This is a genomic window from Aureivirga sp. CE67 (genome assembly GCF_015767245.1).
Lineage (GTDB): Bacteria > Bacteroidota > Bacteroidia > Flavobacteriales > Flavobacteriaceae > Aureivirga.
Map to the genome: position 1 here is coordinate 230687 of NZ_JADOTV010000001.1, position 57671 is coordinate 288357.

At 29.4% G+C, this 57671-nt stretch carries 44 protein-coding genes (2 of these 44 running past the window's edge); 11 read left to right on the forward strand and 33 right to left on the reverse strand.

The annotated features are described in order from the left end of the window. On the reverse strand, positions 1 to 206 hold the start of the coding sequence (locus tag I0K12_RS01075; protein WP_196885048.1) for an N-acetylmuramoyl-L-alanine amidase. 946 nt of this gene lie to the left of the window's left edge; the window shows 206 of its 1152 coding nt (coding positions 1-206); it begins with the start codon at positions 204 to 206; its stop codon lies off the left edge, out of view. 84 nt (positions 207 to 290) lie between these two features. Between I0K12_RS01075 and I0K12_RS01080 the strand changes: the two genes are divergently transcribed. The 3 genes from I0K12_RS01080 to I0K12_RS01090 all read left to right on the forward strand — a co-directional run bounded on the left by I0K12_RS01080 (position 291) and on the right by I0K12_RS01090 (position 5323). Further along, complete coding sequence (locus I0K12_RS01080) at positions 291 to 2972, forward strand: putative LPS assembly protein LptD (protein ID WP_196885049.1); 2682 nt, start codon at positions 291 to 293, stop codon at positions 2970 to 2972. 12 nt (positions 2973 to 2984) lie between these two features. Then, the gene (locus tag I0K12_RS01085; RefSeq protein WP_196885050.1) at positions 2985 to 3371 is read left to right on the forward strand and encodes a RidA family protein; all 387 of its coding nucleotides are present in this window, start codon (positions 2985 to 2987) and stop codon (positions 3369 to 3371) included. 158 nt (positions 3372 to 3529) lie between these two features. Continuing rightward, positions 3530 to 5323, forward strand: a complete 1794-nt coding sequence (locus I0K12_RS01090; RefSeq protein WP_196885051.1) for a hypothetical protein — start codon at positions 3530 to 3532, stop codon at positions 5321 to 5323. On the opposite strand, the gene I0K12_RS01095 is transcribed toward I0K12_RS01090, so the two are convergent. The 8 genes from I0K12_RS01095 to I0K12_RS01130 all read right to left on the reverse strand — a co-directional run bounded on the left by I0K12_RS01095 (position 5320) and on the right by I0K12_RS01130 (position 13201). Then, complete coding sequence (locus I0K12_RS01095; protein ID WP_196885052.1) at positions 5320 to 5868, reverse strand: prolyl hydroxylase family protein; 549 nt, start codon at positions 5866 to 5868, stop codon at positions 5320 to 5322. The genes I0K12_RS01090 and I0K12_RS01095 overlap by 4 nt on opposite strands. Positions 5869 to 5956: 88 nt before the next feature. Further along, complete coding sequence (locus tag I0K12_RS01100) at positions 5957 to 7471, reverse strand: serine hydrolase (RefSeq protein ID WP_196885053.1); 1515 nt, start codon at positions 7469 to 7471, stop codon at positions 5957 to 5959. 98 nt (positions 7472 to 7569) lie between these two features. After that, positions 7570 to 8124, reverse strand: a complete 555-nt coding sequence (locus I0K12_RS01105; protein WP_231372674.1) for a helix-turn-helix domain-containing protein — start codon at positions 8122 to 8124, stop codon at positions 7570 to 7572. 81 nt (positions 8125 to 8205) lie between these two features. Next, the gene (locus tag I0K12_RS01110) at positions 8206 to 9315 is read right to left on the reverse strand and encodes a tetratricopeptide repeat protein (RefSeq protein WP_196885055.1); all 1110 of its coding nucleotides are present in this window, start codon (positions 9313 to 9315) and stop codon (positions 8206 to 8208) included. 51 nt (positions 9316 to 9366) lie between these two features. Then, on the reverse strand, positions 9367 to 10470 hold the full coding sequence (locus tag I0K12_RS01115; RefSeq protein WP_196885056.1) for a hypothetical protein: 1104 nt from the start codon (positions 10468 to 10470) through the stop codon (positions 9367 to 9369). Positions 10471 to 10621: 151 nt separating this feature from the next. Further along, a complete protein-coding gene (locus tag I0K12_RS01120) occupies positions 10622 to 11836 on the reverse strand; it encodes a tRNA modification GTPase (RefSeq protein WP_196885057.1) in 1215 nt (404 codons plus the stop codon). Positions 11837 to 12068: 232 nt separating this feature from the next. Continuing rightward, a complete protein-coding gene (locus I0K12_RS01125; RefSeq protein WP_196885058.1) occupies positions 12069 to 12374 on the reverse strand; it encodes a hypothetical protein in 306 nt (101 codons plus the stop codon). Positions 12375 to 12487: 113 nt separating this feature from the next. Continuing rightward, a complete protein-coding gene (locus I0K12_RS01130; protein ID WP_196885059.1) occupies positions 12488 to 13201 on the reverse strand; it encodes a CatA-like O-acetyltransferase in 714 nt (237 codons plus the stop codon). Between the two features lie 94 nt (positions 13202 to 13295). Here I0K12_RS01130 and I0K12_RS01135 point away from each other — a divergent pair, with 94 nt between their 5' ends. Continuing rightward, positions 13296 to 13874: a Crp/Fnr family transcriptional regulator gene (locus I0K12_RS01135; protein WP_196885060.1), complete on the forward strand. Its 579-nt coding sequence runs from the start codon at positions 13296 to 13298 to the stop codon at positions 13872 to 13874. 61 nt (positions 13875 to 13935) lie between these two features. Here I0K12_RS01135 and I0K12_RS01140 read toward each other — a convergent pair whose 3' ends face one another. Beyond that, positions 13936 to 15135: a hypothetical protein gene (locus I0K12_RS01140; RefSeq protein WP_196885061.1), complete on the reverse strand. Its 1200-nt coding sequence runs from the start codon at positions 15133 to 15135 to the stop codon at positions 13936 to 13938. A 29-nt stretch (positions 15136 to 15164) separates the two neighbouring features. Continuing rightward, positions 15165 to 15722, reverse strand: coding sequence for a hypothetical protein (locus tag I0K12_RS01145; protein ID WP_196885062.1), 558 nt, complete (start codon positions 15720 to 15722; stop codon positions 15165 to 15167). Between the two features lie 558 nt (positions 15723 to 16280). Between I0K12_RS01145 and I0K12_RS01150 the strand changes: the two genes are divergently transcribed. Together I0K12_RS01150 and I0K12_RS01155 are read left to right on the forward strand one after the other, a co-directional pair. Next, positions 16281 to 18776: a PIG-L family deacetylase gene (locus I0K12_RS01150; protein ID WP_196885063.1), complete on the forward strand. Its 2496-nt coding sequence runs from the start codon at positions 16281 to 16283 to the stop codon at positions 18774 to 18776. 129 nt (positions 18777 to 18905) lie between these two features. Then, positions 18906 to 20645, forward strand: coding sequence for a sodium:solute symporter (locus I0K12_RS01155; protein ID WP_196885064.1), 1740 nt, complete (start codon positions 18906 to 18908; stop codon positions 20643 to 20645). 47 nt (positions 20646 to 20692) lie between these two features. Here I0K12_RS01155 and I0K12_RS01160 read toward each other — a convergent pair whose 3' ends face one another. The 6 genes from I0K12_RS01160 to I0K12_RS01185 all read right to left on the reverse strand — a co-directional run bounded on the left by I0K12_RS01160 (position 20693) and on the right by I0K12_RS01185 (position 28878). Then, positions 20693 to 21109 (reverse strand): hypothetical protein, encoded by a 417-nt coding sequence (locus I0K12_RS01160; RefSeq protein WP_196885065.1) that lies wholly within the window; start codon positions 21107 to 21109, stop codon positions 20693 to 20695. Between the two features lie 9 nt (positions 21110 to 21118). Continuing rightward, positions 21119 to 21775 (reverse strand): hypothetical protein, encoded by a 657-nt coding sequence (locus I0K12_RS01165; RefSeq protein WP_196885066.1) that lies wholly within the window; start codon positions 21773 to 21775, stop codon positions 21119 to 21121. Between the two features lie 88 nt (positions 21776 to 21863). After that, on the reverse strand, positions 21864 to 26195 hold the full coding sequence (locus I0K12_RS01170) for a T9SS type B sorting domain-containing protein (RefSeq protein ID WP_196885067.1): 4332 nt from the start codon (positions 26193 to 26195) through the stop codon (positions 21864 to 21866). A 54-nt stretch (positions 26196 to 26249) separates the two neighbouring features. Continuing rightward, positions 26250 to 27020 (reverse strand): LytR/AlgR family response regulator transcription factor, encoded by a 771-nt coding sequence (locus tag I0K12_RS01175; protein WP_231372676.1) that lies wholly within the window; start codon positions 27018 to 27020, stop codon positions 26250 to 26252. Beyond that, the gene (locus tag I0K12_RS01180; RefSeq protein WP_196885069.1) at positions 27013 to 28068 is read right to left on the reverse strand and encodes a sensor histidine kinase; all 1056 of its coding nucleotides are present in this window, start codon (positions 28066 to 28068) and stop codon (positions 27013 to 27015) included. Before I0K12_RS01180 ends, I0K12_RS01175 begins: the two co-directional genes overlap by 8 nt. 66 nt (positions 28069 to 28134) lie before the next feature. After that, entirely contained in the window at positions 28135 to 28878 is a 744-nt protein-coding gene (locus I0K12_RS01185) for a hypothetical protein (RefSeq protein WP_196885070.1), read from the reverse strand. 74 nt (positions 28879 to 28952) lie between these two features. Between I0K12_RS01185 and I0K12_RS01190 the strand changes: the two genes are divergently transcribed. Further along, on the forward strand, positions 28953 to 29177 hold the full coding sequence (locus tag I0K12_RS01190; protein WP_196885071.1) for a hypothetical protein: 225 nt from the start codon (positions 28953 to 28955) through the stop codon (positions 29175 to 29177). Between the two features lie 146 nt (positions 29178 to 29323). Here I0K12_RS01190 and I0K12_RS01195 read toward each other — a convergent pair whose 3' ends face one another. The 4 genes from I0K12_RS01195 to I0K12_RS01210 form a co-directional block, all read right to left on the reverse strand. Then, positions 29324 to 30553 carry an MFS transporter gene (locus tag I0K12_RS01195; protein WP_196885072.1) on the reverse strand — a complete coding sequence of 410 codons (1230 nt, stop codon included), beginning with the start codon at positions 30551 to 30553 and terminating at the stop codon, positions 29324 to 29326. Between the two features lie 432 nt (positions 30554 to 30985). After that, entirely contained in the window at positions 30986 to 31885 is a 900-nt protein-coding gene (locus tag I0K12_RS01200) for a hypothetical protein (protein WP_196885073.1), read from the reverse strand. A gap of 140 nt (positions 31886 to 32025) precedes the next feature. Continuing rightward, complete coding sequence (locus I0K12_RS01205; RefSeq protein ID WP_196885074.1) at positions 32026 to 32535, reverse strand: hypothetical protein; 510 nt, start codon at positions 32533 to 32535, stop codon at positions 32026 to 32028. A 109-nt stretch (positions 32536 to 32644) separates the two neighbouring features. Further along, positions 32645 to 33427 carry a hypothetical protein gene (locus I0K12_RS01210; RefSeq protein WP_196885075.1) on the reverse strand — a complete coding sequence of 261 codons (783 nt, stop codon included), beginning with the start codon at positions 33425 to 33427 and terminating at the stop codon, positions 32645 to 32647. A gap of 425 nt (positions 33428 to 33852) precedes the next feature. Between I0K12_RS01210 and htpG the strand changes: the two genes are divergently transcribed. After that, positions 33853 to 35751, forward strand: coding sequence for a molecular chaperone HtpG (gene htpG / locus I0K12_RS01215; RefSeq protein WP_196885076.1), 1899 nt, complete (start codon positions 33853 to 33855; stop codon positions 35749 to 35751). A gap of 80 nt (positions 35752 to 35831) precedes the next feature. Here the strand turns inward: htpG and I0K12_RS01220 are convergent, their stop codons facing one another. The 3 genes from I0K12_RS01220 to I0K12_RS01230 form a co-directional block, all read right to left on the reverse strand. Next, positions 35832 to 36095, reverse strand: a complete 264-nt coding sequence (locus I0K12_RS01220; RefSeq protein ID WP_196885077.1) for a hypothetical protein — start codon at positions 36093 to 36095, stop codon at positions 35832 to 35834. Positions 36096 to 36335: 240 nt separating this feature from the next. Beyond that, complete coding sequence (locus tag I0K12_RS01225) at positions 36336 to 36902, reverse strand: hypothetical protein (protein ID WP_196885078.1); 567 nt, start codon at positions 36900 to 36902, stop codon at positions 36336 to 36338. Between the two features lie 179 nt (positions 36903 to 37081). After that, a complete protein-coding gene (locus I0K12_RS01230; protein ID WP_196885079.1) occupies positions 37082 to 37651 on the reverse strand; it encodes a hypothetical protein in 570 nt (189 codons plus the stop codon). A gap of 181 nt (positions 37652 to 37832) precedes the next feature. Here I0K12_RS01230 and I0K12_RS01235 point away from each other — a divergent pair, with 181 nt between their 5' ends. Beyond that, a complete protein-coding gene (locus tag I0K12_RS01235; RefSeq protein ID WP_196885080.1) occupies positions 37833 to 38339 on the forward strand; it encodes a DinB family protein in 507 nt (168 codons plus the stop codon). On the opposite strand, the gene I0K12_RS01240 is transcribed toward I0K12_RS01235, so the two are convergent. The 7 genes from I0K12_RS01240 to I0K12_RS01270 form a co-directional block, all read right to left on the reverse strand. Continuing rightward, entirely contained in the window at positions 38329 to 39384 is a 1056-nt protein-coding gene (locus tag I0K12_RS01240) for a D-alanine--D-alanine ligase (RefSeq protein WP_196885081.1), read from the reverse strand. The two genes, I0K12_RS01235 and I0K12_RS01240, sit on opposite strands and share 11 nt — an antisense overlap. After that, a complete protein-coding gene (locus I0K12_RS01245; protein WP_196885082.1) occupies positions 39368 to 39604 on the reverse strand; it encodes a DUF6095 family protein in 237 nt (78 codons plus the stop codon). Before I0K12_RS01245 ends, I0K12_RS01240 begins: the two co-directional genes overlap by 17 nt. Further along, entirely contained in the window at positions 39601 to 40413 is an 813-nt protein-coding gene (gene murQ / locus I0K12_RS01250) for an N-acetylmuramic acid 6-phosphate etherase (RefSeq protein ID WP_196885083.1), read from the reverse strand. Before murQ ends, I0K12_RS01245 begins: the two co-directional genes overlap by 4 nt. A 13-nt stretch (positions 40414 to 40426) precedes the next feature. Beyond that, positions 40427 to 41371: a glycosyltransferase gene (locus tag I0K12_RS01255; RefSeq protein WP_196885084.1), complete on the reverse strand. Its 945-nt coding sequence runs from the start codon at positions 41369 to 41371 to the stop codon at positions 40427 to 40429. Positions 41372 to 41804: 433 nt separating this feature from the next. Beyond that, positions 41805 to 47717 carry a fibronectin type III domain-containing protein gene (locus I0K12_RS01260; RefSeq protein WP_196885085.1) on the reverse strand — a complete coding sequence of 1971 codons (5913 nt, stop codon included), beginning with the start codon at positions 47715 to 47717 and terminating at the stop codon, positions 41805 to 41807. 378 nt (positions 47718 to 48095) lie between these two features. After that, a complete protein-coding gene (gene yidC, locus I0K12_RS01265) occupies positions 48096 to 49994 on the reverse strand; it encodes a membrane protein insertase YidC (protein ID WP_196885086.1) in 1899 nt (632 codons plus the stop codon). 211 nt (positions 49995 to 50205) lie between these two features. After that, positions 50206 to 51651, reverse strand: a complete 1446-nt coding sequence (locus I0K12_RS01270) for an aminoacyl-histidine dipeptidase (protein ID WP_196885087.1) — start codon at positions 51649 to 51651, stop codon at positions 50206 to 50208. Between the two features lie 378 nt (positions 51652 to 52029). Between I0K12_RS01270 and I0K12_RS01275 the strand changes: the two genes are divergently transcribed. Beyond that, positions 52030 to 54999, forward strand: a complete 2970-nt coding sequence (locus I0K12_RS01275) for a T9SS type A sorting domain-containing protein (RefSeq protein ID WP_196885088.1) — start codon at positions 52030 to 52032, stop codon at positions 54997 to 54999. A gap of 104 nt (positions 55000 to 55103) precedes the next feature. Here the strand turns inward: I0K12_RS01275 and cmk are convergent, their stop codons facing one another. Both cmk and porQ read right to left on the reverse strand, forming a co-directional pair. Beyond that, positions 55104 to 55802 carry a (d)CMP kinase gene (gene cmk / locus I0K12_RS01280; RefSeq protein WP_196885089.1) on the reverse strand — a complete coding sequence of 233 codons (699 nt, stop codon included), beginning with the start codon at positions 55800 to 55802 and terminating at the stop codon, positions 55104 to 55106. 12 nt (positions 55803 to 55814) lie between these two features. After that, entirely contained in the window at positions 55815 to 56825 is a 1011-nt protein-coding gene (porQ, locus tag I0K12_RS01285; RefSeq protein ID WP_196885090.1) for a type IX secretion system protein PorQ, read from the reverse strand. A gap of 569 nt (positions 56826 to 57394) precedes the next feature. On the opposite strand from porQ, the gene I0K12_RS01290 reads away from it, so the two are divergent. Then, positions 57395 to 57671: the 5' portion of a sulfurtransferase gene (locus I0K12_RS01290; RefSeq protein ID WP_196885091.1), read on the forward strand. 569 nt of this gene lie beyond the right edge of the window; 277 of the gene's 846 nt are visible here — the first part of the coding sequence; its start codon is at positions 57395 to 57397; the stop codon falls past the right edge of the window.

Sequence of the window (57671 nt, forward strand, 5' to 3'; positions counted from 1 at the left end):
ATTTTTAACGCTACATCTTTTTCCTTATACTTTTTAAAAGCTACTTTTCCAGGATCTTTTCCTCCATGACCAGCATCTAAAACAATTTTATATTGTTTTTGCTGAGCGTTCATTTTGGTGTTTAATAGTAGTATATTACAGATAATCAAAACATAAAGCACTGGTTTTAATAGTCTATAATTTTTAATAATTAGTTGTGATTTCATCAATATATTTTAATTATTTTTGGGCTGTTAAAATTTACAGATAGTTTTCATAAATTTATCATTACAAAAATAGTACATAAACCATTGCAAACAAACTTATATAAATCACTTTTGATATTGATATTCATCGGGTTTAGTCCTTTAATGTCAAATGCAACTACATTAGATTCTAATAATTCTTTTGTAAATAATAAGCTTTTTTCAAAAAATACTGTTTTTGCTTTATTTCAACAAGAAGAAGGCCAAGAGCAAAAAAAAGAAGAAAATAATGAAAATTCAGAGCAAGAAACTGTAGAAATCCCTAAAGATTCTACTACTATTTTAACTGATATTGTTGATAGATACGCTGAAGAAAGTATTATTACAAATCGAAGAACAAATATAACAACTTTATATAATAAGGCTAAAATTCAATACCAAGATATCACCATTGAAGCTGGAAAAATTATTATTAATAATAATACAAATGAAATAACAGCAACTGGTATTTTTATTGATAGTTTAGGTTATACACAAGCTCCAATTTTCAAGCAAGGATCAGAGGAATCAGTTCAAGATTCCATTATTTTTAATTTTGACACAAAAGCTGCTCTGATTTTTAACACATCTTCTGATCGTGATGGAATTTTAACTTATAGTGAAAGAACTAAAAAAGTAAATGATTCCACTTATTATGCTAAAAACTTAAGAGCAACCACTTCTAAAAAGAAAAATCCTGATTATTATATTAAAGTGTATAATGCAAAAGTAATTCCTGGAAAAAAAATCATTGCAGGTTTAACTAACCTTGTAATTGCAGATGTTCCTACACCTGTTTTTATACCTTTTGCATATATTCCTTTAACACAAGAAAGAAGTTCCGGAATTATCATTCCTACTTGGGGAGATTCTAACCAACAGGGATATTTTTTCCAAAACGGGGGTTACTATTTTGCAATTAATGATTATTTAGATCTGACATTATTAGGAGATATTTACACCAATGGAAGTTGGGGATTCAGGGCGCAATCCAATTATGTGGTTCGATATAAATTTAGAGGAAACTTCAGTTTTGATTATGAAAACTTAAAAACAAGCTTAAAAGGGTTATCTGATTACACGGAAGCTACTAACTACAACATTCGTTGGAGTCATTCACAAGATCAGAAGTCTAGTCCAAATAGTAGATTTTCTGCATCGGTAAACTTAGGAAGTAGTCAATATTATCGTCAATCCTTAAACGAGTTGAACAATAATAATTTCTTGATGAATACTTTAAGTTCTTCTATTTCTTATTATAGAAAATTCGTAGGTACTCCGTTTAATATGACAGCTTCGCTTACACAAAATCAAAATACAAATACAGAAGCTATTTCTCTTACTCTTCCAGCATTACAGATAAATATGGATCAGATTTTCCCTTTTGAACCAAAATCTGGATCTAAGACAAATGCTTTACACAAACTAGGTGTTACTTATTCTTTTAGAGGTGAAAATAGAATTAATACTACAGATGAATTCTTTTTCAAAAAAGAAATGTGGGATGATGCTAAATTTGGTATTCAACAAGATGTGAATATTAAAACAAACATGAAAGTTTTAAATTATTTCACATTTTCTCCAAGAGCATCTTATAAAGAAGTTTGGTATTTTGATGAAATACAAAAAACATATGATCCTACTTTAAATGAAGTTACTACAGATACAATCAAAGGTTTTACGTCTTTTAGAGAATATTCTGCTGGAGCATCATTATCTACAAAAGTATATGGAACTTTTAGATTTAAAAAAGGAAAAATAAAAGCAATTAGACATACAATTACTCCAACAATTTCGTATACCTATCGTCCTGATTTTTCTTTTTATAATGAAACTGTACAGACAAATAACAATCCTGTGATTTATGATGAATATTCTCCATTTCAAAATGGTATTTTCGGATCACCATCAACAAGTCTATCTAACTCGATTGGTATATCAGTAAATAATAATGTGGAAGCAAAAGTCGCCTCCAAGAATCCTGATGAAGAAGACAAAAAAATTACTTTATTAAACAATTTAAGCATGAGTACTAGTTATAATATTGCAGCAGATTCTCTAAGATGGAGCCCTTTGAGTATGAATGCAGGTACGAACTTTTTTGACAATAAAGTAACTTTAAACATGAATGCAACTTTTGATCCATATGCAATTAATGTTGATGGACGTAGAATTGACAAATTCAATATTGATAATGGAGGAAGCTTATTCAGATTGACAGGTGCAGGTTTAAACACTAGCTTTTCTTTATCTAGCGACATGTTTAATCCAGAAAATAAATCTCCTAAAAATTCTCAAGAAAACTTTAACGATCCAGATGGTCTTTTCGGAGGAAATTTAAATACTTCTAATCAAATTTTTGATGAAGAAGAGGAGGAAGAAGAAGATAATGAGAAAAAGGTAGACCTCTACAATTCTAAAATTCCTTGGAGGTTAAGTATTAATTATTCTTTTAATTATTCAAAACCAGGTCGAGAAGCAAATACAAATAACACTTTACAGTTTAATGGAGATATTGAATTAACACCAAAATGGGGAGTTGGTTTTTCTTCTGGTTATGATTTTGAAAACAAAGGATTTTCATACACACAACTTCGATTCTCTAGAGATTTAGATAGTTGGAAGTTCAACTTTAACTGGGTCCCTTTCGGAACTAATAGAACTTACTACTTCTTCATTGGAGTGAAATCTTCTGTTCTTAGTGATCTTAAATATGATAAGAACCAACCACCAGAAAGAATATTCTAAAAATATATCAATATGTTAAAAAAAATTATCCAAACAGAAAAAGCTCCTGCTCCTATTGGACCATATAGCCAAGCAGTTTTAGCAGGAAATACTTTATATACTTCTGGTCAAATTGCAATCAATCCTAAAACTGGAGAATTGGTAATGGATTCTATCCAAGTGGAGACAAAACAAGTAATGGAAAACATGAAAGCTGTTTTGGAAGAAGCTGGTGTTTCATTTAATCATGTAGTAAAAACAACAATTTTCATCTCTGACATGAATAATTTTCAACAAATAAACGAAGTATATGCTACGTATTTTGATGAAAATAATGCTCCTGCTAGAGAAACTGTAGAAGTAGCTTGTTTACCAAAAAGTGTAAACGTTGAAATTTCAATGATTGCAATCAAAAGCTAATCAGAAAACAAAATATAATTTATCTAAAGCATTTAAGAGTTTTCCTTTTAAATGCTTTTTTATTTTCAAAATCTTCAGATTTTAGCAAACAACATCTTACACAATTAACAGATATTCAGTATATTTAATAGAGAAAGAATGAATTCAAAATTAGATATATGGATCAAATTGACTGGATACTACTTATTATTATCAGTTTATTTATTGTTGGGCAAGGAATCTATCTTACTTGGAAAGAAAGGCAAAAAGATGGTGATGATCCTTATACATTTAGACAGATAAACTTATCCGTGGTAACTTCTCAATTTTCTATCACTTCACTTATATTCATCCCTAGTCACGCATATCATGTTGGAATGGGATTTATACAGTATTATTTTGGCGTTCCAATAGCAATCATTCTGATTACGATTATTTTTATGCCTTTCTACAATCGCTATGCAAGAGAGCATAAAATAAAAACTGCATATGGTTTTTTAGAAAAACGATTTGATAAAAAAACACGGATTATGCTTTCTATGTTTGTTCTGTTACAAAATGGATTAGCAACAGGAATGATCATCATTGCTCCTTCTATTATTATTTCTTCAATTTTACATTTAAATATTTATTGGACAAACTTAATCATTGCTTCCATTGTAATTCTCTTTATCTTATATATTGAAATCAGCGTTCTTTCTACTATAAGGAAATATCAAATGTATTTAATCGTTACTTTGATGATTATTACTTTTATTGTTTTAATTTACAAACTTCCTGAAGGTGTTACTTTTGGTAATGCCATAAACCTTGCTGGTTATTCCGATAAATTAAACCTCATAAATTACGAACTGGAACTCGAACAGAAATATAATATTTGGACCGCTATTTTTGGTAGTTCTATTCTATTTCTTTCTATTTATTCTGTAAATCAAAGAAGTGTTAGAAGTTATCTTTCAGACAAACCAATTCATTTCATTCGTTGGAAATTAGTATTAAAAGCTTTAACGAAAATCCCTGTAATGTTCTTAATACTTTTTTTAGCTGTAATGATTTATGTGTTTCATATTTTTTATAAAACACCACTTCATTTTAATCAAAGTAATGTTAATCAAATTGAAAATTCAGCTTATGCTGAACCCTACAATGATGTTGAAGACAGATTGGAAACAGCTTTTGATCAGAAAAAAGCTATTGCATATTTAATTTTAGATAAAGAAGCAAAAGGAGAAGAAATCTCAGAAAATTTAAAAGCAGATCTAGTAGAGTTAGAAGAAACCGAAGATAAAATCCGAGCAGAAGGAAGAGATTTAATAGCAAAATTTGAAAAATCAAAAGGAATTCATATCAACGAATATGATAAAGATTATGTGTTTATTTCTTTTATCAGAGATTATCTTCCAAAAGGACTTGTAGGTATTGTTCTTGGTTTACTCTTTTTCACCTCTATTTTTATTGTCATTTATAGCCTTGGAAATCTTTCCAAAAACACCCTCTATGATGTATTCTATAAATTTTACACCAAAAAAGTTAGTGGTGAATTACATGAGAAACTAAAAGATTATTTTAAATATTTGTGGTTGATTTTCGGAATTCTGTTTGCAACTTTCATCAATCCAAAAACAAATCTAATCGAAGCTCTAATCATTGTAGCTTCTCTATTTTACGGAGCTGCATTTGGGCTTTTTGCAATCGGTTTCTTAGTGAAATTTATAAAAAAGAAAGCAGCTTTTTGGGCTTTCATTGTTTCTGAAATATGCATCATAGGTTTATTTATTTATGAAAGAATTATTGATGCTATGTTTTCTTATTTATGGTTAAATCTTCTTGGTTTGGTTTTCATGTTTTTCTTTAGCTTTTTATTTCAAATCTTCTTCAATATTTTCAATTTAAACGATCCTGAAATTCATGAAGAAAACGAAGAAACAGAGAAAACTGACGAAAATATTGAAGAAAATCCAGTTGAAAATTAATTTTCATTTTTATACATGACATCTGTTCGAAGGACATATTTTTCACCAGATTCAACAGAAATACCTTCATGCTTTTGTTCGTGAATAAAACACAAAGCCATACCTGTTTTTGGATTAATTATTAAATCATCAAACTTTGTTTCTCCACCTTCAAAATCATCATTTAAATAAATCAAAAAAGTAATTCTACTTTCTTCAAATTCATTTCTTTTAAACCTTCCATCAATATGTCTTTTAAATTTTTGACTTGACTCATATCTATAAAAACGAAACAATTCATTTAAACCAGAAGCTTTAGTGTTTTCCATTTCTTTTGGGCAAAAATTCTCTAATCTTGACCACAGTTTTTCTGCTAATTTTTTATCCTCATGAATCAATCGATAATTATTTCGAATATTTTTCATCATTTTAGCTCCACTTAACAAACTGACTGTAGCTTCTTCATAGCCTTTTTGTTCGCTAAATAGAATTAAATTTTCACATTCTTCTTTATTCAAAAAATCATCTATTTTCCAAATAGTACTTGTAAGATACTCAACTTTCATAAACTATATTTTATTGAAATATTTAACCAAATATAATTCAATTAAACTTCTACACTTCACTCTAAATGAAAAAGAAAAATTCAAAAAATTACTCTTCTAGATTTCTTCGAACAATTTCTTTACCCAATTTTCCAAAATATTCTGTTATAATTTTTTGCCAAAGTACCATCCCATTTTCTGAATTTGAAAAAATAACAATTCCACTTTTAGAGTTATTAAAAATCAAAGCAATCATTTTAATTCCAGGATCTCCTCCTGTGTGCATAAAAGCAATTTCATCATTTGGAAGATCTGTAAACATTTGCATTCCTAAATTCCAATAACCTCCCTTTTTTACTTGAGATTGCGGTTTTAAAAACTCCAAATATAAATCATCTGACAAACCAGCTTTATTCAAAACATGAATCATAAATTTAGAATAATCTTCTACTGTTGTTAATAAATTTGCTGCTGCGCTAGCTTCTTTATGTTTATAAAAATCTATTGGATTTCCGTTTTCATCATGTTCAACAGCGTATAAATTTTCATCTACAAATTCATTCCAATAAAAATGTGTATTCGTCATTTTCAATGGAGCAAATAAAATTTCATTTGTAATTTCTTCAAAAGGTCGGTTAAACTTTTTCTCTACAACTTTTCTTAAATATTCAAATCCTTCTCCAGAATATTGAACTTTTGTTCCTGGTTCAAATTGAAAAACTAACTTATTATTTTCTGTTAAATATCTCCAATTTGGAAAACCTGATTGATGCGATAAAATATGTCTTGTAGTAAGTTTGTCTAAATATTTACTTTCTTTAATATCAGAATCGATGTGGTAATTTGAAACTGGCTCATCCAAATTCCATTTTCCTTCTTCAACTAATTTTAAAACTGTAATTGCCGCAATTGGTTTCGTCAAAGAAGCTACTTTATAAATACTATTCGTAGAAATCGGATTTCCTTTTTTTTTCTTACCATAAGCGCGAATTTGTTGTAATTCTCCATTTTGAATAAATCCGATAGAAACAGAAGGAATTTTATGTTTGTAAAGTAATTTTTCGATTTCTTCTGTATTACTGAAAAGCTCATGAACATAATCTGCATTAAATTTTGATCCATAATCTTTCGCTGGAGGACGATGATCATAACTTAAAATTCGTTTTAATTTCCAATTGTCATTTTCCAAAATCCAAGTATGAATAAAGCTTCCTCTTTCCGTTGCATATAATTCTTTATTTGGCTCTTTAATATAAAAAACATGTTCTCCTTTTTGAATTGCTCCATAGATTTCTCCATTATTTTTAAGTGGAAAAACTTCTAAAGTTTCAGGAACCAGCTTTCGGATTGGTTTAAAATTTGGATTGGAACAAATACTTTCCGAAAAATTATAATAAAAAGTTTCTAAATCTTGAGTTCCGTTTTGATCATGATAAAATTCTAAATCTTTATGTAAAACTTTTTTCAAAGCATCGAAATTACATTTATTAAATCCTTCTTTAAAAACGATGCTATCCCCTTTTTTCAACTCTAAAAACAGCCCAGAATTTTCAGCAATTTGTGAAAAGCTATTTTGAAAAAAAATAAAAGAGATTGCTAGAATAAATAGTTGTTTTAATTTCATCTTAATTTGATTTTTGATTCTGATTACAAAATTATTTAAGATGCTTTTAAAACAAGGTAAAAGTCACGTGACAATGAGATGACAATTACCTGACAAGTCTAGAAAAAGCTGAAGTTTAACTTAAAATATAGTTTTTTATTTTTGTCTAATCCTATGGTGTTTCTGAGTATAATAAATAGATTAAAAAGCACAGCAAAAATTACAATAATCAAAGTAAATTGACGATTTAAATCAAACCATTTTCGTATAAACGGACTTAACAAAACAGCTACAACTGCGATAATTGTATAAAATATCTGTAGTGAAATTATTTGTTTTGTAAGTTTATTTTCCTGCTTTTTTACTTTCATCAAAATAAATGGAAAAAGAATATTTACAGGAGGAAAAGCAACACCTAGTACAGAAGATAAATTAATCCATTTTGCTATTTTTATAGAATGATTATCGTCTTCCAATTCTTTTGTAATAATTACATTTCCTTTTAGCTCTTCTTCCGAAATTTCTAAAGCTTTAGACAAAACTTTTAAAGTATAACCTTTTGGCTCTGCTCCTTTTTCAATTCGTTGAATAGTTCTAACAGAAACACCTGCTTTTTCTGCCAACTCATTTTGAGTTAGATTTAATTTCTCTCGATATTTTAAAAGATTATTCAATTTTATATTTTTTATTAAAGAAGTCATTTAAAATCAAAAATAGAGATAAACAATAAATAATTCCAATAAACTAGGATATTATCATTTTGTCAAATTCTCCATATATTTTATCGCTGCTGACTTTAAATCATCAAAATCAAATCCATCATTAAACCCAATACCTGAATTACCATGGATACTTCCTTTTTGAGAACATAATAAATATTTAATATTTTCTAATTCCATAGCAACAGGCGAAAATTCTGTTTGAACAGTAAATTCTATATCTCCACTTTTATTTACAACATAAAAAATATGTTTATAATAAATACCTCCAGAACTTCTGTTTTCATATCTTTCAAAAACTTGTACTAAATATTCCTTCCAATCAAATTGATAAAAACAAAACTTATCACTCATAAATTCTGGTAATAAATTTTTCTTTTTCGCATCATATAATATCTCTCTAAACGGCTCAGCTTTTTCATATTGCTTTTTAGCATAGTAAACCTGAATCATTTTGGCAACCGCATGATAATCATTTGGAACTAATTCTAAAACTTCTGCAAATGCCTTTTCAGCTTTATCATAATTTTTTGAAAGCAATTCTAGAAGACCAATATTGAACACTGTATTTGCATATTCTTCTGCTTTCGTTTGATCTTTTTCTTTTGCTAAATAGTAATACTTCAGCGCTTCTTCATTCTTGTTTTTCTCAGAATATATTTGTCCTAACATCGAAAAAGGACGCTTATCTACTTTTTCATGTTTCGTTGCCTTTTTATAATATTCTATTGCTTCGTCATATTTTTTCAAATTATAATAGGAATCACCAATAGAAGATTGATAAACAGAAATTGTATTATTTAACTCTTCTGCTTTCTTTAAAAATTCAAGCGATTTTTCATATTGATCTAAATACTGAAACGATTTACCTTTAAAATAAAAAGCATCGGCAGCCATTGGATTCTTCTCAATGGATAAATCCATATATTTAATACAGTTTGTATCATCAGATTTCATATAATAAGCCTTCCCAATATAATAATAAGCCTCTCCAGAATAATCTTCATCTTTCGAAGCATAATTTTTAATTAACTCATCATATTTTTCTTCTAAATAAAGTTCTTCCAACTTTTTATCCATAGAATTTTGTGCAAAAATGGAAACACTGAACATTAATACACATATAGTTATAATTATCTTTTTCATCATTTTTATATTTATATTTCTAAAAATTATTATTAAAGTTTATAAAAGCAATTAATTCTGAATTTCGAATTTTTCTAAAAACTCATTAAACTTGACTAAATTTCGATTATAAGTATTTTCTGTTGCAATAAATCCGATCATAAAGTAAGCAGAATCTGAATAATAAGTTACATATTGACAATGATAAATCATACTTCCAAATAGCAATTGCATTTCATATGCTACACCATTACATTTTTCTGGTTTCTCTATTTTTTTCTTCAACATCATAGTAGCTCCAGAACTCATTTTATCACCAATTTTATAACCTTCAATTTGCGCTTTATTAAATTCTTCAAGAGATTTAAATTCTGATTGATCGAACCATTTCAAAGAGATTATATTCTTTATATTATCAATATCTGGCATTGAAGCCATCCATAAAGATTTATTTTGTGTCTTTGTTATATTTGCCCATTTTGGAATTTCTAATTCAAACTTGTTAATCGTATCCGTAAATGACAAGTTTTTATCATCATTTAGAGCATCTATTTTATACCATAAAGCATTTTCATCAATTGGTCCTCCAAAAATATTAACAGTATTTGCGATTGATTTTAATTTTTCAATTTTAGCTTTTTTATCCTCTGATTTAAAAACAGAAAAGTTAACTCCTATTAAATAATCATTTGAAATAAAATTTAAAAATAAATTAGCTGTCACAGGATCAATAATCTCTACTCCTTCTGGTGATGCAATCTCTGGCATTTCATAGTACCAAAGCAAAAATCTTTTCCCAGAATTGTTTAAAAAAACTTCTTTTTCATTTACAATATCTTTTTCAAAAACTTCTTTTTCTAAATAATCTAGCTCATAATTCATATAATATTCTAAAAGTTCTATTTCTTTCTTAACTCCAGACTGATTTGTGTATTGATCTGAAGTATATCTTTTTTTTAAAAACTGAATATTATCTTCTCCAATTACAACAGAATTAGGAATATTAGAAGGTTTAAGAGAATCTCCTGGAAAATTTATCGTAAAATGTGTACCTGGAGAATTATCAATATAAATAATGTCATTTTTCCCTTTCATATAAGAAATTAAACCTTCGTCTTGAGCAAAAATCGTAGTTATAGAACAAACAACTAAGAATAAAAATAATTTGATTTTCATATTTATTTTTTTGGATTCATATTTTTTTAAGATTCTAAAAATAATATTTAAAATGAAATTAATACACGAAACTTAAAAAATATCAAAAAAAAGACCTCCTATTTCTAGGAAGTCTTGTTATATTTTGGAAAGAATTATATTCTTCTTTTTTTTAAAACAAAGTGTATCCAAGGATAAATGAGAAAGTTCTCAATTCAGAATTCCAAGTATCATCTCCAAGAGCATTTCTGTTTACATGATATCTAAACTCTGCACTATATTTATCTTTAAATTTATATCCTCCTCCAATTGCTAAATTACCAATTGCTTCTATTTCAAAAGTTCTTAAAGTAAAATTTAATGGAAACTCAATATTCGATTTTGAGTAAATATCAAATCCATAAGAACCATTCACGAAAAATTTAGAATTTTCGTTTAAAAACATATAATGTCTTATTCCTAAAGTAGCTTCTACAGAAGTATATTCAACCTTCGCAGTAATATTTTTCTCATAAGAATTTTCTACGTAAAAATTAGTTTCTGCATTAAAAGTTTGGTATGTTGGTTCTATAATAAAAGCCCATTTATTTCTATTAAAAGGAAAAATAAACTCTGCTTCTAATCCTATTGAAAAACCTGATTGATAATCAAAATTAATATCAATTGTTTCATTTCCAGTAGCATTTTTAATCATTAAAGATGAATAATTATAACGTGGTCTTACGTTCAAATTAAAAAAATCTCTTTTCCCTTCTTTACTAAAATCCACAAAATCTATATTCTTACATTCATTATACGTCACAAAAAAGTTAGACAAATCATCTTTTATATACCTCACTTTTGTAATTGTACTTCTACCAATACTTGGACATTTCAAATGATCCCAAAGCTGGTGATGAAATTCTTTATTTTCTTTGATTTTTCCATCTTCTCTATACATTTTAAAAACCAACTGTTTGATGTCAGAATCATTTTTACCAAAGAAATATCTTTTAAATCCACCTTTAGAATATTGATATAAAGTATACTCACCTCTCACCAAAACTCTTAAAAAAAGTTCTTCTTCTTCATATCTTGGTTCTTCAAAATACGTTAAATTATTTATGACACTAGTAGATTTATCCATATCCACAGTACGTCTTACAAATTGATACATACCATCAATTCCAAATTCTTTTACTGATTTTATAGTTTCTTTTTTAATTTCTCCACCTTCTGTCAATTTATATTCGAACTTTTCTGGATTACTTCTCCATTGATGATTCTTGATAAAACAATCGACTTTTTGATTTTCGTTGTTGATAAAATATCCTTTATCATAAGTAATTTGAGAAAAACAGCTAAGACTTATAACTGTCATTAAAAGAAATAAAATTTGCTTTTTCATTGTTATTTTTAATTGTTAATACATTTAAGTAGTCTGTGTACAAAACGTCATAAAACATCTGTACATTGACATAAAAATTAATTTTACACATTAAAATCGTTCTTCTTTTTCAAGATTTACAATTTTAAGGCAAATCTAATTTTTTAACATATACAAAACAACAAAAATATTTTTTTAGTATTTTTTAATTATAAACATAAATTTACATCTTCAATTTCAGCTCTTCACTTTCTTATTCCAAAATTGCCGTCCATTTGATATACCATCCATTTTTTTCAGCAAAAGATGCTGTTAGTGGTTTGTCAAATTTATAAACCCATTTCAAATAAATCCTAAAACCTTTTGGAGTTGCATTATAAATCGCATTAATTCCTCCTGCATCCCAATGATGTTTCTCCCCTTCTAGAGTTGTAAGATAATGTGGTGTATTTTCAAAATTTGCTTCTGAAGTATCAATATCTACAAATATTCCTCCACCTCCAAGTGTATTATTTTTCCAATCAGAAGCTTTAGAAACTCCTTGTTTTATTTTTGTCATAATTTTCTTTTTAGATGTTGTTTACAAATTAAACTTATTTTTAAAACAAAGTATTATTTTTTATTAACACTACAACCTGTAAATCAAAATATTAGAAATAATTACACCCTCAACTAAAGTTTCTTACCTTCAATCAAATTTTGAAAATCTTCCATATAAGCAGAAAGTAATAATGGATCCAAATTTGAATGATCAAAAGCAATCAATAATGGAATCATTTCTTTAGAATCTTGCTTATATCGTTTTCCAAAATAAAAAAATGGTTTTCCATTCTTAATAGAGGAACTATGAATTTGAAAACCTGTAAACTGTAAATGTGGTAAATTTCCAATAAACCAAGCATTTTCCCAATAAACATCCGAAACTGTCGAAAATTTTGCTTGAGAGAATAATTTATCTTGTGTACTACGATAAGTCAAAAAGAAATCTTCAACTTTAGTATGTACAAAAGGTTCCAAACTTAAATCTGAAAAACGAGCATCTCCTCCAACTGCTATTGGCGCATACAAAGGTAATTCCTCAAAAATGTACCATTTTCCTTGTATTTTTCTATATCTAAAAAAAGGATGTTTTTTTCCAGCTTGCACAATATTCCACATCAAATAAGCTGTAAAAGATGCTTCAGAAATTGATTTATAATTTTCTTTATAATTCTTCAAAGCTTCTGTTATATCAATCTGCAAGGTCATTTGAAGATAAGGTTCTTGCACCGATTCTTTATCATGAAAAAAATGTAAAGCCCATTTCTCATAACTCGAAATTTCATTTTCTTCTAAAATTCGACCATTGTATTTTTCAATAAATTCTAATTCCCTATTTGATTTCATTTTATATCTTCTTAATCTTTAATGCGGGCAAATATATTTCACATTTTTATGGTTTTTATTTACATTTGTTAATCCCAATTTCAAAATGTTTTGTATGAAAAATGTTTTTTCAGCTATTGATAAATACTATAAATTATCCGATTCTAGCAAAAAACTTATAATTGACAAACTAGAACCTTTTACATTGAAAAAAGGCGAAATTTTGATTCATGATCTTGAAAAAAATCCATATTTATATTTTATTGAAAAAGGCGCTGTAAAAACGCATTATTTCAATGAAGAAGGAAGCAAAAAAGTTGTTTGGTTTGGATTTGAAGGTAGCATCTGTTTTTCTTTAAGTTCTTATATGAATATTGATACCGATTTCATTAATGACAGTATCGAACTAATAGAAGATTGTGAGTTTTATAGAGTCAAAATTTCTTACATAAAATCTTTATTTAAAAACCATTGTGATTGGGCAAATTGGGGACGTTCTTTTATTGAAAATACATTTGTAATCACCATCAAAGAAATGAATGAAAATAAAGCCCGAAGTACAAAAGAAAACTATCTAAATCTAATTAAGAACACACCTTACATCAATGAAAGAGTGGCTCTAAAAGATATTGCTTCTTATCTAGGAGTTTCTCCTGTTACTTTGAGTCGATTAAGAAGTGAAATTGAAAAGTAATTTCACTTCAATAACCTTTTCACTTTAAAATCTTGAAATTAAAAAAAATAGTCTAATATTTTTATTCCTTAAAATTCATCTTCACTTGTGTTCGAATTGGAGAAAACAAAACAAAATCAAAACCATTTAGCAATATTTCTAAATCTTCTTCGAGCTTTATTTTTTTCTTAGCAACAAGCTCCAAAATTGGTTTCGTTTCAATTAAAATCCATTTATCTTTCTTTGCTAATTCTAAAAGTGGTTTTACATATTTTGCTTCTTTTTCATCTAGATAATCATAAATTTCTCCATTTTCAGTTTCTTCAAATCTCGCAAAACAATTAATAGAAGTTGATTTTGTTCCATTCATAGAAGCTATTTCGTTAAAAGTATTTCCTAAATCATAATTTCCTAACCAATTTTTTCCTTTCATCAAATGCATAGAACCCATTTTTATAACAACTTTTGGATTTTCCTCTTTTTTTGCTGCTTTTTTATAATTTTCACCAAATTTTAGCTTCATATATTGCATTCTAGTTCTATTATTCTCAACATATTTTCGTTGATCATTAAACCTATAAATATTCCAGGAAATCTTTAAATCTTCTATAATTTCTTTTTGTTTTTCAGAATTACATTTAGCAAAAAAAGCTTCTAATTCTTTAGAATTCAATAAGCTTTCATGCATTCCATTTCCCTCATCTTTAAGAATTTCATCCACAAATTGTTTTGCTTTTTTATACTTTTTTCGAACAGCCTTTTTATCATCTGATAATTCATACAATTCGTCAATCAAGAAAAGATGTGCAGTAATAAATTCTTGATCAATTCCCCATATTTCAAAACTTTCATTCAAAGCAGTTTTCAAGAACATTTCATCTTTTTTTCCATCAAAAAAAGGAAAAGGAATATCCTTATATTTGGCATAAAATTCAGAATTAAAATTATAAAGTGAATTTTCTTTTTCTATCAAAGAACACATCTTCTGTGTACTATTTGGTCCAACTTCTAAAGCAAAATAATTAAATCCATTTTTTTTCAATTTAGGAAGTAAAGCATTTGTAAACTCTGATATTTCTGGAGAAAAATGTTGTTCTCCCAACAAGAAAAATTGACTTTCAGAAATTCTATTTTCTAAAATAGAAACATCTTTTCCAACAAAATCATTATTTACAATTTCAAATTCATAAGCAAATTTCGCAACATCCGAAGATTTTAATTCATTTTGAGCAAAAACACCACAAGTAAGTATGAACAATAAAAAGTTTATACAGTTTTTCATAGTTTATATTTTTTAAATTTTCAAAACATTTAATCACGAATAATGCCAAGATGACAAAGCGAAGACGTTTTATATGAATTTCTTTTCATCAATTTTCCTTTTTCATCATAATACTTTTCACAACCAAACCAACCATTAGAAGCTTTATACTCTAAAGTCCCATCTTTTCTATATTGTTTTAGTTTTACAGGTTTTCCTCTTCTATATTTTAGTTCTCCGGATATTTCACCATTATCATGAAAAATAACTTCTTTCCCTGTAAATAATTTTCCTTCAGAATCAACAGATCGTTTCTTCTTTTGATTATAGATATTAGTAGCATGCAAAACTTCAGGAACAACAATCGTATCTAAATCTTTTGAATAAGCAGTTACCTTTATAAAAGTCCAATCATTTCTTTTACCTTTATAAGAAACATAACGCTGCGTAGTATCTATACTTGTTTTTAGGGGAAAATTTTTAATTTCATATTCGAGTTTAAGTTTTTTCCCAGACTTCTCTGCAATAAACACAATATCTTTTTTTATTTGTGAAAAAGTTGAAACTGAAATAATCAGAAAAAGAAAAATAAAATAATTTTTTATCATAGTATTTTTTTGAATATTACTTAATTACGAATTAATCTAATATCAAATATCATACAAAAATCAATAGATCTTATCTTAATTCTTTTTCACTTAAAGGTATACATTTTTCAAGTTCCCTCCCTGAGAGGAATTATAGCTAAATTTCAAATGAAACCAAATTCTATCAAAAGATTTCAAACGTGATAATATTCTTTAAAAACCCTATTTTCCCTCAATATAACTCTCAACTATTTTTTTAGGAGCTTCCCTTTCAGGTCGGGCTTTCCGCTATATCTTTTTTGCTAAAGCAATTTTATGAAGAAAAGCAAAAAAGGATGCCGCTACTATCCCTAAGCCAAAATTTCCCTTCAGCCGAAAATTATGATACAACCTCATCCAACTAAAACACAATCACAACGCATATAAACAAGAATAATTCAAAAAACCACACAATTCCCCCACTCCAGTTAATGATTCCATAACACAGTTTGTTAAAAAATGTTAATATAAACAATCAACTTTAACATATGTCAAATTAAACTATACATTTGCTTGCAAAGCAATTAATTGAAATACTAAATGAGGAACAAACTATTATTTATATGCGTAGCTTTCTTTAGCTTGCATCTCGTAGCACAGGCTCCCAAAAAGGAAACTTCGGGAACCATCCATGCTGCCATAAAAAAACTTAACTTTTTAGGCTCTGCTCTTTATATTGCCGCTCACCCCGATGATGAAAACACACGTTTGATTACCTATTTATCCAACGACATAAAAGCAAACACAGCCTACCTTTCTCTTACAAGAGGAGACGGAGGGCAAAACTTAATAGGGACAGAAATTCGAGAAGAACTTGGAGTAATTCGTACACAAGAATTACTTGCTGCTCGTAGAACTGACGGAGGAAAACAATTTTTCTCTCGTGCCAACGATTTCGGATATTCAAAACACCCAAAAGAAACTTTCAAAATCTGGGACAAAGACGATGTACTTTCTGATGTAGTTTGGGTTATTCGTAAATTTCAACCGGATGTAATCATTAACCGATTTGATTATAGAACTCCTGGTACTACACACGGACATCATACTGGTTCGGCTATTCTTTCTTTCGAAGCTTTTGATTTAGCTGGAGATAAAGATGAATATCCAGAGCAACTTTCTTTTGTGGATACTTGGCAACCAAATCGTTTATTTTTCAATACTTCTTGGTGGTTCTACGGAAGTCAAGAAAAATTTGAAAAAGCAGATAAAACTAATCTTTACGGTTTAGATATCGGAACTTATTATCCTTTGGTAGGGAAATCTAATAACGAAATTGCTTCTGAATCTAGAAGTATGCACAAATCACAAGGATTTGGAAGTATCGGAACTCGTGGTTCTTCTACAGAATATTTAGAATGGTTAAAAGGTGGAAAACCTGTTTCGAAAGACGATATTTTCTCTGGAATCAACACTACTTGGTCTAGATTAGAAAATGGAGCTCCTATTGGAAAATTAATCTCTGAAATCGATGAAGAATTCGACCCTACTGCACCTCAGCAAAGTTTAGCAAAACTTCTGAAAGCAAGAAAAATGATTCAAAACTTAGAAGATTCGCACTGGAAAAATGTAAAACTTTCAGAAATTGAAAATGTAATTTACCATTGTGCTGGTCTTTATTTAGAAGTAATTGCAGACGAGCATTATGCTGCACCTTCTTCTGAAATCAAATTAGATATTGAAGCTATTAACAGGCTTGGAGATCATGTTGTTTTAAACCAAATTCACTTAGAAGGTATAGATCAAAATTTAGTTTTAAACAAAAAACTAGATATGAACCAACGTTTTAGCCAAATAGAAAAAATTGTGCTTCCTAAAAACATAAGCACTACAAATGCTTATTGGTTAAACAATCCTGGAACGATGGGAATGTATCATGTAGATGAGCAACATTTAATCAGTTTGCCAGAAACTCCAAGAGTTTTAAGAGCTCGTTTTGAATTAGAAATCGAAAATCAAAAGTTTACTTTCTTTAAAGATATTGTATATAAAGAAAGAGATCCTGTAAAAGGAGAAGTTTATAAGCCTTTTGATATTACAACTCCTGTATTCGTAGATGTTTTAGAAAATGTTTACATTTTTGCAAACGACGAGCCAAAGAAAGTTGCTGTAAAAGTAAGAGCAGGAAAAGAAAACTTGGAAGGAAAAGTAGAAATTGATTTACCAAAAGGTTGGAAAGTTTCTCCAAAAGATTTTGATTTCAATTTTAAAAATAAAGACGAAGAAAGAGTTTTTACTTTTGAAGTAACTCCTCCAAAAAAACAAAGCGAAGTTACCTTCTCTCCTATTGTTACACTTGGTAAAAAAGAATATTCGGATGTTTTAGCAGAAATCACTTATGACCATATTCCTAACCAAATGGTTGTAATGAAAGAAAAAGCAAAAGTTGTTCGTTTAGACATCAAGAAAAAAGGAGATAATATCGGATATATCATGGGAGCTGGAGATTTAGTTCCAGAAAGTTTAGAACAAATTGGATACAAAATTCACCCAATTGATATTCGTAATGCTACAGAAAAAGAATTAGCAAAATTGGATGCTATTATTATCGGTATCAGAGCTTTTAACACGAAAGAAGATTTAAATATTTATCAATACAAACTTTTTGATTATATTGAGAACGGCGGAACAGTTATCGCCCAGTACAATACAAACAGAGGTTTGAAAGTGGATAATATTGCACCTTATGCCCTTAATATTTCTAGGGATCGTGTAACAGAAGAGAATGCAAAAGTTAAATTTATCAACCCAAAACATGATATCTTAAACTATCCAAACAAGATTACTAAAAAAGACTTTGAAGGATGGGTACAAGAAAGAGGTTTATATTTTGCAAATAAATGGGACAAAGAGTTTGAACCAATTTTAAGTTCTCGTGATGAAGGAGAATCTGCAAAAAAAGGAGGTTTACTGGTTGCTAAATACGGCAAAGGATATTTCATCTACACTGGTTATTCTTGGTTTAGAGAGTTGCCAGCTGGAGTTCCTGGAGCCTACAGAATTTTCGCTAATTTAATTTCGATTGGAAAAAAATAATCAACTATGGGAGAATCTGAGGACAAACCACCATTTTTTAAATCTTGGAAACACGTCTATCTTTTCGTGCTTTTGTTCCAAGTATTTTTAATCATATTATTCACTATCATTACTGAAGCTTACAAATAAATGCATTTATTAGATTGGATTGTACTGGGCGCTATACTGCTGCTCATTGTCGGGTATGGAATCTATAAAACCCGAAATATAAACACGACTGAATCCTACTTAAAAGGGACACAAACCATGCCTTGGTGGGCAATCGGACTTTCTGTAATGGCAACACAAGCCAGCGCAATTACGTTTCTTTCAACACCAGGACAAGCATACGATGACGGAATGCGTTTTGCGCAATTCTATTTCGGATTGCCAATTGCAATGATTCTTCTTTGTGTCTTTGTGATTCCTTTTTATTATAAACTAAACGTTTACACAGCCTATGAATTCTTAGAAAAACGTTTTGATTTAAAAACTAGAACTTTAACAGCAGTTTTCTTTTTGGTTCAAAGAGGGCTTTCTGCTGGATTAACCATTTTTGCTCCTGCAATTATTCTTTCTTCCATTATTGGTTGGGATTTAAATATCACGAATCTTCTGATTGGACTTTTAGTTATTGTCTACACTGTTTCTGGAGGAACAGCTGCGGTAAGTCAGACGCAGAAACAACAAATGTTTGTAATTCTTACAGGTATGTTTATTGCCTTTTTGATTCTTGTTCAAAAACTTCCTGAAAATGTAAATGTTGGAGATGCAGTGGATATTGCTGGTTATATGGGAAAAATGAACATTGTAGATTTCGAATTTGATTTGGATAATAAATACAATATCTGGAGTGCACTTCTTGGAGGTACTTTCCTTTTCTTGGCTTATTTCGGAACAGATCAATCGCAAGTACAACGTTATCTTTCTGGAAAAAACTTGGCAGAAACAAAACTTGGTCTTCTTTTCAACGGAATCTTTAAAGTACCAATGCAGGTTGGAATTCTTTTCATTGGAATCATGGTTTTTACTTTTTTCCAATTTCATAAAGCACCACTTCATTTTAACCGTTCCAATGTAGAGTCTATTAAAAATTCTGAATATGGACCACAATATGCTGAATTACAAAAAGAATATAGCAAGGTTGGAGATGAGAAAAGAGCTGCTATTTATGAAGTTCTTGCAAATGAAAAAGCAAATCAACCTAACGAAAAGGCAATTGAAAACATGAACGTTCTAGAAAATAAAGAACGTGATTTAAGAGAAAACGCAAAAACTATTATCTCAGAATATTCTGAAAAGAATGATTTAAATCTAGAAACAAATGATTCTGATTATGTTTTCATTACTTTCATCATGAACTATCTTCCTACAGGATTGATTGGGTTATTATTGGCAGTAATTTTCTCTGCTGCGATGTCTTCTACTGCTTCGGAATTGAATGCACTTTCTACAACAACAGTAATTGATATTTATAAAAGATCTTTCGTAAAAAATCAAAGTGATAAACACTATCTAAGAATGTCAAAATTCTTTACACTTCTTTGGGGAGCAATGGCGCTATTCTTTGCCACATTTATTTCGCTTTTCGCCAACCTGATTGAAGCTGTAAACGTAATCGGTTCTCTTTTCTACGGAACTGTTCTTGGAGTTTTTGTTGTTGCTTTCTTTGTGAAATTTGTAAGAGGAAATGCCGTTTTCTTAGCAGCAATTGCTGGAGAAATCATTGTTGTTACTCTTTTCATTTTAGACAAAAAAGAAATTATTGATCTAACTTATTTATGGTTAAACCTTATCGGTTGTGCGGCTGTAGTTTTCTTCGGAATTCTTTTCCAAATTATCCGACCAAGCAAAGGAGAACCAGAAAAAGAATTAAGTTTAGAATCTTAATAATAAAATATCTTAGAAATTAAAAACCTCCTTATTGGGAGGTTTTTTTATAAATCGAACTCTATAACAGAATCACTTTTCAAATTTTTCTTGGACTCTCTAAATAACTGCACCTCAGCAAAACTTTGCTTCCTACCTCCTGCACGAATAATTCTATCAATATATTTGATAAAATCTACCGATTCTTCACCAAAATTTTTACCAATAATAATAACTTCATCTACAGGAAAAGTTTCATAATCATACGCTTGTTTTGCAGAAAAACCAATTGTTTTAAAACTATATTCTTTTGCAAGTTCATAAGCTATTTTAGGAACTCCTGTATTTGTAAAACCACTTACAATTTCAACTTCAAAGTATTCTTTTTGTATTTGTTTAAAAATTTCATCAAGAAAAGATTTCGCTTTTTCAACATCAAAATCATTTGTACTATATCCTACAATTCCAATTTTTATTTTTCTCATATCTCAAACCTACAACATCATCAAAATCTGGCTCATCACAATTATAAACATCATCACAATTCCTAAATAGAAAATCTTTACACCATGCTTACGATCATGATCTGAGTAAGAAAATACACGTTTTCCGTTTGGTAAAGTTTTCTTAGAATTCATCAAAGAATAACCGATAATTAAACCAAAAATCCCACCAAGTAATGAAAAGATATAACCAGCAGCAATCCAAGTTTTCTGACTTTTCTCTGGTTTTGCAAGGTCTAGCATTCTTTTATTTCGCAATCCATTCAGTAATTTTAAGTCTACTTTTCTTCCTCGTTCTTTCAGAATTTTTTGCGCCAATAAATAATCCAACTCACTCCACTCATCATATTTCAGCAAAACATCATAAAGTTCTTCATCCGTAAACTGAAATAAATAATAATCCTTATCAATCGAATCCATATAACTTTCCGTATATTCTTTCAGAGCTTCTTTTGCTCTTTTAAAATCGGATTCTTTAATTTTTATAATTGCAGAATATTGTAGTGTACTTCCTGTAAAAGTTACATCTACAGGAGGCGTATCATCCGTAAGAATAGATTTTATATGTTGTTCTTCTAAAATTTTTTGTACCTCTTTTGCCTCCGCTACTGTCTGAAATTTTTTAAAAGCTCTAAATTCTTCTTGCATAGTTTGTGTTCAATTCTTATTTGTACTCAAAGATAGAATTTTAGGGATATTTTCAAAATGAAAAAGCTTCCAAAATGGAAGCTTTTCTCTATCTTTTTAAAGTGAAATGACCTCGATATTCTTTACCATTTCTTCTTTTAATCAAAAACCAATAATCAGTAGAAGGTAATTGTTCTCCATTTTTAGTTCCATCCCAACCTCGATCTTTTCCTAAAAATTTTGAAATCAATTTACCATATCTATCAAAAATAAATATCTCATTATATTTTTCACTATCAGCATTGTTAATCTGCCAATAATCATGAATTCCATCACCATTTGGAGTAAAATATTGTGGATAATAAAGTAAATATGTTTCTTTAGATAAAACACCACAACCATTTTTATCTCTAACATAAACTGTATAAGAATTCACTTGTAAATCTTCAAAAATAGGTTCATCTTGGTAATTTTCACCATCTAAAGAATATTCATAATCTCCTTTTCCTTCCACTTGAACTTCTATTTTATTTTTATCAAATGTCCAATCAGAATTTACAAATTCTATTTTGTTGGCAAATGTTGATTGAATTACATTAAAACTTTTAGTTGTTTCGCAAATTGTACCTAATGCAGTTATTGTTTGCGCTGTAACATCATATATTCCTGGTGTATTAACTGTAATAACATTAGATGTTTCGCCAGTAGACCAAATATAATTATCATATATATCTTCAACATATAACTCTAAAACATCATGGTTACAAATAATTTGATTTTCATCTAATAATAATTCTGGTTTTTCTATTACATTTAAAACTAAATTAGCTATTTCAAAACATTCTGAATATAAAGAATTTTCGACTCTTATAAATAACTGTTGATTTGAGATAGTGTTTTCATAATAATCATTAGTAATAGTATTTATTTTATTTTCAGCATCCACAAGAGATTCATGAATTGTTACTTCGAAAGTATCTGAAAACTGATTTTCTAAAATTTCATTTTTCAAATCTGATAAATTAAAAGAAGCTAATTGGTCATTTGAAGAATCATCACAAACTTCTAAATAGTAATTATCCTCCAGTAAGACAGAATCAAATATTTCTATGTTAAAATCTAAAACAGTATAACAGTTTGAATTACTGTTGTTTTGAGCACGCAAATAGATCGTTTGAGGATTCGAGATATTTTGATAATTAAATGGTAAAGGGTTTACATTTAATAATGCATCGTTCTCTGATATAAAATATAAAATTTCAAAAGAATCATTTTCAAACTGATTTGAAATTGTAGTAAAATCAAATATTTCTACATTATCATTTGTAAAGTCATCACAAATTTTATAATCATCTATTTCTACTGATTCAAAAACCTCATCTACAATCAAATTAAAAGTAATCTCTTCAAAACATTCAGGTTTTAAAACGTTATAAATCTTAGCTGTAATTTCTTCATTTTCTGAATCATAGCTTAAAGGAAATGGACTAGACAGTATCATACCTGAAGAATTTGTATAAATAATCTCAATGTTATCTTGTGCTCCAATAATATTGTTTTCAATGAAAGATGTATCAAAAGTTGCAATCCCATCATGATTATCATCACAAGATCTAATATCCTCTATCTCATTTATAATGATTTTTGGCACGACTATTAATTCTAATTGAGATTCAGAAAAACAACTATCATCGTCTATTTTTTTAGATTTAACATTTATTATTTTCGAACTAGAAACATATATGTTACTTAATTCTTCTGTAATGTCATTTCCATTTTCATCATAAAAATGTATTTCAACATCATTTAAATCATTTGAAAAATAACTAGCCATTTCAGATGTATCAAATTCAGCAATTCCATCTTCATCTGTATCACAAACAATTAATTCAAATGGTTCACTTATATTTGGAGTTTCTACAATATTTAACTCCAAGTGTTTTCCAAAAGCCATACAATCGCTATTTTCATTTTTAACTTTAATGTATATTTCTTGAAAAGTTAAATTTGTTCCATAATTTGAAATATCGAATATTTCATTTTCTTCTTGAAGAGCATCTTCACTATCTTCGTAATAAGAAACATTAATTATTTGACCTGAAAATATATCTTGGATTTCATTTTCTAAAAAAGAAAAATCAAAATAAGTCAAACCTGATTCGGCTTTACAATTACTCAAAGTAAATTGAAAATCGGCTGGAATTTGACTAGAATTTACAATTAAACTAACTGGTAACAATGAATAACATTCTTCTGTTGCAAATATTTTTACCCAAACCTCAGAATTATTGGGAATTAAATTTTCATAAGATTCTAAATTTCCTATTTGATTCTCAGAATTAATAGCATCTACTTCTGAATTATAATAAACTATAGATAAATCTTCGTCTGTTTCTTGCTGAATTGACTCAGACAAATCATTTAAATTAAAAATTGAAATTCCATCTATATCATCATCACATTGTATCAATTCTAATGGCTGAGTAATTTCATCTGTATAAAAACTTACTATACTTAAATTAAAAGTTGTTGTCATATAACACAAAGAATCATAATTTGAAACAATTTTTACTTCTATAGTTTCATTTTCATCTTCATTCTGATAAGTTTCAGGATTGTCTATTGCAGTTGTTAAATCATCTATATTTCCAGACTCATTAAAATAATATAAAGTAAAATCTTCAGCATTAAGGTTTTCTAGAATTTCATCACTTTTAATTGTCAAGTCTAATATAATAATTCCATCATCATCTGTTCCAAAAGATGTATTATCACAAGCTTCAAAATCTGTCACAGAATTTTCTATTAGTTCAATTGGTATAATAGAAAATTCCTTTATTTCATCATAACAATCTATTGCATCTATACTTCTAACTATAGCATAAATTTCTTGAGGTTCTGAATTATTATCTAAAACAAACTCATCTGGATTTTGAATAGATAAATTTACTTCCAAATTTTGAATGCTTTCAAAATAAACAACTTCATAATCTAAATCAGACAAACCATTTAAAAGCAATTGTGTATTAGAAGTTAAATCAATATTATCTGAATCATCACATATATATAAATCTATAGGTGTTCCAGAAATTGGAATGTCAAATATTTCTACTTCAATTGAATTATTTATAGTATATTCATTTAAATCTACTGTAACATTTACAGTATATACACCAGAGCTACCATAAGTATGTATAGGATTTGTTTCATTAGAAGTATTTGAATCCCCAAAATCCCAAGTTACACTATCTTCATTTTCAATCCCTAAAAGAGTGAATTGTGTTGACTCTCCCAAACAAACATTTTCAACACTTATTGTTCCATAAAAAGAAGATTGAATAAATGGCGGTAAACCATATTTTGATAATCTATCTCCAAGATACATATCTTCCTCAGTATAATTACAAGCTGTACCTACTACATTAACATTTCTAATAACATCCAAATAATGACTATTACGAATAGCCACATAAATTTTACCATTTGGACCTAATTGCAATGCTCCATAAACCTTTTCATCATCTATTAAGATTGTCTTTGATGAAATAATATCATTTAAGTTATCAAAATCTAAATTATACTGAACAACTTGCCTATTACCATTATTATAGCCTGTCCTACTTATATAAAGTAATTTACTATTTGTTGAGAACTCTACTCCATAATTATCTTGATCTGTAGATAATATTTGAGGATTTGATAAGATTCCTGTGTCAATATCAAAATCATAAATTTCTAATCCAATTGCATATCTTGCTACTGCAACTTTTTTTCCATTTGGAGAAATCTTAATTCCTCCTGCAGCTTCTACAAAAGGTAAAGATACTCCTCCAACATACTCTCCAACAGCACTTATTACAGGAGTTGTATTAACTCCAGAATTATCAATTTTAAATGATATGAATTGATTACTATTCCATTTATGGCTAATAATCCAATATTCGTTTGTCTCAGGATGTTTTATAGCACTAATTTTTTCTGTTGTTGGATTTTCAAGATAAATATTATCGTCAATTACCTTACCTAAACCTCCATTATAAGTAATATCAACAATAGAATATCTTAACCCATATTCACCTGCAAAAGCATCAACTGTAAAAATGTAGTAGATATTTTCATCTTCAGGTTTAGGAATTATTATTGCAGAATGTGTACTTGAAAAATCACCATATAAACCTTGACCATTTTCCATAACTTCATGATTTTTATTATAAACTACAGAACCATCTGTATAAAATAAAAGATCTCCATTTGAGTCAGAAATTGAAGCACATCCTTCATCTGTGATTAATTCTCCATCTAGTAATGCAGACACATTTCCATTATCGAAATGAATTCCAGCATTACTACCAAAATACCATGTTGTTGTTATTTGCTGAGAAAAACAATTGTAGAAAAACACTATTAAAAATAGTGTCAAAGCAAACTTTTTTGTTATCATTTTTATTTGCAATATTAACAAATAATATCTGGAAATTCAAAACATTTTTTCAACTCAAACCCCCATCCAACTATTAAAAGTCGCAGTAGTCGTTTGACTTGTTTTCAAAACTGCTTTTAAGTTTTTAAGAGTAATCGAAACTGTATTTTTATTATATCGATTTATTCTTTCCACAAAATTTTTATTCACCAACTCTCCCCTATTTATTTTAAAAAACAGTTCAGGATCTAAAATTTCTTGAATCGAAGTAAGCGAATTTTGGTTTAATAAATGTTTTTTTTCTTGCTGATCAAAAGCGAAAACAACACCATGATCTGCCTGAAAATATGCGATCTCTTGTGTTTTTAAAAAGTAAATTCCATTAGAAGTTTTTACAGAGATAAAATCCTTATAAATTGGTTTGTTTTTTTGTTGAAAATAAGAATCTAATTCTTTAAAAATCGATTGTTGGTTTTGTTGTAAATTATCTTTTAAAGTCTGAAATTTATTCCAAGCTTTTTCAAAACGCACAAAAGTATAAGGTTTCAAAAGATATTCGATTCCGTTTGTTTCAAAAGCATTCATCCAAAAATCATTGTATGCAGTAGAAAATATAATCGGAGTTTTTACCGTCAATGAACTATAAACATCAAAAACATTTCCGTCTCTTAGTTCAATATCTGAAAAAATCACATCTACCTCCGGATTCGTTTTCAAAAAATCCAAAGTATCATCCACCGTTTCTAATTCAGTAATTATTTCATACGGAACACCTAGTTTTTCAATATATAATTTCAGTTTTTTTCTCGCAGGAGCTTCATCCTCAATAATCGCAATCTTATACATATTCATTCATTTTTACCATTGGTAATTTCACATAAAAAACTTCTTCAGTTTCTTGTATTTCTATAGCTTTATTGAACAAAAGTAAAAACTGTTCGTTCAAATTTTTTAAAGCTACACCATTCGTTTTCTTTTTTCTTTTTAGAGCTATTTTATTATTTTCTACTTTAATTCCTTTCTTCCAATAAACACGGATTTTCACAGGATTTTTAGAAGTTCCTAAATTATGTAAAATCGCATTTTCAATCAGAATTTGCAAACAAAAAGGCGGCACATGCAAAGTAAGTTCTTTTATAGAATCATCAATCTCTAACTGATAATAATCCTGATATTTTTCTTCCATCAGCTTAAAATAATTCTCTGCAAAAATCAATTCTTCTTGCAGCGAAATCAATTGCTTATCCGAATTTACAAGTGAAAAGCGATACACTTCCGAAAATCGACCTAAGAAAACTGAAGCCTTGTCCGGGTCTTCAATAATTAAAACATCTAACACATTTAAATTATTAAAAAGAAAATGCGGATTTAACTGATTTTGTAATTGCTGAATTTTACTTTTCGCATCACTCATTTTATAAGCATTCATCAACTTTCTATAGTTTTTACTATCCATAAAATACAGATAAGCCAAAGAAAATCCTCCGAAAATAAAGAAATCCACTACTCGATATAAATTCAAAAAAATCACCTGATTCCAAGATTCAAAATTTCGATCAAAAGTGTTGAAAATAAAAGAAATTAAAAGCGCAAACAGATTATAATAAATCATATAACCAATAAATCCAATTCCAAAATACTTTAGATATTTTTTTAGAGAAGGAAATTCGTCTTTCGATTTCTTTTCAATTTTTTTCTTAATAATCGCAATCAATGAAAAAATAATAACTCCTTGCAAAAAAATCCAAAAAGGCGCATCAATATGAAAAGGAATATTCTCCCAAGATCCACGAGAAATTTTCAGAATATTGTTCAGATTTATAATCCATGCGAAAACAAATAAAAAAAGTAAAAAATATCGGTATTTTTTAAAATAACTAAAAACGTTTTTCATCTTTTTGAGTAAAAAAATTAGCAATTGCAACCACAAAATCTGAGTTACAATTGCTAAAATAAGTTATTAATTAGGCCAAGAACCAACTGTGTTTCCTTTTTCGTCGAAAGCTAATAATTTCACTTCATTATTATGATCTACACAAAATTTCGCTCTCGGATTTCCTTTTTCATCAAACAAGAATAATCCATTTTGGTTTCCAGGAAACTGTCCTAAAGCAACTCGTCTCACACTTGAAAAATGTCCTTGTTCCTTCAGTTCTTTATATCTTTTTCTTTTTAATTCAGGATCTTTAATCGCACTTAATTCTGCACTTAATCTTCGCAATTCCTCTTGTGATTCGCTGTCACTTCGGTCATTAAACACCAAAGAATTATATTTTCTTCGATCTCCGTCAACTTCACTATCTGTAGAAAGTAATTGCATCACCTGATCTCCATTATACTGATCATAAGTCAGCGAAAGTCCCGCAGAATGTCCTCTTTCGTTTTTCGCTCCGTCATAAATAAATCCTCCACATTCTATTCCGTCTTCATTGAAAAACAACATTCCTGCTCGCTTTTTTCGATCATGGTTGTTATTTCCATTAATCGTATCTCCGCTAACTGGGAAATTTTCTACATTGGTAATCACCATTTTTACGGTTCCGTCATTTTCTACAATATTGATTCTTTCCACATCGATAGTTCCAAATTTTTGGTTGAAAGGATTCCCGTTTTTAAATGCGAAAGACATAAAAGCAAAAATTCCGATTCCAACTGATACTGCAAATGTTCTTAAAAAAATTAATTCTCTCTTTTGATTTTTCATGATATATATGGTTTTGTTTTTTATTTCTGAAATCAAAAGTAGAACAGAACCTACAATTCAAAAACGCATTTCTGATGAACCAAGGAAAAAATAATATGAATCAAGGAAATTTTCTGTTGAAGTATTTTTTAGAAAAAGTAAAAATTTTGAAGATAAATATTTGGGCGCTCCATACCTTTCTTTTTTTATCAAAAAAGAAAAAATGTCGGGCTTTCGGCAGTCGCTTTTTGGCTGCAAAAATGCAGGCAGCCAAAAGAGCTCCAACAAATGCCTCTATCCCTAGCGCAGTTTCAAGGTAAATTGAAATTTCACGTTTAATGTAGAATAATAAATTCCCCTCTCGAGAGGGGCTAGGGGGTGTGTATTTAAACTACCTTAACATAAGTTTTGATAAATTCAATTTCAACAGTTAATAGAATTTTATTCCACACAATCACTGCTATTTTCACGTTTCCGTATAATCCAAATCTTTTCCAAAACTCTCTTTCAGTTTCCAATTTGAAATTACAGAGATTATTAAACAAATAACAGAAAGAATAATCACGGTATGAATCACACCAAAAGTTGGTTTTAAACTTTGATAAGCTATAAAGAAGAAAATCAGAATTCCACGAACGATATTTGGAGCAGAAACGGTTGCTGTAGCTCTAAGATTTGTTCCAAAATTTTCGGAAGTTGTAATTAAAAACAAAGCCCAGAATCCTGCAATAATTCCACTAATCAGAGATAAAGCATAATACAATGTTGTAGTACTGAAAACATCACTTAAAGTCAAAATCATTAAAATAAATAATCCTGTAGTCAAAAGACGAATTACTTTTTTCCTTGATTTTAAATAAAAACTCAAAGGCCCACTGAACAAATCTCCAATTGCATTTCCTACAAAATACCATAACACACAAACTCCTACTTCTACTGGCTGCTCGAAACCTAAAGCTTTTGTCATTTCATTTGCTAAGAAAATAAACATCCCATAGAAAAACTGAATTGGCACGGCAACTCCTAAACAAAATAAGTATTTATGAAAAATCTCTTTTCGAAAAAAAAGCAATTTTAAACTTCCAAGATGTGTTTCTTCCAGCGTATTTTTTGTTTTTTCAAAAAGATGTGAATCCAAAAATCTTGCACGAGCAAAAAGAAGTAAAAATCCTAAAACACCTCCAATGAAAAGAGCTGTTCTCCAAGTAGTATAATCATAAACTAAAAATGCTAAAGAACCTCCTAGAAGACCAATTCCTGTAATGAGCGAAGTAGCATAACTTCGGTGTTTTTTTTTCACAGTTTCTGCCATCAGCGTAATTCCTGCTCCCAACTCTCCTGCAAGACCAAAACCTGCTAAAAACCGAAGAATCATATACATTTCTATATGATGAACAAAAGCATTTAAAAGCGTGGCTGTTGAATAAATAAAAATAGAAGTGAAAAGAATATTTTTTCTTCCCCATTTATCCCCAAGAACTCCAAAAACAAAACCTCCGAGAATCATTCCTATCAATTGCAGATTGATAATCCATGTTCCTTGTACAGATATTTCTTGTGCATTTAAACCCAAATCTTGTAAACTTTCCACACGAAGAATTCCAAAAATTGCAATATCATAGACATCTACCAAATAACCAAACATAGCAATCAAAACTGGTAAACTAAACAGAGAATGTTCTTGATGTTGTTTCATAATTAAAAAATCATTTTCAAAACATTAGTTTGTTCATTTTTTTCTTGATAAAAAAACGAACCAAAAAAATCAAGACTTAATTTTTAAAATCAAAAAATCTACAAATTTTGAAAAAGACTCAAAAAAACTCGCTGTCACTCAAACAATTTCTCGTCTATTTTTTTCAAAATTCTTGATTTTTACAATTTTAAAAATAGGTCAATTAAATTTCGTTAAACATTTAATTTAAAGCTTAGCATCTAAAAGTTAGATTTCAATTATATGCTTTAAAAAGGTTAAAAATTTGATTCTTTAAGTTAATGAAATATGTTTTTTAATAAAAGATAAAATTTTGAAAATGAACAAACATTATCACGTTTGGTATTTTGTCCAAATATTTAATTTAAAACACACCCCTAGCCCCTCTCAAGAGGGGAATTTGAAAATGAATATTTAATCACAATTACAAGAACCTATAAATTCAAAATTTGGATCATCAGAAGGTAGTACGACCGAATTCATAATTTCTGTTCTTGTTTTATAAACTCCTTTTTCAAAAGTTACCATTCCGTCTGCTGCATAATTGGTTCCTGAAATCCATTGGGAATAATCATCACAATCTTCATCTAACATCGGAAAATTTCCTTCAGAAACTGGTCCCAAATTTTCCCAAAGACTACTATTCGGTGGGGTAAAATAACTTGAAACTTCGATGGAATTTTTATAAATCATCGATTCATACTCTACATACGAATTTTCATAATAAAGTTGTACTTCATTCCAACTAGGAACGCCACTTATACACGGACAAAAACTAGGATCTTGAATTTTATTACAATCATATTGTACCTTAATAACACCATGATCGTATTGAATTTTCTTATTTACATCATCTCCTTTTACTGGCTTATTTTCATAAAATAAATTATAATCCAAAATACCCAAAGAATCTGTAAGTGGGAAAATATAAATCGTAAAAACTCTATTTATACTTCCGATATCATCTAAGTTTAAAGATGCTGAAGTTGTATTTTCATCTGTTGTTACTACATGAAAAATATGTCCTGTTCCAGCAATAGCATCATATTCTCCATTTCCAAAAATAACTTGAAAACCTCCAAAAGATGGATAATCTGAAGTGAAAGACCATTCTACAACTACATTATTTCCATCATATTCATAATAAATATTTTCGAGATCAACTCTGGTAGTAAAAAAAACAGCAGAACCTAACTGACTCATATCAATTCTTGCTTCGTTTTCTTTAATCATTGGCATATTGGAAGTATCATCGTCTGTAGCACAAGAAAAAAACAAAACACAGATAAATAATAAAGGTAAAATTGACTTCATGATTTTATTTTTGAGATTAAAAAAAGCTGAAATATTGAAATTTTAACTCTTGTATAAATTTACAAAAACCTAAAACCGTCTTTTCTGAAAGAATTATTAAAAAGATTTTTATTGAAATCTAAAAAAACTTCTTTTTCAAATTATACTTTAATTTCTCCATGATCGAAATAAATTTTCTTGTTTATTCCATCTCCTTTTACAGGTTTATTTTCATAAAACAAATTATAATCTAAAACTCCCTGAGACTCTCCAACAGGAAAAATATAAATAGTAAAAACTCTATCTATAGTTCCGAAAGTATCTAGATTTAAAACTCCTGTTGTTGTGAATTCATCGGTTGTATCTACATCAAAAACATGTCCTGTTCCCGCATAAACATCATAATTTTCATTACCAAAAACCACTCGAAATCCACCAAAATTAGGATAATTTGAAGTATACGTCCACTCTACAATTAAATCATTTTTCTCATTGTCATAGAAAATTCGCCTTAAATCTACTCTTGTAGTGAAATATTCCACAGAGTTTAACTGACTCATATCAATTCTTGCTTCGTTTTCTTTAATCATTGGCATGTTGGAAGTATCATCGTCTGTAGCACAAGAAAAAAACAAAACACAGATAAATAATAAAGGTAAAATTGACTTCATGATTTTATTTTTGAGATTTAAAAAAAGCTGAAATCTTAAAATTCCAACTCTTATATAAATTTACAAAAACCTAAAACCGTCTTTTCTGAAAGAATTATTAAAAAAATTTTTATTGAAATCTAAAAGTCATACCAAGATTAAAAGAAGTAACATCTATTGTTTCAAAATAATTCTGATAATTCACTCCAATCTGCGGATAAATATGAAAATTATCTTTTTTATAAACCAAATAATCCACTTTCATTTCTAGTTCTTGTCTAAAAGTTGCATCGTTATCTGTTGCTCTTCGATATACACAGCTCCAATTCACTTTTTGCTGAGACATACGCCAATCAAAACCAGTTGAATATTCAAAATACGTTTCTTCAGGACTAAAAAGATAACTAAAACCAATACCAAAAAATGGCTGAAAACCTTTGATTGGAAGTTTAACTTTTAGAATTTGCCAATCAAGAGTTGCTAAATCTCCTGTGTTGTCTTTTAAATAAGAATATCGAAACTCGGATGCGAAAATTCCCCAGTTCCCTTGTATTTTTGGTTGGGTTAAAAAATAATCATTTGGAAAACCATAAGCTAAAGGAGTGTTAATTTCCAAAGAAACATATTCTGGATGTAAATGTTTTTGATCTAAAGTATGTTCTTGACCAGCATCTACCGCTAAAACTGTTACATAACCTATTCCGTAAAGTATTTCTGCAAAAAATTCTGCGATGATACTTTCTCCAACTGTAGTTCCAGAACTTCTAGAACTTTTACTCGAAGAACTCCCTGACTTTTCATTATCTAATTCCGCTTGAATATCAACCTTTTCTTTGATTTCAGATACTTGTCCAATAGCAATATTTGTTGTTAAAAAAATAGACAATAATGTGTATTTTAATATTCTTTTCATAAAAAATTATTTTTCACACATTTTATCAAATACTAAGCCAAGGGTGATAAAATATTTTATGAGTTTTATTTTCAGTTTTTAAAATTTTAATCGAAGAAAATATTTTTTAAAACAAAAAATCAACTTTTGATAATTTTAGAAAATTTCGTACATGTTTTATTCAAATTGACACGCAAATTTTTACTAAAAACTAAAAAAAACTATCATTTTGTCATAACAAAACCTATCATTTCCGACACAATGTCATAAAAACCGTTTTGGTATTTTCTTTGACTAAAAGCTAATCGTGTTTCGAAAACAAAAACACAGAAATCTCGAAGGAGATACATTCAGAATAAAATTTTATTGGTTTTTGTAGATTTTACATACCCATAACTGAATGACATTATAAATTTGAATTAAAAAATTAAAAGAAAATATAAATTATGGCTACAGGAAATATTAATGTAACAGCGGAAAATATTTTCCCTATTATTAAAAAGTTCTTATACTCTGATCACGAAATCTTTTTACGTGAGTTAATTTCAAATGCAACGGATGCAACTTTGAAATTGAAACATCTTTCTAAACTTGGAGAAGTTAAAGGAGAAATCGGAGAGCCTATCTTAGAAGTAAAAGTTGACAAAGACGCAAAGGAAATCCGTATTATCGACCAAGGAATTGGAATGACAGGAGAAGAAGTGGAAAAATACATCAACCAAGTTGCTTTTTCTGGTGCGGAAGAATTTGTTGAAAAATATAAGGATAAAGTAGAAGATTCTGGAATCATCGGTCATTTCGGGCTTGGATTCTATTCTGCTTTCATGGTTGCTGATAGAGTGGAGATTTTCACAAAATCTTTCCAAGAAGGTTCTAAAGCAGTTCGTTGGGAATGTGACGGAAGTCCACAATATACTTTAGAAGAAACGGACAAAGCAGATAGAGGAACAGAAATCGTTTTACACATTGCAGAAGATTCTGAAGAGTTTTTAGATAAGGCTAAAATTGAAGGACTTTTATCTAAATACAACAAGTTTATGCCGATTCCAATTAAGTTTGGAACTCGTGAAGAAACTATCAAATCTGAGGAGCCAGTTGCAGAAGGTGAAGAGCCAAAAGAAGAAAAAGTTGTTGTTGACAATTTCATCAACAATCCAAACCCAGCTTGGACAAAAAAACCTAGCGAATTAGAAGATGAAGATTATAAAAACTTCTATCGTGAGCTTTATCCAATGCAATTTGAGGAGCCTTTATTCCACATTCACTTAAACGTGGATTATCCGTTTAACTTAACAGGAATTCTTTATTTCCCTAAGTTAACGAAGAACATGGATCCTCAAAAAGATAAAATCCAATTATACCAAAACCAAGTTTTCGTAACGGATAATGTAGAAGGAATTGTTCCTGATTTCTTACAAATGTTACGTGGTGTGATTGATTCTCCAGATATTCCATTAAACGTTTCTCGTTCTTACCTACAAGCTGATGGAGCTGTAAAGAAAATTTCTAGTTACATCACTCGTAAAGTTGCGGATAAATTAGCTTCTCTTTTCAAAAATGATAGAAAATCTTTCGAAGAAAAGTGGGATGATATCAAAGTAATTATCGAGTATGGAATGTTATCTGAAGAAAAATTCTTCGAGAAAGCACAAAAATTCGCTTTATATCCAACTGTAGATGGTGAGTATTTCATTTTTGATGAATTAATTGAAAAAATCAAAGACAACCAAACAGATAAAGATGGAAAAACTGTAGTTCTTTATGCTTCTGATAAGAAAGCTCAACACAGTTTCATCGAGGCTGCAAAAGCGAAAAACTATGAAGTTCTTTTATTAGATTCTCCAATTGTTTCTCACTTGATTCAAAAATTAGAATCTACTAAAGAAAATGTATCATTCGTTCGTGTAGATGGAGATCATATTGATAATTTAATCAAGAAAGATGAAAATGTTGTAAGTAAACTTTCTGAAGAAGAACAAGAAACTTTAAAACCAATCATTGAAGCAAATGTTCCTAAAGAAAACTATACTGTACAATTAGAAGCAATGGATTCTAATGCAAATCCATTTATCATTACAATTCCAGAATTTATGCGTCGTATGAAAGAAATGAGCGCTACTGGTGGTGGTGGAATGTTCGGAATGGGGAACATGCCAGAAATGTACAATTTAGTTGTAAATACAAACAATGACATGGTTGCATCTATTTTAAATGAAAAAGATGAGACTGTACAAAAAGAATTAATTAAACAAGGATTTGATTTAGCAAAACTTTCTCAAAACCTTTTACATGGTGAAGAATTAACCAACTTCATCAAAAGAAGCTTTGAAATGATCAAGAAATAAGCTTTTGACAACATATATTTGAATTAAAAACTAAAAAAGCCATCGTAATTGATGGCTTTTTTTATGTCTTAAATGTTTCTTTATATTCCTATAAAAATATCCGTCATCAGGTTTTCTTCTGCAATATCTACCACAAAATCTTCCATCGCTTCTTCAAGCTTACTTTCTACTTTCACTAAAAAAATAGTGTCCTCTGTTCTTACTTCTAGCGCTTCTATCAACTCATTTTTTACATTTGTAAAAGATACAATATCTTTATTTGTGTATCCTTCTGGGTATTTTGTCAATAGCAATTCTAGAATTTCAGAATTTAAATTTTTGTAATCTATAATTCTTTTTTTCATAAAATAAAATATCTAATTTTTAAATTTTCAAGGTTATTTGATTATACTTTTTCTTATACAATTTTAACCAAAAAAGAATTCTAGTGAAAGAAGGAAAGTTTAATATTAAAACAATAAATCGTTAACTTTCAATGAATTAAACCTTAAAACACAAAAGATAAACAACTGATTTTCAGACATAAAAAAACTGATTCGTAAATAATATACAAATCAGCTTTTCTTTATATTTTAATTTTACTCTTAGTTAAACCAAATAGTAAAAAATTTAATTTTCGCATGGTCAGGAATTTGATCTGCTACAACTTCTCCTTTTGCATCTGATGCTTTTAATCCTAAGTCATTTTTATCTAAAGCTATCGTAGCGTTTAATTCATCAATAAATAATGTAACATTAAATATAGTGCTCTCTATTTTATTGATTTGGTAATTTGCTTTGATGTCTTTGAATGAAGAATTTAATGAAAGTCCTTTTTTAGTTTTAAATAATGGACTATTGATTTCTACATATTTAATTTTAGAAAGAGAATCATTCGCTTCTTGAGGTACGATAGTTAATAATTCATTTCCTTCTGGAGAATAAATCAAATATTCATCCTCATCTTTATTTAAAAAGTTAGTGTCTGATCCACTAACCTGATTTGAATTTACTTCTGAAATGGAATCTTTTGCAAAGATTGTTTTAATTTCTCCTGCAGTATTTTTTGATGTAAAATTCCCAACTTGTCCTTTTTCAATAATATAATCAGTGTTTTTATTACATGCAAAAAGAGAGAAACATAAGCTTAAGATTAAAATAAACTTCTTCAAGGTTTTAAAGGTTTTAGTTTTGTAAATTAAATTGACAACGTAATTATTCTATTTTTATTGAATTTATTTCGGAATAATCGTGGGGTTAAAATATTCCGAAATAAATTTTAACAAAAATAGGTTATATATATTTAGTTTAAAAATTAGATACCAATAAATTTCAAATTATTATTTGCTGTTTAATAGGAGCTTCTCCTACTAGATTCTCTTCTATTTTTAGAGTTTTCTTTATAATAATAGTTAGAAGAGTGTTTTTTCTTTTTATTGTATGAATAATAATTTGAACGTTTTTTATGGTAATGTCTGTGAGGTTTATTTACATATCCTCTATAATGATAATAACCATGCGGGTTTATAGTAATAGTCAGATGTCCTACTTGACAAATATGATGATTTTGATATTTAATTCGAATTTGTCCAATTCTTGATACTTTTCCATCTCTTAAATATTTTATAGAAACATTTCCTACCGAAGTAATTCTTCCATAATAATCCTTTCGAATTCTCACAGGTCTATTATCTTGAACCACCTCATATCGAACTCCATTTTTATAATAACATTCTGTCTCTGGAAGTGCGTTAAAATCAAAATCTCCATTTGAAAAAACATAAAATTCAATATTATTTTCTACAAAATAAATTGGTTCTTCAAATATCCTTCTACTCTCTATTCGTTCCGTATTTTCAAATCCCATCATTTGAAAACTACTGAAAACTAACCCAATAATGATAAGTATTCTTGTTTTCATAATTCTTTTAGTTTAAATTAATACTTGTTTTTAACGATATTTTAGAACTATTCAAACAACATGCCGAAAATATGAGGCTAGCTAGATTAAAAAAATATTATATTTCTAAAAAAATAAAAAAAAGGCGTAATATTATTCATATATTTACGTCAGACAGGGTAATAATTAATTAATTTTTAAGATGATAGAAGCTATTGAAAAAAATTTAGATCGTGGTATAAAATTATTAGAATCAATTACAGATGAAGAATATAGCGACAAATCTGTTGCTCCATATTACTCAAGTATCGGAGGACATATGCGACATATTCTAGATGTTTTTGATTGTATTTTTGACGGTCTACCAGAAAAAAAGGTAAATTTAGTAGCGAGAAAACGAAACCCTTTGGCTGAAACTAAAACTGAAGAAGGGATTGCATATTTTGAGAAAACAAAAAGAAGACTTCAAGAATTAGCAAATACAGATTTTGATAAGATAATTACAGTTTCAGACGATTTAGGATTAGGAGTAGTAAGTGCAAATTACACACTTGCAAGTGCTTTAATTCAAGCGCATAGTCACGCAATTCATCATTATGCAAGTATTGGATATATTATTTCACAACTTAGCATTGAATTACCTGATGAAGATTTCGGATTTAATCCATCTACACCGAAAGAAAAACAAATGATAGGAGCTAAGAATTAGTTAGCTCCTTTATTTTTTTTGTATAATTCAACAATTCTTTAATATCTTTTAAGAAAGTCGAAACTTTCGCATAAGGAATTCCATGTTTATTATGATTTGTAGTTGCTATTTTATGAATCATTTTCCAATGATCTTTAATCGTTCTTATAGAATTTAAATAAGTCTGATTTGTAGCATCATAAATATGTGTTGGCTCGGCGATAATTCCGTTGATCTCTAAAATTTTAAAATTCTTTCCTTTTCTTAAATCTTCAAACTTATCATATTTGATATCCAATCTCCCATAATACCAACCTTCAATCTGTTGGTTTAAAGCATCAAAACTTTCCACTAATTTCTCGTCGATCAAATGATTCCCATTGAAAAACTGTGTTCCTTTCGCATGATTTCCAATAACATTCAAAAGAACAGATTCATTATTTTCTGGAACTTCTTTTAAGCCTTCTCCATGAATTTCTCGCATCAAATCTAAATAGAATTGCGCTCTTTCATCTTGAATAATTAGTTCTTCTAATGTATGTTTTCCATTTCCAGAAACAGTCAAATATTTTTTAATCGTGATAGAAGAAATATCTCCTTTTTCTTCTCCAGGAATTCTATAATAAAAAAGTCCACATTCATTTGAATAAGAAACAAATTCTTGAATGATAATCGGAATTTTATATTGCTGTAAGTAAGTTTCTAATATTTCAGGAGAATCAATTTTTTTCACCAGCAAACCTCTAAATCCAATATCTGGTTTTGCAATCAAAGGAAATTCAATCCTAGCATTTTCAATTTCAGTCATCGTTTGTTTAAAACTATGTTTTTTCTTTACTAAAATTGTTTTTGGACGAAATTCTTCCGGAATCAATTGAATCGTTTTATACTTCGATTCGGCTCCATTTCCAGAATGTTTTATCGCTGGATTTGTTGCAGAAAAAAATACCGGATTTCTACTTTTTAAAGCTAAATAAACCGCATAAGGAAGTATCGGTACATAAAACATGTACGATGGCCAATATTCCCACTGAAAAATCTTTTTAAAACTACTTACTTTCTTCATTTTTGTCAAACAATGCACTTAAAATAATTCGAATACCAATCACTCCTAAAACTACAGCAATGATGGCAAGGATTATCCCAACTATTAAAAATAAATAATTATCATTTCTTTTAATAGCTTTAAAGCCAATATTTATGAAAAAAGGAGCTAGTAAAATTAATGGTAATGCACCAGCTTCATATTTTATACCTTTTGCAAGTTTATTTTTGTCTGTGCTCATTTTTTATAATTATTTAAAGCATTTCGAACGCCTTTGTATTTTTCTAAAAGTTCTTTTGCTTCCGATTCTTCGATATTCAATTCTTCCATCAACATTCTCGTTCCTCGATATACCAATTTATCATTCGAAAGCTGCATGTCTACCATTTTATTTCCCTTAATTCTCCCCAACTGTATCATTGCTGAAGTCGAAATCATGTTTAAAACCATTTTTTGTGCAGTTCCTGCTTTCATTCTAGAACTTCCTGTCACAAACTCTGGTCCAACAATCACTTCGATAGGATACGTAGCAACTGTCGAAAGCGGACTGTTTTCATTACAAGTAATACATGCCGTTGTACAACCAAATTTTGTCGCTTCCTGAATTCCTCCTATCACATAAGGAGTCGTTCCTGAAGCAGCAATTCCAACAACAGAATCATTTTCAGTTATTTCGTATTGATTTAAATCTTTCCAAGCTTGTTCTTTATCATCTTCTGCATTTTCCACAGCTTTTCTAATCGCTGTATCTCCTCCTGCGATCAAACCAATCACCAAATTATGAGAAACGCCAAAAGTTGGTGGACATTCCGAAGCATCTAAAATTCCAAGTCTTCCACTTGTACCTGCTCCTATGTAGAATAATCTTCCTCCTTTTTTTAATTTCGAAACCAATTCTGTTACAAATTTTTCAATCTGCGGAATCGTTTTCGAAACTGCATTCGCAACTGTTTGATCTTCTCTATTTATATTCGTCAAAAGTTCTCCCACACTCATTTCTTCCAAATGATTGTATTTCGAGTCTTTTTCTGTTGTTTTTTCAAAATTCATAATTCAAATGTACTTAAAATAATTTGCTCTTTAAAAAACCTAATCCATAACCAAAAAACTGTACAATTGTAGTAATTACAGCCAAAAATCCAACCAATGCATTTTTATTCATCATCGTTGCAGCAAAGAAATTAAACGCTAAATAAATTCCAATAAACTGAAATGGTACAAAGAATTTAAAAAGGCTACAAATAGCTGCAAAAACAGAAAACAAAACAAATAAAGAAGGAAACCAAAAAGTAAGTTTAGCAGATTCTGGATATTTTTTGTTTAAAATCGGACGAGCTGTTCCAAAATTGAAAGTTTGCTTAAAAAATGCTTTAATAGTCGATCTTCTTTTATGAAAAACATAAGCCGAAGGAATCAATTGTGTTTTAAAACCATTTTCCCAAAGACGAAAAGTCATATCAATATCTTCTCCATATTTCATTTTACTAAAACCTTTCGTTTTTTGAAATGCTTTCTTCGAAATTCCCATATTAAAACTACGCAACTGAAACTTTCCAATTCCATTTTTCTTTCCACGAATTCCACCAGTTGTCAACAAAGAAGTCATCGAATAATTGATTGCTTTTTGCAACATTGTAAAAGATTTATGAGCTGCATCTGGTCCACCAAAAGCATCCGTATATTGTTTTTTCAAGGTTTGAGAAACATGATATAAATACATTTCAGGAATAATACAATCCGAATCTAAAATGATAAAATAATCACCTTTTGCTCGTTGCATTCCATAATTTCTACTTTGTCCAGCTCCTGTATTTTCCTTAAAAAAATATTGAACATTCAACTGATTCTCATATTTCTTTACAACTTCTTCCGACGAATTCTCCGAACCATCTTCCACTACAACTATTTCAAATTTTTGCTGAAAATCCTTTTGTTTTGTCAAACTTTCCAACAATTCATCAATCTCTTCTGGACGATTATATACAGGTATTACTAATGAAAATTTCAATGTTTTTTCTATTTAAAATTTTTGAGGTAAAAATCATTATCATTTTTTGGAGCTTCCCTTTCCTTTTTCAAAAAGTCAAGGTCGGGCTTTTCGTTTCAAGTTTTCTTTTTTCAAATAAGAATATCTAAGAAATCCGTGGGCTTCTAAGGTCGCCTCCGTTTTCTAAGAATTTCTAATTTTCAAAAAAGAAAAGCTTTCCTCTACAATCCCTAAGCTATTAATCATTATCACTATAATATTCCCAGATAATTAAATTCCCCTCTTGAGAGGGGCTAGGGGTGTGTCTTAAATGAAATAAAATATTCTTATAAAATTCCAAATGTGATAACGTATATTAAAACAACTCTTTTAATGATATTTTGACCAAAAATACATAGAAAAAAAAAGCTCTCATAAAATGAGAGCTTTTTAATTTTAAATATTTAAAAAAAACCTAGTTTTTCATAATCTTATAAGTTCCGAAGCTTCCTCCAGAAATTACTTTTACAACATAAGTACCAGTACTTAATTGGCTCATATCGATTGTTTGCTTGTTAGTGTTTGGAGTAACGCTAATTACTTCTTGTCCTAATAAGTTCACAACAGAAATATGATCAATTGCTTGCTTGTACTCTACGTTTAAGATATCATTAGTTGGGTTTGGATATAAACTTAATCCTTCTAATACGTTTTCACCAACACCAATCACATCAGGATTAGTTACAGGCTCGTCCGTTTCGATTAACTCAATATCATCAATAGTTAAGTAGAACGCGATAATATCAGACTCTAAGTGGATTCCGATTGAGTTTTGTCCACTCTCTAATGGAGAGAAAACAGCACTATACTCAACGTACTCAGTGTTATCTAATACTTCGTCCTCATCATCTCCTTGTGTAAATCCAATTGGATGACCTTCATAACTTTCAACATCTCTAGTAGTTCCGAACCATGCAGAGAATTGGAATCCAGCAAATCCTGAAGTACTATATTTGAATTTCAACTTATAGTTCTTGTCTTTATCTAAGTTGAAGTAAGGAGTTTTTAACCAAGCATTAGAATCATAATCGAAAGCTAAGTAGTTTGATCCACTATTTGCATGTCTATTGAAAGTAGCTTCTTGGTCTAATGACATGTAGTATTGACCTTCTGCATCCATACACTCAGGAATGATATTCACACCTACTTCTTCCATATTTTCGAAATCTTCAATCCATGGTAAGTCTGTAATAATTCCACAAGCAGTTTGTACTGTTGAAGGATCACTCCACTCACTTTCGTTGATATTATCTTCACAAACTGATCTTACGTAGAAGTCATACTTAGTGTTTGCATCTAAATCAGTGAAAACATAGAATAAATCTGTTGTTTCAGTCCAAGTAGTTGGTAATCCAGCTCCAAATGGTACGTAAGCAACATCATAGTTTCCAACGTTTGCAGGATCTTCCCAGTTTAATGTTACAGTTACATCTGAAATATCAGTCGTAGTAATATTGATTACAGCTGGACAGTTAGGAGTTTTGATGAATTTAACATCATCAATTGTTAAACTAGTTCCATCTAATCCATCAATACTTGGAATATGCCATGCAAAATATCTTATTCCAGTCATTGAAGATAAATCAATCTCCATTTGCTCAAAATTGATATTTGTATATCCTTCATCATTTGAGTTTAATGGTAATAATACTGAAATATTATTTGTAGCATCATTTCCATCAGCTCCTGGAGTATATAAATCGAAGTTATTTGTTTCAGAAACTAAAATCTGGAAGTTGTCTCCTTGAATTTCAGAACCTGATTTATGCTTGAATCTTAAGATATCATCTCCTGTTAAGTTAACAGCTGGAGAAATTAAGAAATCATCATTGTTTCCATTATTTAAATCTGTTTTGATAGAAGCAGCTTGATCTCCTTCAGAGAATGCTTCCTCAAAATTCATATCCCACTCATCAGAATCTCCATTAGCATTTAATACTGTCCAACAAGTTTCAGAAGCAGTATATGAGTTAAATCCTTCTAAGTATGGAATATCATAGAAATCACCACAAGGTGTCATGAACGTAAATGGTCCAGTCCAGAAACTTTGATCATCATCACTACAGTAGTCTCTTACATATACTTCATATAAAGTAGCAGGAGCTAAAGTATTAGCAGAATAGTTAGTTGCATTATGTTGAGAAACTGTTGGAGTAGCATCTCCTGCAGGATCATCATAGTTTGCAGTTTGGATGATAATATCCCAAGCTGATGCATTTCCTTCAGTCCAAGAGATATCTGCAGATGTAGCAGTGATATTTTGTACATCTAAATCCGAAGGTTGAATACAAGTTGGTGCAATTCTTACTTTAAAATTATCAACATAGAAGTTCACATCATCTGAGAAATTAAAAGTAATTACATTTGATACAAATGCAAACTTCACAACTCCAGAAATTCCTGCTAAATTCTCAAAATGATAATCTCCAGTATTTGAAATAATTGATGTACTATCCCAAGTCTCAAGACTAGTCCAAGTTTCACCTCCATCATTTGAATATAATAAATCTACTGTTTGTTCTGCACCTAGAACACCTTCATCAGTATTGAACCAATTTGTTAATGCATAATCAAATACTACTTCATGATCTTCTGTATCAGGAATTTCGATATTAGGTGAAATCAACCAATTTAAACCTGCTGAATAAACCTCGATTCTAGCTGATTGACCAAAACTATGTGTAGGATCATTAGCGAAATCATCATTTACCCATGAAGAAGATCCAAAGTTTTCAGGTCCATCTGTTAAAGAACCTCCTGATGCTTCTTCCCAACATTCTGGTAAATATTCATCGAACTGCTCCGTATATTCTGGAGTATAATTAGCACACGGAGTAGAGAAGTAATAAGGTCCAGACCAGTAACTAGCATCAGTATCAGAACAAGTAGATTGTACCCAGTATTCATAATCTGTTAAAGCATCTAAATCTGTTAATTCATAAGTTGTTTCTGTTAATCCTTCTGCTGTTAATTCTGTAGAATCCGTAGGTTCTCCAGTTCCAGCAGGTTGAACAACAACATCCCATGTAGTTCCATTTTCACCTTCCCAATCAATAGTAGCAGTAGTTCCAGTAATATTATTAGCAGTTAACTCAGTTGGTTGTAAACAACTTGGAGCTAATTGTACTTTGAAGTTATCTACAAAGAAGTTAGATGTAGATCCCCATACTTCTTCGTTTGCAAAAAATGCAAATTGTACAACTCCATTAATATCTTCTAAATAAGCGAAGTCTTCTTGTCCTAAATTAGAAATAGAAGAGTCATGGTCATACGTATTTAATGTATTCCATGTTGCTCCTAAATCTGTAGTATATAATAATGTGATAGAATATCCATCAGTTAAAGTAGTTTGGTTTGTTCCAAAATCAGTTAAAGCAACATCAAACCTTACTTCATGTAAATCACCAGCTGGAATATCAAAATAAGGAGAGATTAACCACCCTTTTCCTCCATTACCAGACATTTCAATTTTTGCAGCTTGACCATTTTCATTAGTTCCGTCATTTGCAAAATCTCCTTCTTGCCAATCGTCATTTAAGTTAGTATTTTCAGGCCCATCAGTACTGTTTCCTCCATTACCTTCTGTCCAACAATCTGGTAAATAAGTTCCAAAATCTTGAGAATAATCTGGAGTGATATTATCACACGGTGTAGCAAATACAAATGGTCCAACCCATACAGATTCTTGATCATCTGCACAGTTTGATTGGATATAGTATTCGTAAGATGTATTTGAATTTAATCCTGTAGCATTATAAGTTTCTGTAGCATGTGCTTCTACAGTTGGTACAGTAGTATCATCTGGTGTTCCTGCTCCTTCTTCTTGAAGTACAATATCCCAATTTAATCCATCATAACCTTGCCATTCTAAATCAGCAGAAGTTGCTGTAATATTTGAAGCCGTTAAGTTAGCTGGTGTTAAACAGTCTGGTGCTAATTGGAATTTAAAGTTATCAACGAAGAAATCACTATCTTCTGGACTTCCATTTGCTAAAGTTACAAATGCAATTTGAACAGGCCCTGTAATTTCATATAAATATGAACTAAAGTTAGATCCTGTATTTGAAATCGGTGTTGAAGAATCAAAAGTATTTAATAATACCCAATCCGTTGTTCCTTCTAATTTATATAAAACATAAACAAATTGATTTGCTCCTAATTCTGATTCATTTGTACCAGCAAAGTTTGTTAATGCAAAATCATAATTTACTTCATATGTAGATCCATCATCTGGAATTTCAACAAATGGTGCAATTAACCATTGGTATCCTGAAGTACCATAAATATTCTCTCTTGCAGCTTTTCCGTTAGCATTAGCAGTATCATTTCCAAAATCATCTTGTGCCCATGAAAAACTACTATCATTTGCTGGTCCTTCAGTTAAACTTCCTTCACTTCCAGTTTCCCAACAGTTTGGTAAATAATTCTCAAAATCCTGAGTATAAGTAATGTCAAAAACAGCACATTCTGTAGTAATAGTGATTGGTCCTACCCAATAACTTTTATCATCAGCAGCACAAATATCTCTTACATAAATATCATAATCTGTTGCAGGAGCCATTCCTGTTACTGTATGAGGGTTATCAGTTGTTTCTGTTACGTTTGTTGTTGCATCTTCTGCAGGGAAAGGTGACCCAGCAGTTACAAAAATAACATCCCAAGTAGCTGCTCCTCCAGTAGTCCAAGAAATTTCTGCAGTAGTACTAGTTATAACTCCTGAAGCTAAATTAGTAGGAACTGGACATGTTGGTGGAGTTCTTACAGCAAAATTATCTACGAAAACATCATTATCTCCTGAAGCTGTTGAAGCAACATCAGCAAAAAATGCAAATTGTACAACTCCTGTATAAGAAGTTAGCGGGAAAGTTAAGTTTGGATTTTCATTATCAATAGTTGATTCATTATTCCAAGACTCGATTATTTCCCATGATGCTCCATTATCAGTTGAAATCAATAAGTATAAAGTATGACCTTCTCCAAATGTACCCTGTGATGTTGCTGCATATGGTGTAATAGCTAAATCAAAGTTTACTTCATAATCATCAGCAGTTACATCAAAAGAAGGAGTTAATAACCAATTTTGATTATTTGTGCTATACATATTAGTTCTCGCTGCACTTCCATTTGCGTTTGTTCCATTAATAAAATTAGTTTGTCCCCAGTTAGAACTAGTATTAGCTCCAGGTCCATCAGCAACTGATCCTCCACTTCTCTCTTCCCAACAAGATGGTAAATAAGAAGCGAAATTTTGATTATAATAAGGTACAATTGTAGCACAAGTTGTTTCGAATGCTATTGGTCCTGCCCAAATACTTTTTTCATCATCTGAACAAATATCTCTAATATAAACTTCATAAGAAGTTACACCAGCTAAATCCATTGGATTATAAGAAGCTGTAGTTTCAACTACAGTACCTGTAGATTCCTCTGTTGGAGCATCAGATCCTGCAACTTGTACAATAACTTCCCAAGAAGCTGCTCCTCCAGTAACCCATGTAATTTCAGCTGAATTTCCTGTAATATTATCAACATCAATTTCAGTTGGGAATGGACATGCATATGGTGTAGAAACTGCTTTAGGAGTCCAAGGACTCTTATCATCTTCAGCACAAACATCTCTTATATATACAATATATGAAGTATTTTCAGTTAATGAGTTTAATTCAAAGTTTGAATTATTTAAAGCTTCTGTTCCAGTAGCATCGTCTCCAGGAGCTTCTGCTGATGCTTCTAAAATAATTACTTCCCAAGCAGATGCTCCACCAGTTTCCCAACTTACTTCAATAGAAGTAGCTGTAATATTAGAAAATGAAACTCCTGATGGTGCAGGACATGTAGGTGGTGTAAATGAGAATTCTTCAGAAACCTCTAATTCAGTTTCTTCATCTGTAAAAGTAGAAGTTGTATCTAAATCTTCACCATTATCAGGAGATTCTCCTCCATTGTTTGCGATTAAAATAGTTCCTGAAGGATCTGTTAATTCGTAAACTGTTCCGTCCCAACTATCTCCATATTTATCGAATGCATTGATATAAAGTGTTGTTCCTTCTGGAATACAAATTTCAAATGGCTCTCCGTCATTAACTGAATCAGTTGTTCCAGCGTTTGCTCCGTATTCACCTTCATCATCAGTTCCATAAGATTGATCCCATATTACTTCTCCTTCACCATTAGGCTGATCCGTAATACTCATCCATTTTTCTCCAGGATAATTTCCTCCCGAAATCGTTAAAAGAACTGTAGTTTCTCCATCAGGACACTGTGCTTGTGCATTCCAATTAAACACAGTGAGCGTGAGTAGAAAAATCAATAAAGTAATTTTTTTCATAAAAATTATTTGTTTTAGGATTCTTAAATATTTATTCGCTAAAAATATGTATATTTTTTCTGTTAAAATAATTATTTTAATAAATCGTTAAATTTTTATTTATTGACTAATTTATTAAGACAAATTTAATATTTACATTTATTACAACCTTATTTTTTAAAATATACTCAAATAACATATTACCTTATTAGATATTTAGTTAATACAAAAGCTTAAAACATTATCATAATTTCAACAAAAAATCTCTTTTTATAGTTATTTATTTACATTTTTTTAATTTTTAAAATATAATAACAAAATACTGAAAACATATAATCATATATAACAAAAAAGGGTTTCCAAAACTGGAAACCCTTTTATCTATTATTGAAGTACTTATTATTTTTTCTTCTTTTGCTGCGCTTGTTGTTCTTGCGCTTGCTTCATTGCATCTTCAAGACGTTGCTTAAACTTAGATTGTTTCTTAGGTTTTTGCTTATTTTCTTGAATTTGAGCATGAATTTTATCTTCATTAATAATGTAGTTTTTAATCACAAACATAATGATGATTGTTAATAAGTTTGATACAAAATAATACAAACTTAACGAACTAGCATATAAGTTGAAGAATACCAACATCATGATAGGTGAGAAATACATCATCATCTTCATCATTTTTTGCATATCTGGCATTCCTTCTTGCGTAGGTTGTTGCATATTCATTTGCTGACTTTGACTCATTCTCATGTAGAAGAAAATTGCAATTGCAGCTAAAATTGGGAATAAACCTACGTGATCTCCATAAATTGGAATATTGAATGGTAACTGTAAGATTGAATCATAAGATGATAAATCTGGTGCCCATAAGAATCCTTTTTGTCTTAAATCAATATTCGATGGGAAGAAACGGAATAAAGCAAAGAAAATCGGCATTTGTAATAATGCAGGAATACATCCAGCCATCGGGCTTACTCCAGCCTTACCATATAATTTCATGGTTTCTTGCTGACGCTTCATCGCATTTTCTTTTCCAGGAAGTTTATCGTTAATTTCTGTAATTTCTGGACGAAGTACTTTCATTTTAGCACTAGATAAATAAGACTTATATACTAGTGGTGACATAATGATACGTATTACAATCGTCATTAAGATAATTAAGATTCCGTAGTTGATCCCTAACCCTTGTAATACATCGAAAATTGGATAGAAAATATATTGGTTAATTACACCAAAAATTCCCCAACCTAAATCTACGATTTCATAGATATTATAGTTGCTATATTTATCTTTTAATAAATTATAATCGTTTGGTCCGTAGTACCATTTCATATTATAATTTAACTCTCCTCCATTTAACTCTAAAGGAGTAATCATTGCGAAATCTTTCGTAATTGTAGTATCTGTTTCTACATCTTTAAAAACATTTGTACTTTCTAACTCTGCAGTTGTAAAAGCTTTATCCGTAATTAAAATTGTAGAGAAGAAATGTTGTTTAAATCCAACCCACGTTACATTTTCTTCTTTTTCGTTATCGTCTCCACCAACTGATAAATAATCTACTTTGTCTCCATCTTTTTCATAATAAAGAGCAGTATGTTGGTTTTCGTACTTCATACTCTTTTCGTGACGTAAACCTTCTGCTTTCCAAGTTAAATTGATTGGTTGTGAAGTATTGAAAACATTTCCTAAACCTTGAGAACGAATTGAGAAATCTACCATGTAATCATTTGGCTTCATCTCATAACGATATTCTAAGAATTGCGTTTCAGAAACTCTTAATTTCATAGAAAGTACTTGATTCTCTCCACTTTTTGTAAGTGTTGGCTCAAAGTATAAATCTTCTGAATTTAAAGTTCTGTTATCTGAAGTTTGAAAACTTAAGTTAAACTTAGCACTTCCATCTTTAATTAAATATAAAGGTAAAGAATCATAAGTTTTATATGTTAAAAGTTCTGCTTGATTGATAAAACCTCCTTTGTTAGAGATATCAAACTTCACTAAATTATTTTTTAACTCTGTAGTTTTATCTTCAGCTTTTGTTGCACTATATGCAAAATGTCCTAGTTCTCCTTTTGCTTTTTCTATAGCTAAAGAATCAGGCATATCTGTAAAAGATGCCGTTTTCGGACTTGTTATTTCTTTCTTCGAAGCAGCAATAGAATCTTGTGCTTTTGCTTCTTTCGCTTGCGCTGCTAGTTCTTCTTCTGATGGTTGATTCATGTAAAAGAACACCAACATTAATCCAAACAGTAATGTAAATCCTAACAAGGATTTTGCGTCAAATTTTTTTTCCTCCATTTTTTAATATTAAATTTCAAAAATCGAAATCACTATAACTAAGTGAAAATCGGTGCAAAGGTACATAAAATAGAATGATATTGAAGTATTTTACACTCGTTTTTCAAACCGATGATTTTCAGACCTTTTTCTACAAATAAGAAGCTTTTTTTTGAAAAATGTTACACTAAATAAAAAAAGCTACCAAAATTTGATAGCTTTCTTTCTTGATTTATGCTTTTGCTGGAATGTTTTTTAATATTTCTAATAAGAATTTCCAGAATTTTTGTGCTGACTTTACCTCTGCTCTTTCATCAGGGGAATGTGCTCCACGAATGTTTGGACCAAAAGAAATCATATCCATTTCTGGGTAATTTGTTCCTAAAATCCCACACTCTAATCCTGCGTGACAAGCAACAACATTTGGTTTACTATCGAATAATTCCTCATATAATCCTGTCATTACTTTTAAGATAGGAGAATTTACATTTGGCTTCCATCCTGGGTATGAACCAGAAAATTCTACTTCAAATTTAGCTAATTCAAAAACTGCTCTTAAATCATAAGCTAAATCCATTTTTGTAGATTCTACAGAAGAACGAGTTAAACATCCAATTTTAATAGAACCATCTTTTACAATTACTCTTGCAATATTATTTGAAGTTTCTACTAAATCTTCCATATCTGGACTCATTCTGTAAACTCCGTTGTGCGCTCCGTAAATTGCTAAGATTAATAATTTTTTCGCTTCTTTAGTCATTACTTTTTCAGCAGCTTCAACCTCTTCGAAAGTAATTTCTAAGTTTTCTTCTAAAGTAGCAAATTCAACTTTAATCGTATTTGCAATTTCTGTTGCGTTTGCTAGGAAAGTTTCTTTATCACTAACTACAACTTTAGCAAAACTTTCTCTTGGAATAGCATTTCTTAGACTTCCTCCATTGATTTCAGAAACTTGCATCACATCCATTGTCGCATATAAAATACGGTTCATGATTTTATTTGCATTTCCTAATTCTTTGATGATATCCATTCCAGAGTGACCTCCGTTTAAACCACGAACAGCAATATCGAAAGTTGTTCCGTTTGCAGATTCTTCTGTATAAGATTTTGTAGCAGTAATATCAACTCCACCTGCACATCCCATATCGATTTCATCATCTTCCTCAGTATCTAAGTTCAATAAGATTTCACCTGTTAAATAACCAGCTTCTAATCCCATTGCTCCAGTCATTCCTGTCTCTTCATCGATCGTGAAAAGTGCTTCAATAGCAGGGTGTGCAATATCTGTAGATTCTAAAACACTCATAATTGCAGCAACCCCTAAACCATTATCAGCTCCTAAAGTTGTTCCTTCTGCAGTAACCCATCCATTTTCTACATACATTTTGATTCCTTCTGTGTCGAAATCAAAATCTGTATCTGCATTCTTTTGGTGAACCATATCTAAGTGCGATTGCATCACAATTGTCTTACGGTTTTCCATTCCTTCTGTAGCAGGCTTTTTGATAATTACATTTCCAACAGGATCTACAACAGTTTCAAATCCTAATTTATTACCAAAATCCACCATAAATTGAATTACTCTTTCTTCTTTTTTCGAAGGTCTAGGAACAGCATTTAAATCTGCAAAATTGTTCCATAAAGCCTTAGGCTCTAAGTTTCTTATTTCTGCACTCATTTGTGTATTTTTCTTTTGTTAAAATCGATTCAAAGGTACGGATTTTTAGCATATTGAAAGTTGGAAAATAGAAGGTTTTTTTATCTTGGGGTTTCCCCTCTACCCTTCGACTCCGCTCAGGGTACGGGTCGGGCTTTCCGTTTCAAGTTTTCCTTTTTCAAAAAAGAATTTCTAGGCAATACGTGGGCTTCCTCCGGTCGCCTCCGTTCACCAAGAAATTCTAAATTTTGAAAAATAAAAAGCTTTCCACTGCAATCCCTAAACTAAAAAATAACAGATTTGAAAAATATGTTAATTTGATATACTGATAATTTTAATATTTTATTTTCATATACTTGCAAATAAAATGAAAATGAAATTAATTTTTAAAAATATATTATGAAAAAAACCTACTTATTTTTTTTACCCTTATTCTTCAGTACTTTCATATTTGCACAAAATATTGTTTTTGAAGATGAAAATTTCAAAGATGATTTAATTTATGAATATGTTGCTGATCTAACAGGAGACGGTGAATATAATTCTAGTGTGGATACTAATTTTGATGGAGAAATTTCAATAGAAGAAGCTGAAGCTGTAAAAGGAATTCAAATCCTATCTGGGTATTTTGATTCAGTGAATGAATTAACATATTTTACAAATATTAAAATAATAGAATTTGATACTGTAGATGTTAATAGCATGAATTTAACAGGATGTGATGCATTAGAATCACTAATTTTAACAAATATATCTGGTTTAGAAAATTTAAGCTTACCTCAAAGTACATCTTTTAAGAAAATGATTTTAAAAGGGAATTCTATTTCAATTGATACAATAGATTTTTCTTACAATACATCTTTAAAACATTTAGAAATTGATAGTAATAATTTTCCTCTAGAAGAATTAGATATAACTCAAAATGTATTATTAGAATTTTTAAAATTAGAAGGTGATAAAATTGAAACTTCAGTACTAGATTTAACTCAAAATGTAAATTTAAAACACCTTAGCATAAGGGGAGATGAAATAGAAATAACAGAGCTAGATCTAACTCAAAATACACTCCTTGAATATTTACATTTATTGGATTTGAATATAACAGAACTAGATTTAACCCAAAATACATTAATAAATGATTTGTATTTATGGGATTTAGATATAACAGAATTAGATTTAACTCAAAACACTTTGATAGTAGATTTATTTATAGAGAAAATTATGGTATCAGAATTAGATTTAACCCAAAATATATTGTTAGAAAATTTATTTTTAGGTGTATATATTAGTGATTCTTCCCCTAATTCATTTTTTCATTTAACTGAATTAAATCTATCTCAAAATACTCAACTAAAAAAGTTAGACTTATATCGTATAAGAGACCTAGAGTCTTTAGATCTGACTCAAAATACATTATTAACTAATTTAAAATTATATGAAGTTTATAATCTTAACTATTTAGATTTGACTCAAAATACAATGTTGAAAGATTTAAATATTAATGGTGCTGATATATCGGAATTAGACCTAACTCAAAATATACTTTTAGAAAAGCTATGGTTTAATGCATCACTGTTCAACAATACATTATCAGAGCTAGATTTAACTCAGAACACTCAATTAAATGATTTAATTTTAGAAAGGTTAGATATTATTGAATTAGATTTAACCCAAAACATATTATTAAATAGGCTTTCCTTAAAAAGGATAGATATTGAAGAATTAGATGTGTCTCAAAATATTTTATTAGAAAAATTATTTTTAGATCTTACTCAAAATATAACTTCTCTGAATTTAAACCAAAATGTAAATTTAAAGAAGTTAAATACTTTTTATCATAATCAAATAAAAAACTTATACATAAAAAATATAAATTTCACACATGAAAATTTTATAAATTCTGAGTTAGAATATCTATGTGTTGATGAAAATAAAATAGATTATTACCAAGAAAAATTATTAGATAAAAATAATACAACATGTATAGTTGATTCTTTTTGTGCTTATAATCCATTAGAAGAAACTTATAAAGTAAAAGGAGAGGTTAATTTCTCATACACGAGTGATTGTGAAAATGAAGGTGAAGCAATTCCGAACTTTAAATTTGAAATTACTGATGGAGAAAATACAGGGGTATATATTTCTGATCAAGATGGAAATCATTCTATTTATTTAAATGAAGGAACTTACACAATTATCCCAAAAAACGAAAACTCGGAATATTTCATATTTTCACCAGAAAGTATTGAAGTTACTTTTCCAAATGATAACAATTCAGAGACAATTATTCAAGATTTCTGTTTACAACCAAATGGAGAAATTGACGAATTGGAAATTTCAATTATTCCAATAGATATAGCTCGTCCTGGTTTTGATGCAGATTATAAAATTGTTTATAAAAATATTGGGAATACAATTCTTTCAGGAGAAATTAATTTTAATTATGATGATTTAGTTTTAGATTTTGTAAGTACTAATCCAATATATGAATCAAACTTCACTGGAAATTTGACTTGGTCCTTTGAAAATCTATTACCTTTTGAAAAAGGAGAAATTTTTATCACATTAAATTTAAATTCTCCTCAAGAAGATCCAGCATTAAACTCAGGTTCAATTTTACCTTATACAGTAATCGGAAGTTTTGCTTTAGATTCAGATTCACCGCAAACTGTTTCTCATGAAATAGAGCAAGAAGTCGTTAATTCTTATGATCCAAATGATAAAACTTGTTTGGAAGGAAAAGTAATAGACGAAGAATTAATTGGAGATTATATTCATTATAGAATTCGTTTTGAAAATGAAGGTACAGCAAGTGCTGTAAACGTTGTTATAGAGGATGATTTAAACCCGGAAATGTTTGATGTTTCAACTTTGGAATTGATTGATTATAGTCATTCTTGTGAAGTAAGAGTTGAAGGAAATAAAGCTACATTTTTATTCCAAAATATATTTTTACCATTTGATGATGCAAATAATGACGGTTATGTAGTTTTCAAAATTAAAACTTTAGACACTTTAGAGTTAGAAGATATTATTAAAAATACAGCAGAAATTTTCTTTGATTTTAATGATGCAATTGTAACTAATACAGAACAAACGCATGTTGGAATATTAGATATAAATTCATTTGAACAAAATCAAAAAATTGAATTATATCCGAATCCAGGTAAGAATTTAATTAAAGTAGAAAGTGAATTTGAATTAGAAAAACTAGAAATTTTCAATTTGCTTGGAGAATCTATTATTGCTGAAGAATTAGAACAAATAAATGAATATTCTTTAAAAGTAAATGAATTAAAATCTGGAATTTATTTTATTTCGATTTCTACAGCTTACGGAACTAAAATGATAAAATGGATTAAAGAATAAAATCTATAACTTTTTAAAAGTTATAAATCTTCTTGTTTTAAAGAAATAAAAAAGCCTTATAAAAATAATTATAAGGCTTTTTAAGTTTTTTTATTTTTCCAATCTTATGCTTCACCAATAGTTCTTTGAGTAATATTGTAAACTCTTTCAAATTGTTCTTTTAATCCCATATCTGAATTATCGAACTCGATAGCATCTTTTGCTTGTTTTAAAGGAGAATCTGATCTTGTAGTGTCAATATGATCTCTTGTTTGTACGTTTTTCAATACATCTTCATATTTCACATTTTCACCTTTATCTAAAAGTTCTTTATATCTTCTCTTCGCTCTTTTATCTGGAGATGCTGTCATGAATAATTTAAGCTCTGCATCTGGGAAAACCACAGTTCCGATATCTCTTCCGTCCATCACAACTCCTTTATCTTTCCCCATCTCTTGCTGTTGGCTCACTAAAACTTTACGAACATCTGTAATAGCTGCAACTTTACTTACCAACTGAGAAACTTCTAATCCTCTAATTTGCTTTTCAATATTTTCTCCGTTTAAATACATTTCAGAGAAACCAGCTTCTGGATTGAAAACAAATTTAAGTTTGATATTTGCTAATTCTTTAACTAAACCTTCTTCGTTTAACGATTCTGTAGAAACATAATCATTAATCATCGCAAAATAAGTTACTGCACGATACATCGCACCAGTATCTACATATACGTATCCTAACTTTTTAGCCAATTCTTTAGCGATTGTACTTTTTCCTGTTGATGAAAAACCATCGATTGCAATTGTTATTTTTTTACTCTCCATACTCAATATCCTCTAATTTAAGTTAATTAATAAACTGAAAGTACTTGCATTGTCTGCAGGGTGGTACTTTGTAAATGCATAATTAAACTTAATTCTGTTTAATTTTAAACCAAATCCGGCTGAAAATCCTGCAAAAGTTCTTGCATCTACCAGCTTCAATTCTTTTCCTCTTCTTACATTATATCCTACTCGAATATTAAATGCTTTTTTAGGAAAAAGTTCTGCACCAATAATTACGTGACGGAAAGCATTGTCAAAGAAAGTAATATCTTCTTCTGTTCTTTTTCCTTCAATATCCACGGTAGCGTTCGAAGGATTTCTGTAAGCAACTTCCCATTGTTGTAAGTTATCTAATGTAAGATACCATTTTAATGGAACATTTTCAAGTTGATAATCTGCACTCAACGCAATTTCAAAAGGTAAATCTTCTTTGGTATTATCGAATTTAGTAATCTGAGTTCCTAAGTTTTTTAGTACTAAAGTAAATGAATATGGTTTTTCTTTATTCTTATATAAAACACCTAAATCAGTAGCAAGTCCAAACGACGAATAACTGTCAATTACCGAATTAATCATTTTAAGATTTGCACCTACAAAAAAATGCGAATTTGGTATATGATATGCATATCCCAAAGATACAGAAAAATCATTAGCTTTGAAAGTTCCTGTCTCATTTCCTTGCGCATCTGTACCAATTAATTCTCCATAACCAACATATGTCACTCCTGCATGAAAAGTTCCCAATTTATCATTGAACTTATAAGCATAAGAAGCAGAACCAAATGAGATTCCTGCTAAATAATTTACATAGTTCACTCCTACATTATTATGCATATCTTCATTAATAGTAGACGGATTCCATAAAGGCTGATTTACATCATCGGTAAGTGTATATATTTCTCCACCCAATGCTGCTTGTCTTGCCGAAGTAGTCAAATTTAAGAACTGATAAACTTGTTCTCCACCAGTTTGCGCAGTTGCAAATGCAGAGTAAAGACATAGGAGTAATAATATTTTCTTCATATATGAGTTCGTGTGTAAAAGGTATTTTGTTTATTAAACGAAAAATAAGAGAAATAGTATATAAAAATCATTTTTCTTTATAAAAGATTAGGAATAATTCTGTTTATAAAAAAGTAAAGAAACCAAAAAGGTTCTATTTTATTACCCTCTTCTTATTTTTCAACAAATATAATTTTTAAAAAATAATTTGATAGGGTAAGTAAAAATATTTTTTAGAGCCTGTTTTAAATTGTATCAGAATTTATTTTATAGCTTATTAAATTGCTATTTTGAAGACTTTTTTGGAGTACATAGCCTAGCTATGGACAAGAAAAAAGACAAAAAAGAGCTTTTAAGAAGTGTATAAAATTTTTTAATATAAATTAAAATAAGCTCTTGAAGACTAAAAAATAGCTTTATAGTTTTGTAATTTTAAATAGAGTTTAAAATAAATACCTAATACATTTTTATAAAGTGTGCTCATTACCCCTTGTATTTGTGTGGTCACGAGTTATAAACTCGCGCCAGCGAACAGTTTCAAATTACAAACTATAAAAACTCAAGATAAAACGAACCAAAAAAATAAACCAATGGAAAATACATTTTTTAAAAGTCCAGTTGTAACAGTAGATTGGCTAAAAGAAAATATAAATAATGATAAATTAATTTTATTAAACGCAACTATTTCCAACCCAAATGCGAAAAACGTAGAAGAAGATAATTTACAAATCAAAGAAAGTCGTTTTTTTGATTTAGGTAAAAAATTCTCAGACACTTCTTCTGATCTTCCACATACGATGGTCTCTCCAGAAGTTTTTCAAGAAGAAGCTAGAAAAATCGGTATTAATAACGATAGTATTTTAGTTG

Coding starts and splice junctions, on each gene's coding strand:
- I0K12_RS01235 (WP_196885080.1), top strand. CDS start 37,833: ATGATAGAAGCTATTGAAAAAAATTTAGATCGTGGTATAAAATTATTA.
- I0K12_RS01155 (WP_196885064.1), top strand. CDS start 18,906: ATGCATTTATTAGATTGGATTGTACTGGGCGCTATACTGCTGCTCATT.
- I0K12_RS01270 (WP_196885087.1), bottom strand. CDS start 51,651: ATGAGTGCAGAAATAAGAAACTTAGAGCCTAAGGCTTTATGGAACAAT.
- I0K12_RS01205 (WP_196885074.1), bottom strand. CDS start 32,535: ATGAAGTCAATTTTACCTTTATTATTTATCTGTGTTTTGTTTTTTTCT.
- I0K12_RS01175 (WP_231372676.1), bottom strand. CDS start 27,020: ATGTATAAGATTGCGATTATTGAGGATGAAGCTCCTGCGAGAAAAAAA.
- I0K12_RS01140 (WP_196885061.1), bottom strand. CDS start 15,135: ATGAAAAACTGTATAAACTTTTTATTGTTCATACTTACTTGTGGTGTT.
- I0K12_RS01100 (WP_196885053.1), bottom strand. CDS start 7,471: ATGAAATTAAAACAACTATTTATTCTAGCAATCTCTTTTATTTTTTTT.
- htpG (WP_196885076.1), top strand. CDS start 33,853: ATGGCTACAGGAAATATTAATGTAACAGCGGAAAATATTTTCCCTATT.
- I0K12_RS01125 (WP_196885058.1), bottom strand. CDS start 12,374: ATGACAAAAATAAAACAAGGAGTTTCTAAAGCTTCTGATTGGAAAAAT.
- I0K12_RS01180 (WP_196885069.1), bottom strand. CDS start 28,068: ATGAAAAACGTTTTTAGTTATTTTAAAAAATACCGATATTTTTTACTT.
- I0K12_RS01220 (WP_196885077.1), bottom strand. CDS start 36,095: ATGAAAAAAAGAATTATAGATTACAAAAATTTAAATTCTGAAATTCTA.
- I0K12_RS01115 (WP_196885056.1), bottom strand. CDS start 10,470: ATGAAAATCAAATTATTTTTATTCTTAGTTGTTTGTTCTATAACTACG.
- I0K12_RS01200 (WP_196885073.1), bottom strand. CDS start 31,885: ATGAAGTCAATTTTACCTTTATTATTTATCTGTGTTTTGTTTTTTTCT.
- I0K12_RS01095 (WP_196885052.1), bottom strand. CDS start 5,868: ATGAAAGTTGAGTATCTTACAAGTACTATTTGGAAAATAGATGATTTT.
- yidC (WP_196885086.1), bottom strand. CDS start 49,994: ATGGAGGAAAAAAAATTTGACGCAAAATCCTTGTTAGGATTTACATTA.
- I0K12_RS01110 (WP_196885055.1), bottom strand. CDS start 9,315: ATGAAAAAGATAATTATAACTATATGTGTATTAATGTTCAGTGTTTCC.
- I0K12_RS01145 (WP_196885062.1), bottom strand. CDS start 15,722: ATGATAAAAAATTATTTTATTTTTCTTTTTCTGATTATTTCAGTTTCA.
- I0K12_RS01165 (WP_196885066.1), bottom strand. CDS start 21,775: ATGCAAGAAGAATTTAGAGCTTTTAAAAAATTTCAGACAGTAGCGGAG.
- I0K12_RS01195 (WP_196885072.1), bottom strand. CDS start 30,553: ATGAAACAACATCAAGAACATTCTCTGTTTAGTTTACCAGTTTTGATT.
- cmk (WP_196885089.1), bottom strand. CDS start 55,802: ATGGAGAGTAAAAAAATAACAATTGCAATCGATGGTTTTTCATCAACA.
- I0K12_RS01130 (WP_196885059.1), bottom strand. CDS start 13,201: ATGAAATCAAATAGGGAATTAGAATTTATTGAAAAATACAATGGTCGA.
- I0K12_RS01245 (WP_196885082.1), bottom strand. CDS start 39,604: ATGAGCACAGACAAAAATAAACTTGCAAAAGGTATAAAATATGAAGCT.
- I0K12_RS01260 (WP_196885085.1), bottom strand. CDS start 47,717: ATGAAAAAAATTACTTTATTGATTTTTCTACTCACGCTCACTGTGTTT.
- I0K12_RS01160 (WP_196885065.1), bottom strand. CDS start 21,109: ATGAGAAAAATAAAAATTGGAATTGTAGGATATAGTACAAATGATTTT.
- I0K12_RS01210 (WP_196885075.1), bottom strand. CDS start 33,427: ATGAAAAGAATATTAAAATACACATTATTGTCTATTTTTTTAACAACA.
- I0K12_RS01120 (WP_196885057.1), bottom strand. CDS start 11,836: ATGAAAAAGCAAATTTTATTTCTTTTAATGACAGTTATAAGTCTTAGC.
- I0K12_RS01190 (WP_196885071.1), top strand. CDS start 28,953: ATGAACCAAGGAAAAAATAATATGAATCAAGGAAATTTTCTGTTGAAG.
- murQ (WP_196885083.1), bottom strand. CDS start 40,413: ATGAATTTTGAAAAAACAACAGAAAAAGACTCGAAATACAATCATTTG.
- I0K12_RS01240 (WP_196885081.1), bottom strand. CDS start 39,384: ATGAAGAAAGTAAGTAGTTTTAAAAAGATTTTTCAGTGGGAATATTGG.
- I0K12_RS01230 (WP_196885079.1), bottom strand. CDS start 37,651: ATGAAAACAAGAATACTTATCATTATTGGGTTAGTTTTCAGTAGTTTT.
- I0K12_RS01085 (WP_196885050.1), top strand. CDS start 2,985: ATGTTAAAAAAAATTATCCAAACAGAAAAAGCTCCTGCTCCTATTGGA.
- I0K12_RS01170 (WP_196885067.1), bottom strand. CDS start 26,195: ATGATAACAAAAAAGTTTGCTTTGACACTATTTTTAATAGTGTTTTTC.
- I0K12_RS01275 (WP_196885088.1), top strand. CDS start 52,030: ATGAAAAAAACCTACTTATTTTTTTTACCCTTATTCTTCAGTACTTTC.
- I0K12_RS01150 (WP_196885063.1), top strand. CDS start 16,281: ATGAGGAACAAACTATTATTTATATGCGTAGCTTTCTTTAGCTTGCAT.
- I0K12_RS01135 (WP_196885060.1), top strand. CDS start 13,296: ATGAAAAATGTTTTTTCAGCTATTGATAAATACTATAAATTATCCGAT.
- I0K12_RS01185 (WP_196885070.1), bottom strand. CDS start 28,878: ATGAAAAATCAAAAGAGAGAATTAATTTTTTTAAGAACATTTGCAGTA.
- I0K12_RS01090 (WP_196885051.1), top strand. CDS start 3,530: ATGGATCAAATTGACTGGATACTACTTATTATTATCAGTTTATTTATT.
- porQ (WP_196885090.1), bottom strand. CDS start 56,825: ATGAAGAAAATATTATTACTCCTATGTCTTTACTCTGCATTTGCAACT.